Here is a 57,013-nt window from a genome sequence, read left to right on the forward strand (position 1 = left end):
GGAGCTGGATCCCCTCACCGTCGATGAACAAGAGCGCGAAGGCTATCGTCATTATGCTGCGCTGCATAAGCAGTGGCGCGAGGTGATCCACACCGGCACCCAGTGGCGTATCGATATGCCGGATGCCGCCACGCTGGCGCAGGGTATAGTGAGCGACGATAAGAAGCAGGGGTTGTTTATCGTTAGCCAGCTTAAGATGCCGGACTACACCCTGATGATGCCGCTGCGCATGCCGGGGCTGGAGGCCAGCGCGCAGTACCGCATCACGCTGCTCGATCACCCGAATATTCGCTTAACGGGCGAGGGCGGGCACACCATGCGCAAGCTGCCGGCGTGGATGGACGCGCCGCAAACGGCAAGCGGCGAGTGGCTGATGCAGGCGGGCATTGCGCTGCCGATTCTGGATCCGGAAACCGCCATCCTGATTGGCGTTGAACGCGTGTAAGGGTGATGGGCCGGGCACCCGGCCCTCCGTTGAGGATAAAAATAATGAATACAACAACCTGTACCCACAAAGACAACCCTAACTTCTGGATCTTCGGGCTGTTCTTTTTTCTCTACTTCTTCATTATGGCCACCTGCTTTCCGTTCCTGCCGATCTGGCTGTCGGACATCATCGGCCTGAATAAAACCCATACCGGGATCGTCTTCTCCTGCATCTCGCTGTCAGCCATCGCTTTTCAGCCGGTGCTGGGGGTGATTTCGGACAAGCTGGGGCTGAAAAAGCACCTGCTGTGGATTATCGCGGTGCTGCTGTTTTTGTTTGCGCCGTTCTTTCTGTACATCTTCGCGCCGTTGCTGAAGGCCAACATCTGGCTTGGGGCGCTGAGCGGCGGGCTGTATATCGGCTTTGTCTTCTCGGCGGGATCGGGGGCGATTGAGGCCTACATAGAACGCGTGAGCCGTAACAGCTTCTTTGAATACGGCAAAGCGCGCATGTTTGGCTGCCTCGGCTGGGGGCTGTGCGCCTCCACGGGCGGGATACTGTTCGGCATCGATCCGTCTTACGTCTTCTGGATGGGCTCGGCGGCTGCGCTGCTGCTGATGCTGCTGCTGGTGGTAGCCAAACCGCAGCCCAACCAAACGGCGCAGGTCATGAATGCGCTGGGCGCTAACCAGCCGCAAATCACGGCGAAAACGGTCTTCAACCTGTTCCGCCAGCGCAGAATGTGGATGTTCATCCTCTATGTCATTGGCGTCGCCTGCGTCTACGACGTGTTTGACCAGCAGTTTGCGACCTTCTTTAAAAGCTTCTTCACCTCGCCGGAAGCGGGAACCCGCGCCTTCGGATTTACGACGACGGCAGGAGAAATGTGCAATGCAATTATCATGTTCTGCTCGCCATGGATCATTAACCGCATCGGGGCCAAAAACACGCTGCTGATTGCCGGGCTGATCATGGCGACGCGCATCATCGGCTCATCGTTTGCCACCACCGTGACAGAAGTGATCGCCCTGAAGATGCTGCACGCGCTGGAGGTTCCGTTCCTGCTGGTGGGCGCGTTCAAATACATTACCGGCGTGTTCGACACTCGCCTTTCCGCGACGATCTACCTGATTGGCTTCCAGTTTGCCAAGCAGGCGGCAGCAATTTTCCTCTCCGCCTTCGCCGGGAATATGTATGACCGGATCGGCTTCCAGGATACCTACCTGATGCTGGGCTGTTTTGTTCTGACGATGACGGTAGTGTCGGCATTTACCCTGAGCAGCAAGCAGGACATTGCCGCACGCAGTAATACGGTAGAGGTCAGCTAGCGAGGAATGCTGCCGCGAAGGCGGCAGCGTTAGCGGGTTACGCTAAATAAAACACCTCTTTTAACGCCGCGCTCACCGGGCTGTTGTCCGGGTTCGACGGCATGACCTCGCGCATGTGCTTCCACCAGCGCTGGCACGCGTCGGTGTTCGCCACCGCGTTCCAGCGCTCCTCCGATTCGATTTCAACGGTCGCAAACAGCAGGCTGCGTTCCTCGTCGAGCCAGATGGCGTAATGGTGCGCGCCGTGGTCTTTCAGCACCGCTTCCAGCTCGGGCCAGATGGGGTTGTGGCGGCGTTCGTACTCGTCGTGCGCGTCCGGGTTAACCTGCATCACAAAGGCTTTGCGGATCATAATGCCTCCAGATAAAGCGCACGGACCTCTTCGCGGCTGGCAGCGCGCGGGTTGCACGGCGCGCACGGGTCGGCGAGGGCGTTGTCCAGCCAGCCGTCGATGTCGGATTTCGTCACGCCAAGCGCGCTAAAGCCGGACGGAATGCCGACGCGGACGCTCAGGTCGCGGATGGCCTGGATCGCCGCCGTGCTGGCGGCTTCGTCGCTCATGCCGCGGGTGTCTACGCCCATCGCCTGCGCCACGCGGGCAAAGCGCGCGACGGCGTTCGGGCGGTTAAAGTTTTCAACGATCGGCAGCAGGATGGCGTTGCAGACGCCGTGAGGCAGGTCGTGCGTCGCGCCCGGCTGGTGCGCCAGCGCGTGAACCAGCCCCAGACCGGCGCTGTTAAACGCCATGCCTGCCAGATACTGACCAAACGCCATCTGCTCGCGGGCTTCCAGATGGTGACCGTCGTCGACCGCTTTCGGCAGCCAGAGGGCGATCAGGCGGATCGCTTCCAGCGCGTTGGCGTCGGTCAGCGGGTGCGCGCCCACGGAGACGTACGCTTCGATAGCGTGAGTCAGGGCGTCCATGCCGGTGGCGGCGGTCACGGAGGCCGGGATATCAAGCATTACGCTGGCGTCATCCACCGCGATGTCCGGGATGATGTTGGAATCGATAATCACCTCTTTTACGTGGCGCTCGGCGTCGATGATCACCGCGTTGCTGGTCATCTCCGCCGCGGTGCCCGCGGTGGTATTGATGGCGACCAGCGGCACGCCCGCGTTTTTCACCTTGCCGACGCCGGAGTAGGCGGTAGACGGCCCCGGATTCGCGGTGAGGATTTTAATCGCCTTGGCGGTGTCGATCGGGCTGCCGCCACCGAAGGCGATCACGAAATCGCACTCCGCGTCCCGATAGGCCGCGTAGCCTTTCTGCACCAGCGCTTCCGTTGGGTTTGGAAACACCTCGTCGAACAGGTGATACGACATCTGGTGAGCGTCCAACGCGGTGAACAGGCTGTCGAGCAGCCCCAGCTTCACCAGCTGGCCGTCGGTGACGATCAGCGCTTTACCCCACTGCTTGTTCGCCACCAGTTTGACCATGTCGCCGATCGCGCCCGTGCCGTGCAGGCTGATTTTCGGCAGCGCCAACATAAAACTCATGATAATTCTCCTTAACTCTCGCTGAGCGTCTTAGGTCTGCGAGGCGGTTACGCGTACAAATCCAGCGCCGACTGCATCGGGCTGACGCCAAAGCGTTTGCCCAGCGCGATCAGCTCTTCCCGGGTGATGGTTTGCTTCATGCCGCCCATGGAATAGACCTTCACCAGCACCTCGGCCGACTTCTCGGCGGTGTCGATCAGGCCGAAGGTTTCGTCCAGCGTCGGGCCGCTGCCGAAGACGCCGTGGAACGGCCACAGGACGAGAGAGTGCTTTTGCATATCCCTCGCGGTCGCCTGGCCGATCTCATCCGTGCCCGGCACCATCCACGGCAAAATGCCCACGCCGTCCGGGAAGACCACCAGGCATTCGGTGCTCCCTTCCCACAGCTTGCGGGTGATGAACTCGGCGCTGTTTTCCAGCACGTAGGTCAGGGCGATCAGGTTGGTGGCGTGGCAATGCATGATCACGCGGTCTTTGCCGCCGGTTGCCGTCATGCGCTCGCAGTGCGAGAGGAAGTGCGCAGGCAGTTCGGAGGTGGGAACGGCGTCGTCCGTCAGGCCCCAGAGGATAAAGTAGCCCGCGCCGTCGCTGTCTACCTTCACGACGCCGAGGTTGGCCTGCGGGTCGAGCTGCACGTTGCGGAAAAATTTGCCGGAGCCGGTGACGATAAACGGCGTATTCGCGAGCTGCGGCATCGGCTGGCTCAGCGCGATATAGCGCGGCGTCTGGTGGAAATCGGCGGCGTACGGCTCGATGTCCGCCTCATCCAGGCGCAGCGTCAGGTTGCCGCCGTTGCGTTCGTCCCAGCCCTTCAGCCAGGCGTCGGAGGTGGCTTTGATCATGCCCTGGACGAACCAGGAGTGGGTGATGGTTTGCATAGTTTTCTTTTCCATTTATCGCGGTGAGAGTTTCCCCTCACCCTAACCCTCTCCCCAAAGGGGCGAGGGGATGATTTGCTCCCTCTCCCCTTTGGGGAGAGGGCAGGGGTGAGGGGGCAATTACCCGCGCTGACTCAACACGTCTTTCTCATACGCCCGCACGTTCTCCAGCCACTGGCTGCCCGCAGGCACATCGTTGCGCTGGCAGTACATTTCCCACACCGCCTGCCACGGCAGGGATTTTTGCTCCTCCAGCAGCGCCAGACGGGCGGTGTAGTCGCCGTTTTCCTCAAGCTGTTTCAGCGCGGCGGTAGGCTCCAGCAGCGCGCGCAGCAGGGCTTTCTTCATGTTGCGCGTGCCGATCACCCACGCCGCGATGCGGTTGATAGAGGCGTCGAAGAAGTCGAGGCCGATGTGCACGCGGTCGAACAGATCGTGGCGGATGATTTCGCTGGCAATCGCCTGGGTTTCGTCATCCAGCAGCACCACGTGGTCGCTGTCCCAGCGCACCGGGCGGCTGACGTGCAGCAGCAGGCGCGGCACGTAGAGCATGGCGGCGGAGATTTTGTCCGAGATGACCTCGGTCGGGTGGAAGTGGCCCGCGTCCAGGCACAGAGCGGTCTGGCGGCTGGTGGCGTAGCCCATGTAAAACTCGTTCGAGCCGACGGTGTAGCTCTCCGCGCCGATGCCGAACAGCTTGCTCTCAACGGCGTCGATGTGGTGCGCCGGGTTCAGCTTTTCGCTGATGGCCTCGTCCAGCGCGGCCAGCAGGCGCTGGCGCGGGGCCAGGCGGTCAACGGTGATGTCCTTCATGCCGTCCGGGATCCAGATGTTCATCACCGACGGCGTGCCGAGCTGCTCGCCGAAATACGCCGAGACGCGGCGGCTGGCTTTAACGTGGTCGATCCAGAACTGGCGGATCTCATCGTCCGCGTGGGCGAGGGTAAAACCGTCCGCGCTCAGCGGATGCGAGAAGCAGGACGGGTTAAAGTCCAGCCCCAGACGGTTGGCTTTCGCCCATTCCACCCAGTTTTTAAAGTGCTCGGGCCTGATCTCGTTGCGCTCCACCGGCTCGTCGGACTCCAGATAGATCGCGTGCAGGTTCAGCCGCTTCGGCCCCGGGATCAGGCTCAGCGCCAGTTCGAGATCCGCGCGCAGTTCCGCTGCGCTGCGCGCTTTCCCCGGATAGTTGCCGGTCGCCTGAATGCCACCCGTCAGCGAACCGCCCGGATTTTCAAAACCGGCGACGTCATCGCCCTGCCAGCAGTGCATGGAGACCGGCAGACGGTCAAGCTGGCGCAGCGCCGCGTCGACGTCCACGCCGACGGCGGCGAAACGCTGTTTTGCCAGGTCCCAGGCTTGTTCTAGTTGAGTGGTCATGCGCAAAGCTCCTTTATCAGTCGTTTTTGCTGAAACTGCGCCCGGTAGCGGGCAATCTCATGGCGGGGATTGGGGGTAAAGGTCATCAGGCTGTGGTTCGCCGCGACGACCGCACGGAAATCGTCAACGCTGGTCAGTTCATCCAGGGTCATCAGCTGAACGCCGATATTGCCGAGCGTGGAGGCCTCTACCGGGCCTGCCACCACGGTGATGCCGCAGGCGTCCGCGCAGAGCTGGTTCAGCAGCCGGTTCTGGCAGCCGCCGCCAACGATATGCAGCTGGCTGAACGGCCTGCCGCGCAGGCTCGCCAGCTCGCCCAGGACGTCGGCATACAGCAGCGCGAGGCTGTCAAAGATGCAGCGCGCCAGCTCCGCGGGCCGGGACGGGACCGGCTGTCCGGCCTCGACGCAGGCGGCCTGGATCTCGGCGCTCATGTGCGCCGGGTTGATAAAGCGATCGTCGTTGGGGTTGATCAGGTACGAGCAGGCGGCGAGCGTCTCCGTCTCGGCGATAAGCGCGGGCAGATCGGTCACGTTCTGCTCCTTCAGCACCCGCTGCAGCAGCCACAGCCCCATAATGTTTTTCAGCACCCGGTAGCGGCCTTCCGCGCCGCCCTCGTTGGTGATGTTCGCCGCCATCGCCGCGTCGCTGGTGTAGGGCGTTTTGCTCTCAAACCCCATCAGTGACCAGGTGCCGGAGGAGAGATAGGCCGCGTCCGCGTCGGCGAGCGGCGAGGCGATGACCGCGCTGGCGGTATCGTGGCTCGCCACGGCAACAACCGGGATCGGATTGCCCTGCGGGCATATCCAGCGGCCGATCACGTTGCCGGGATGGGTCGGCGTGCCGAACCACGACGCCGGGGCGCCCGTCCAGTCCAGCAGGGTTTCATCCCAGGCGTCGGAGTTGATGTTCACCAGCTGGGTGGTGGTGGCGTTGGTGTATTCCCAGTTGAGGTTGCCGGTCAGGCGATAGCTCAGGTAGTCCGGGATCAGCAGCGCGTGCGCCGCGCGGTCCACCGTTTCCGGCTGCTGCTCGACCAGCGCGCGCAGCTGGTACAGGGTGTTGAAAGGTAAAAACTGAATGCCGCTGCGCCCGTAGATCGCCTCTTTACCGAGCCGGGCAACGGCCTGCGCCATCACGCCGTCGGTGCGGCCGTCGCGATAGGACACCGGCAGCCCGACGCGCTCGCCGCGCTCGTCCAGCAGCACAAAGTCCACGCCCCAGGTATCAATGCCGATGCTGTCGATCAGGATCCCGGCGTCGCAGACCTTTTGCAGCCCGGTGCGGATCTCTGCTTCCAGGCCGTCGATATCCCAGGTTTCAAAACCGTCCTGCTTTTGGAGGCAGTTCGTAAAGCGGTGCATTTCACGCAGCGACAGCGCGCGCTGGCTACCGTCCCAGGTGGCCAGCATGACGCGCCCGCTGGATGCGCCTAAATCAACAGCCACACAATGGCGAAAAGTCATGATCGGGTCCTTCTTCAGGTCATTACCGGTGAGTGTAAAAAGGGCCGATAAATGACGCCTTCTCGCCAGTGACAGCGGAAAACAGCGGCTGGCAAGAAAGCAAAGGTGAACGTGAGGCAGTTCACAGTTTCCCGCTGTGGCGCGCTTTTGGGGCAGTGTGACGCTTCCCGCATTTCCCGATCTTTCCGCCGGTTTCTTAAAAAACGGGCGGGTTTTGCGCGCTTTGCTGCCGAAAATTTAAGGTGCGGGGGGAGGGCGTTAATTACTATTTTGAGAACATTTCTCATTAGTGGTGGCCGACATGACCGTACTACACAGCGTGGATTTTTTTCCTTCGGAAGGGTCGCCCGTTGCGATTGAGCCGCGGCTTCCCCAGGCGTCATTTCCTGAACATCATCATGATTTTCATGAAATTGTGATTGTTGAGCACGGCACGGGCATTCATGTCTTTAACGGGCAGCCGTACACCATCTGCGGAGGAACGGTCTGCTTCGTGCGCGATCACGACAGGCACCTTTATGAACATACCGACAACCTTTGCCTGACCAACGTGCTCTATCGATCCCCGGACGCGTTCCAGTTTCTTGCGGGGCTTAACCAGCTTTTGCCTCAGGAAAAGGACGGGCATTATCCGTCGCACTGGCGGATCAACCAGGCCACGCTGCAGCAGGTGCGCCTGCTGGTGAGCCAGCTCGAGCAGAGCGAAGAGGGGCCGGAGACGCACGCCCTTGCCGCGCGCGAGCTGCTGTTTATGCAGCTGCTGGTGCTGCTGCGCCGCAGTAGCCTGGTGGAGGGAATGGGAAACAACGATGCGCGGCTGAATCAGCTGATGGCCTGGCTGGAGGAACATTTTGCCGAGGACGTCTGCTGGGAGACGCTGGCGGATGATTTCTCCCTATCGCTGCGCACCCTGCATCGCCAGCTTAAGCAGAACACCGGGCTAACGCCCCAGCGCTACCTCAACCGGCTGCGCTTGATTAAGGCGCGCCACCTGCTGCGCCACACGGACGAAAGCGTAACGGACATCGCCTATCGCTGCGGGTTTGGCGACAGTAACCACTTTTCGACGCTTTTTCGCCGCGAGTTTAGCTGGTCGCCGCGCGATATTCGCCAGGGCAAAGACGTGACGCTTCAGTAACGCGAGGATAATCACCGTATTCCCGGCGTAAAAACGCTAATAATGTCGGGTTATTCACCGTTGAGGTTAGGGTGTGGTCGCTCAGTTAACGCTTCGCAAAGATGATTTTTTTGCCTCTGCCGGACAAGCCGTCGCGGTGGCCGATCGCTACCCGCAAAACGTCTTTGCGGAACATACCCACGAGTTTTGCGAGCTGGTGCTGGTGTGGCGGGGGAACGGCCTGCACGTGCTCAACGACAGACCCTACCGGATTACGCGTGGCGATCTGTTTTACATCCGCGCGGAGGATAAACACTCTTACGCCTCGGTGAACGATCTCGTTTTACAAAACGTCATTTACTGCCCTGACCGCCTGCGGCTTAACGTCGACTGGGCCGCCAGCATTCCCGGCTTCAACGATGCGAAAAGTACGCCGCACTGGCGGCTGAGCAGCAGCGGCATGACCCAGGTTCGCCAGCTGATTTCCCAGCTCGAGCAGGAGAGCCATAAGGCCGACCCGGTTGCCCATTCGATGTCGGAACTGCTTTTTGCCCAGCTGGTGATGACCCTCCGGCGCCACCGTTTTGCCGCCGATAATCCGTCTGCAACGGCGCAGGAAACCCCGCTGGACAAACTTATCACGACGCTTGCGGGCAGCCTGAACCGCAGCTTTGCGCTGGAAAAATTTTGCGAGCAGGCCCAGTGCAGCGAGCGCGTTCTGCGCCAGCAGTTTCGCGCCCAGACGGGGATGACGGTCAACCACTACCTGCGCCAGCTGCGGATTTGCCACGCGCAGTATTTGCTGCAGCATACGGAGCAGATGGTGAGCGAAGTGGCGATGCGCTGCGGGTTTGAGGACAGCAATTACTTCTCCGTGGTCTTTAACCGCGAGGTTGGGATGACGCCGGTTCAGTGGCGCCATCGCAGTCGTAAAGTCGCGTAGTCAGTTTGCCATGCCGAGGCCGACAATATTGGCGGCAATAATGATCACCACGCAGCCCAGGCTCAGCACGCCGACCGGGCGACGGCCCGCGTTGTTCCACTCTTTCAGAATCAGCCCTACCAGCCCGCCGCACAGCACGTAGAAGCTCATGTGCAGCATCCAGCTCATGTAGTCGTACTGCGGCGGGATGCTGGCGTGCCCCCAGGCATAGAAGAAGAACTGCAGATACCACATCAGGCCGCCGAGCGCGGAAAGCAGGACGTTGCTGATAAGAAGTGATTTTGCCAGCGAGAAGTCGGCTTTTACCGACAGGTCCTTCACTTTTGCCAGACGAATGAAGCAGAAGCCGAGGTTAACCAGCGCCCCGCCGCCCATGATCACCACGTAGCTCGGCAGCGCCACGTACAGCGGGTCAACGCCCAGCGCGGCGGCGGCGTCATGCATCGGTTTAGCGGCGTTCATGGCGAACGACATTCCGGCCGAGAAGATGCCGCACATCACCGCCAGCACCAGCCCTTTCTTCAGGTTAAACTCTTCCGCCCTGATGCCCATCTTGCGCTCTTTCAGCTGGCCCGCGCGGGTCACGATGCCCACGCCGATAACCGCTACCAGCACGCCCAGCAGCGTCATTCGCCCGCCCCGGGTGTTAATCAGCACGTCGAAATTACCGTTGATGATCGGCGTCATCAGGGTGCCGACGATCAGGGTGATGCCAATCGCAATGCCGATGCCCATCGACATGCCGAGATAGCGCATGGTCAGGCCGTAGTTGATGTTGCCAATCCCCCACATCGCGCCGAACAGGAACACCGGCAGCAGGGTCGAGGCGCTGAAGGAGGAGAAGTAGCCCCAGAAATCCGGAAGCAGCATGGCGCTGATGGTCCAGGGCAGAATCAGCCACGACACCGTGCCGCCCACGGACCACATGGTTTCCCATGACCAGTGCCTGACCTTTTTGAACGGGGCATAGAAACAGGCCGCGCTGGCCGCGCCGATTAAATGCCAGAAAATCCCCATCGTAATCGCATGATTCATGTTCACATCCTCATCGTTTTTATCGGCTGGTGGTGTCCCACTCTCACGATGAGTGTAAAAATTAGGCGATTTTATGACCTTCAAGCGGTTGCCGCCTCCGGGTCACGGGTGGCAATCAGCCCGTTAACCGCGTGAGCAGACTCACAATTTCGCTATTGATCAAAAATTCAATAACCTTATAGAAAGTACGGCATTGATAATCATTTTCAATATCATTTAATTAACTATAATGAACCAACTGCTTACGCGGCATTAACAGCTGTGCCGCCCGACAATAATGGAGAGGATTATGAGTTATACACTGCCATCCCTGCCGTATGCCTACGACGCACTGGAACCGCATTTCGACAAGCAGACGATGGAAATCCATCACACTAAACACCACCAGACCTACGTGAACAACGCGAACGCCGCGCTGGAAAGCCTGCCAGAGTTCGCTAACCTGCCGGTTGAAGAGCTGATCGCCAAGCTGGACCAGCTGCCAGCGGACAAGAAAACCGTACTGCGCAACAACGCGGGCGGCCACGCTAACCACAGCCTGTTCTGGAAAGGCCTGAAAACCGGTACCACCCTGCAGGGCGACCTGAAAGCGGCTATCGAGCGCGATTTCGGCTCCGTAGACAACTTCAAAGCGGAATTCGAAAAAGCCGCTGCGACCCGTTTCGGCTCCGGCTGGGCGTGGCTGGTACTGAAAGGCGACAAGCTGGCGGTGGTTTCTACCGCGAACCAGGACTCCCCGCTGATGGGTGAAGCAATCTCTGGCGCATCCGGCTTCCCAATCGTGGGCCTGGACGTGTGGGAACACGCTTACTACCTGAAATTCCAGAACCGCCGCCCGGACTACATCAAAGCCTTCTGGGACGTGGTGAACTGGGACGAAGCCGCAGCGCGTTTCGCCGCGAAAAAATAAGGTTGCATTGACCTGACTGAGAAGCGAGTCTTATGGCTCGCTTTTTTTGTATCTGAAGGAGTAGATATGCACTATCCGGTGAATGTGTTTACGGGCAGGGTCAGGGACTACGACGGCAGCCGCCCGAGCGCCATTGCTAAAATTCAGGTCGACGGCGAGCTGACGTTAACCGACCTCGGGCTGGCGGGCGACGAGCAGGCCGAGAAGAAAATCCACGGCGGGCCCGATCGCGCGCTGTGCCACTATCCGCGCGAGCACTATCAGCACTGGATAGCCGAGTTCCCGGAGCAGGCGGAGCTGTTTGTTGCGCCCGCGTTTGGTGAGAATCTCTCCACCGACGGGCTGACCGAAAAGAACGTTTTTATCGGTGATATCTTCCGCTGGGGCGAGGCCCTGATTCAGGTGACGCAGCCGCGCTCGCCGTGCTTTAAGCTCAACTTCCATTTTGGCATTCCGGATATGTCAGAGCAGCTGCAAAACGCGGGCAAAACCGGCTGGCTCTATCGCGTGGTGCAGGCGGGGCCGGTTTCGGCGGACGCGCCTCTTGAGCTGGCGTCACGCCTGAGCGACGTGTCGGTGTACGATGCCTGCGCGATTGCGTGGCATATGCCGTTCGACGATGAACAGTATCACCGCCTGCTGTCGGCGGCGGGGCTTTCGACAAGCTGGACCAGAACGATGCAGAAGCGGCGGATTAGCGGCAAGATCGAGGATAATTCGCGGAGATTGTGGGGGAGATAAGGCTACGCCTTACCCCTCACCCTAACCCTCTCCCCAAAGGGGAGAGGGGACTTGAACACCCTCGCCACTTTGGGGAGAGGGCCGGGGTGAGGGGAAAACTACGAACGCTTATACAGCGGCAGCCACAGCGTTAACCGCAGACCACCCAGCGGGCTGTCGTCGGCTTTCACCCAGCCGCGGTGCTGCTGCATCGCGGTTTCGACAATCGCCAGCCCCAGCCCCGTGCCGCCGGATTCGCGGTCGCGCGCCTCATCGGTACGGTAGAACGGACGGAAAATCTGCTCGCGATCTTCCGGACTCACGCCCGGACCGTCGTCGTCCACGATGATGGTGATCCCGTCTTTATCCACCGAGAACGCCACCTCAATCTTCGTGTGCGAGTAGCGCAGGGCGTTACGCACGATGTTCTCCAGCGCGCTTTCCAGCGCGTTAGGGTTACCGTACAGCGGCCATGGCCCCGGCGGGAAGTTGACGGTAAACGATTTGCCCATCTGCTCGGCTTCGAACGCGGCGTTGTCCAGCACCTCATGCCACAGATGGTTCGCCTTCACCGTTTCGCTCACCAGCGCGTTTTTCTGCTGGTTGCGCGACATCACCAGCAGATCGTTGATCATGCTGTCCAGACGATGGGCTTCGGTTTCAATACGCTCCAGCTCTTTGCTCTCACCGCTGCGGCGGCGCAGCAGGGCGGTGCCGAGCTGGAGTCGCGTCAGCGGGGTGCGCAGCTCGTGGGAGATATCGGAGAGCAATCGCTGCTGCGCCGTCATCATGCGGTCCAGGGCGCTCACCATCTGGTTAAAGCTGGTGCCCGCGGCGAGAAACTCCTGCGGCCCGGCTTCCAGTTCAGGATGCTGCCTCAGGTTCCCCTGCGCCACTTCGTCTGCGGCATTTTTCAGCTTGCGCGCCGGCTTCGCCAGGCTCCACGCCAGCCACAGCAGCAGCGGCGAACTGACCAGCATCGTGACGATCAGCAGCAGAAGCGGGCGGTCAAACAGGAGATTGATAAAGTCGGACTGTGAGCTGCTGGCAGGGCGAATCAGATAGAGCTGGTAGTTATCTTCCCCGTCCCGGACCGAGAAGGGGCCGACCATTTCTACCCGACCGTATTTCTTCTTCTGCGGGTGATCGGCGTTATCCGCCTGGCCGATAAAGTTGCGGATAATCTGCATTTCGTTGCGATCGGCGCCGATGACGCGGCCTTCGCTGGTCACCAGCAGCAGGCGTTGTCCGGGCGGTGCCCACTTGTCGATAGCGCGAAACAGCCTGCGCCACCACATCAAATCGTTTGGCGGATCGTTTGCCAGCTCGGCTTCCACGTGCTGCTCGATCATCACGCCCTGACGTTGCTCGCTGTCGAGCAGCTCCGTCATCTGGCGTGAGTCGAGTTTTGGCAGCATTAAAACGAGCATCAAAACCAGTGCCAGCGTCAGCCAGAAGATGGCGAAGATGCGGGCGGTTAAGCTTCCTATCATGAAGCGGAAACCATCAGATAGCCGCGGCCGCGCAGCGTTTTAAACCACGGGTGGCCGTCTTTGCGCTCCGGCAGCTTACGGCGCAAGTTAGAGATATGCATGTCGATGGCGCGGTCAAACGGCGTGAGGCGCTTGCCCAGCACTTCCTGGCTTAAATGTTCACGCGATACCACCTGGCCAAGATGCTGCGCCAGCAAATACAGCAGGGTGAACTCGGTGCCCGTTAGTTCCAGCGCTTCGCCGTCAAAGCTCGCTTCCTGACGGCCCGGGTTCAGGCTCAGGGAGTCTACTTCCAGCGTCGGTGAGCTGTTGTCCGTGTTCTGCTGCTGTTCGCTCCAGTGGGAACGACGCAGGATAGCGCGAATACGGGCCACCAGTTCACGGTCGTTGAACGGTTTGGGTAAGTAGTCATCTGCGCCCAGCTCAAGGCCAAGCACGCGGTCAAGCTCGCTGCCGCGCGCGGTCAGCATGATAACGGGGGTCTGGTGCGTCTGGCGAAGCTCTTTCAACGTATCAATGCCGTTTTTCTTCGGCATCATGACGTCGAGCAAGAGCAGATCGATGCTGTCGTCAAGGAGACTCAGCGCCTGTTCGCCATCATGGGCGACCAGAACGTTGAAACCTTCCATGTCGAGCAACTCCTTTAAAAGGGATGTGAGCTCTCGGTCATCATCAACTAACAGGATTTTATTCATTGTTTAAATACCTCCGAGGCAGAAATTACGACATCAAGGCTATCTAATCCATGACTTTACGTTGTTTTACACCCCCTGACGCATGTTTGCAGCCTGAATCGTAGACTGTCTCTCGTTGAATCGCGACACGAAAGATTTTGGGAGCAAGTGATGCGCAAAGTTACCGCTGCCGTCATGGCCTCAACGCTGGCGTTCAGTGCGTTTAGCCAGGCTGCTGTAACGATGGTCGGCGATATCGGTTCCTCAGCGGAGGGTACCACGCAGCACAGCAGCCAAAGCCATATGTTTGACGGCATAAGTTTAACCGAACAACAGCGTCAACAGATGCGAGATCTGATGCAGAGGGCACGACACGATAAGCCCCCTGTTAATGTTAGCGAAATGGAGACAATGCATCGCCTTGTCACCGCAGAAAATTTTGATGAAAGCGCCGTGCGCGCCCAGGCAGAAAGAATGGCGCAGGAACAGGTGGCTCGCCAGGTCGAAATGGCCAGAGTGCGCAACCAGATGTTCCAGCTGCTAACGCCCGAGCAGCAGGCGGTTTTAAATGAAAAACATCAGCAGCGAATGGACCAGCTGCGTGAGGTTGCTCGGATGCAGCGAAGCTCAGATATGACGCTTTTCAGTAGCAATAGCAACACCCGTAGTAACCAGTAAACCCTGTTTTCCTTGCCATAGACACCATCCCTGTCTTCCCCCACATGATGTGGGGGTTTTTTTTGCCCTTCGTTCAGACTCGTTAACCGTTTATTCATCCTGTGATCCCCTACGCATCCGTTATACTAGCGCCATAGCATGACAGGAGCGTTTATGAATCAATCCTATGGACGGCTGGTAAGCCGGGCGGCAATCGCGGCGACCGTTATGGCGTCTTGCTTGCTGATTATTAAGATTTTCGCGTGGTGGTATACCGGCTCGGTCAGTATTCTGGCGGCGCTGGTCGACTCTGTGGTGGATATTGCCGCCTCGCTGACTAACTTACTTGTAGTGCGCTATTCCCTGCAGCCTGCGGACGAAGAGCATACGTTCGGTCACGGTAAGGCGGAATCCCTGGCCGCGCTGGCGCAGAGCATGTTTGTTTCAGGCTCCGCGCTGTTCCTGTTTTTGACCGGTATCCAGCATCTGGTTTCACCGACGCCGATGAAAGATCCGGGCGTGGGCGTTGGGGTGACGGTTATTGCACTTATTAGCACTCTCGTTCTTGTAACGTTCCAGCGCTGGGTGGTAAGAAAAACACAAAGCCAGGCGGTACGGGCGGATATGCTTCATTATCAGTCTGATGTTATGATGAACGGCGCTATTCTTATTGCGCTCGGTCTGGCCTGGTATGGCTGGCATCGGGCCGATGCGCTGTTTGCGTTAGGGATTGGGATCTATATTTTGTATAGCGCCTTACGGATGGGGTACGAGGCGGTGCAATCGCTTCTTGACCGTGCGCTTCCCGATGCAGAACGTAATGACATTTATACCCTCGTGACCTCCTGGCCCGGCGTCAGCGGTGCTCACGATCTTCGAACGCGGCAGTCAGGGCCGACCCGCTTTATTCAGATTCATATAGAAATGGAAGACAACCTGCCGCTGGTTCAGGCTCACGTGATTGCTGAGCAGGTCGAGCAGGCGATTTTGCAGCGTTTTCCTGGTTCAGACGTCATTATTCACCAGGACCCGTGCTCGGTTGTTCCCGGACGCGTTGAGCTTACGTAATTCGTTGTAAAAAAGTGAGCCAGGCCAGCATTTTGTGTATAAATTACCGCCTTTTGGTCTGACCTGAATCAATTCAGCTGGAAGGGATTGATATACTATTTGCAGTATTCGTTGGTCGAACGGTTTCTTCCGGCAACAGATTTCAATTTTGCATTCCTAAGTTCAGAGGTAGTCATGATTAAGAAAATCGGTGTGTTGACAAGCGGCGGTGATGCGCCGGGCATGAATGCGGCAATTCGTGGGGTTGTCCGTGCAGCGCTAACGGAAGGCCTGGAAGTATTTGGTATCTATGACGGTTATCTGGGCCTGTACGAAGATCGTATGGTTCAACTCGACCGCTACAGCGTTTCTGACATGATTAACCGCGGCGGCACCTTCCTCGGCTCTGCACGCTTCCCGGAATTCCGTGACGAGCACGTTCGCGAAGTGGCTATCGAAAACATGAAAAAACGTGGCCTCGATGCGCTGGTCGTTATCGGCGGCGACGGTTCTTACATGGGTGCAAAACGCCTGACTGAAATGGGCTTCCCGTGCATCGGCCTGCCGGGCACCATCGACAACGACATCAAAGGCACCGACTACACCATCGGTTTCTTCACCGCCCTGGGCACCGTTGTTGAAGCGATTGACCGCCTGCGCGACACCTCTTCTTCTCACCAGCGTATCTCCATCGTTGAAGTGATGGGCCGCTACTGCGGCGACCTGACGCTGGCTGCGGCCATTGCCGGCGGCTGCGAGTTCATCGTGGTGCCGGAAGTTGAATTTAGCCGTGAAGACCTGGTGGCTGAAATCAAAGCGGGCATCGCAAAAGGTAAGAAACACGCTATCGTGGCGATCACCGAGCACATCTGCGACGTAGACGAGCTGGCGAAGTATATCGAAACCGAAACCAAGCGCGAAACCCGTGCGACCGTTCTGGGCCACATCCAGCGCGGCGGTTCCCCGGGTCCATACGACCGCATCCTGGCGTCCCGTATGGGCGCGTACGCTATCGATCTGCTGCTGCAGGGCCACGGCGGCCGCTGCGTCGGCATTCAGAACGAAAAACTGGTTCACCATGACATCATCGACGCCATTGAAAACATGAAGCGTCCGTTCAAAGGTGACTGGCTGGACTGCGCGAAAAAACTGTACTGATCGGCGTTTGTTTTGTGCCGGGTGGCGGCTTCGCCTTACCCGGCCTACAAAAGCACGGTTCGTAGGCCCGGTAAGCGAAGCGCCACCGGGCTTTTTTGTCCGCACAATTTGCCTTTTTATTCCACCACGTTATAGCCAATCTTTTTTTATTCTTTAATCATCGATTCCGTTTCTGGCACGCTGCATTCATCAAAACACTGCATAAGAGAGCTGGGCGATGAATAAATGGGGCGTGGGGTTAACATTATTGCTGGCATCGACCAGCGTGCTGGCAAAAGACATTCAGCTGCTGAACGTGTCGTACGACCCGACGCGCGAGCTGTACGACCAATACAACAAGGCCTTTGCGGCACACTACAAGCAGGAAACCGGCGATAACGTGGTGATTCGCCAGTCTCACGGCGGCTCGGGCAAGCAGGCAACGTCTGTTATCAACGGCATTGAAGCGGACGTGGTGACGCTGGCGCTGGCCTATGACGTGGATGCTATCGCCGAGCGCGGCCGTATTGATAAAAACTGGATCAAACGCCTGCCGGACAACTCCGCGCCTTACACGTCTACCATCGTTTTCCTGGTGCGTAAGGGCAACCCGAAGCAGATTAAGGACTGGAACGATCTGGTAAAACCTGGCGTGTCCGTGATTACCCCGAACCCGAAAAGCTCCGGCGGCGCGCGCTGGAACTATCTGGCGGCCTGGGGTTACGCCCTGCACCACAACAACGGCGACCAGGCTAAAGCGCAGGAATTTGTGAAGGCGCTGTTCAAAAACGTCGAAGTGCTGGACTCCGGCGCGCGCGGCGCAACCAATACCTTCGTCGAGCGCGGCATCGGTGACGTGCTGATCGCCTGGGAAAACGAAGCCCTGCTGGCAACCAACGAGCTGGGTAAAGACAAGTTCGAGATCGTGACGCCAAGCGAGTCTATCCTCGCGGAACCTACCGTTTCCATCGTCGATAAAGTGGTCGAGAAAAAAGACACCAAAGCGGTGGCGGAAGCCTACCTGAAGTATCTCTACTCGCCGGAAGGCCAGGAGATCGCGGCGAAGAACTTCTATCGCCCGCGCGATCCGGCCGTGGCGAAGAAGTACGACGGCGAGTTCCCGAAACTGAAGCTCTTCACCATTGACGAAGAGTTCGGCGGCTGGACCAAAGCGCAGAAAGAGCACTTCTCCAACGGCGGGACGTTCGACCAGATCAGCAAGCGCTAGATCATTAATACGCAATGACGTTGCGACCCGGCGTGAGAAATCCGCCGGGTTTTTATTTGGTCATCATTTTGCGTTACTCTTTCGCTTCTGACGAAAACAGGGAACGCGCTGTGAAAAAAATAGTCCTGCTGGTTTTGATTATCATTGTGGCTGCTGCGGGCGGCGGGTACTGGCTGAAGGCCGGTAATTCGGATGCGCTACGCCATATTGTTTTCGACCAATGTCTGCCTAATCAGCTTAAAAACGACAACCCGGCGCCGTGTGCGCAGGTGAAGCCGGACGCGGGATACGTCGTCTTTAAAGACCGCAACGGGCCGCTGCAGTATCTGCTGATGCCGACATACCGCATCAACGGCACCGAAAGCCCGCTGCTGACCGAGCCCCAAACGCCCAACTTCTTCTGGCTGGCGTGGCAGTCCCGCAATTTTATGAGCATGAAGCGCGGCTCAGACGTCCCGGACAGCGCAATTTCGCTGACGATCAACTCCCCGACCGGACGCACGCAGAATCACTTCCACATTCACATCTCCTGCCTGCGCCCGGACGTGCGTGAAAAGCTGGATGCTGGCCAGGGCAAAATCAGCACCCAGTGGCTGCCGTTCCCCGGCGGGCTGGAGGGGCATGAATATCTTGCGCGCCGCGTAACGGAGGCCGAGCTGGTGCAGCGCAGCCCGTTCATGATGCTGGCGGAAGAGCTGCCGGAAGCGCGCGGCCACATGGGGCGCTTCGCGCTGGCCATGGTTCAGCAGTCGGACGGTTCGTTCGTCCTGCTGGCGACGGAGCGGAACCTGCTGGCGCTCAACCGCGCCTCCGCCGAGGAATTGCAGGATCATCAATGCACTATCCTGAAGTGACCCCACCATAAATAGCGTTTACTCGCCCTGCCTGTCGCCGTAGACTTGCTGAAAAAATCTACAGGAGACAGGCATGTCGCTCTGGTTTTCTCACCCTCTGTTTCTGCCCTCGCTGATCGTCGGCGTCACCATCGTGCTGTGGGCGACGTCGCTGCTTCCGGAATTTATCACCGCGCTGCTATTCTTTACGGCGGCGATGACCGCCAAAATTGCGCCGCCGGAGGTGATTTTCGGCGGCTTTGCCTCGTCGGCGTTCTGGCTGGTGTTCAGCGGCTTTGTGCTGGGCGTAGCGATCCGCAAAACCGGTCTGGCGGACAGGGCGGCGCGGGCGCTGTCGGCAAAGCTCACCGACTCCTGGGTGCTGATGGTGGCGAGCGTGGTGCTGCTGAGCTACGCGCTGGCGTTTGTTATGCCGTCGAACATGGGGCGCATTGCGCTGCTGATGCCCATCGTCGCGGCGATGGCGAAACGCGCCGGCATTGCCGACGGGTCGCGCGCCTGGTTTGGCCTGGCGCTGGCCGTCGGGTTCGGCACCTTCCAGCTCTCCGCCACCATTCTGCCTGCCAACGTCCCCAACCTGGTGATGAGCGGCGCGGCGGAAGGGTCGTACGGCATTCATCTCAACTACGTGCCTTATCTCCTGCTGCACACGCCCGTGCTCGGCATTCTTAAAGGATTAATTCTGATCGGCCTGATCTGCTGGCTGTTCCCCGGCAGTCCAAAACCGCCGAAAGACGTCGCGCCGTCTGAACCCATGGGGCGCGATGAAAAGCGTCTGGCCTGGCTGCTGGCGGTGGTGCTGGTGATGTGGGTGACGGAGAGCTGGCACGGCGTTGGGCCCGCCTGGACGGGGCTGGCGGCGTCGGTCATCGTGATGCTGCCGCGAATTGGCTTTATCACCGGGGAAGAGTTCTCGGCGGGCGTGAATATGCGCACCTGTATTTACGTCGCGGGCATTCTCGGGCTGGCGATCACGGTCACGCAAACCGGCATCGGCGCGGCGGTGGGCGAGGCGCTGCTCAGGATCATGCCGCTGGACGCCGACAGGCCGTTTACCAGCTTCCTGGCGCTGACGGGGATCACCACCGCGCTCAACTTCATCATGACGGCCAACGGCGTGCCGGCGCTGTACACCACGCTGGCGCAGAGCTTCTCGGACGCGACCGGCTTTCCGCTGCTGTCGGTGATTATGATTCAGGTGCTGGGGTATTCCACGCCGCTGCTGCCGTATCAGGCGTCGCCGATCGTAGTGGCGATGGGGCTAGGGAAGGTGCCTGCAAAGGCGGGAATGGCGCTCTGTCTGGCGCTGGCGGTGGCAACCTATCTGGTGCTGCTGCCGCTGGACTATCTGTGGTTTAGCGCGCTGGGAAAAGTGTAGTTCGGTGCGAGGTGTTTCCCCTCACCCCAACCCTCTCCCGAAGGGAGAGGGAGGAGAAGAGCGTAGGGCGGGTAAGCGAAGCGCCACCCGCCGCAGGGCAATTACGCCTGTTTAGCCGCTTCTGCTGCTTTAACGATCACCGCGAAAGCGTCTGCTTTCAGGGATGCGCCGCCAACCAGCGCGCCGTCGATGTCCGGCTGGGTGAACAGCTCAGCGGCGTTCGCTGCGTTAACGGAACCGCCGTACTGAATGATAACCTGCTCAGCCACTTTCGCGTCTGCTTTAGCAATGTGGTCACGGATGAATTTGTGAACCGCCTGCGCCTGTGCTGGGGTGGCTGATTTGCCGGTACCGATCGCCCAAACCGGCTCGTAGGCGATTACTGCGCCTTCGAACGCTGCCGCGCCCTGAGTTTTCAGCACCGCGTCGATCTGACGTGCGCACACTTCTTCGGTTTTACCCGCTTCGTTTTCCGCTTCGGTTTCACCGATGCACAGAACCGGGATCAGACCCTGCTCTTTCAGCACCGCGAATTTCTTCGCGATGAACTCGTCGGATTCTTTGTGGTAGGTGCGACGCTCGGAGTGGCCGATGATGATGTATTTCGCGCCGATATCTTTCAGCATTTCAGCGGAGGTTTCACCGGTGAATGCGCCAGACAGGTTAACGTCAACGTTCTGCGCACCCAGTACGATGTGGCTGCCGTCAGCGGCACGTTTAGCCAGATCCAGGTACATATCCGGCGGAGCGATAGCAACCGCGCAGCCGGTCACGCCAGCCAGCTCTTTACGCAGGTTAGCAACCAGTTCGTTTACCATGTGGCGGCTGCCGTTCAGTTTCCAGTTACCCATCACTAAAGGATGTCGCATTTCAATTCTCCACGCTAAATTAGCGAATTAAGGAATATGGCCGCCCTGTTGGGCAGCATGGTCTGTGAATCAGTATAGAGATTTTCCCCTGAAAGGCTTTGCTTTTTGTCATTAATTCGCCCCGCCGAGGCTCTCTGATAGCGCCAGCTTAATCGGTTCAACGGCGAAGGTCAGTCCCTTTTCGCCGTTATCTGCGACAACATAGCGAATGGCGCCTTCCGTCTCGGCGTAATAGCGTTTGCCTTTCCCGGTGGTCAGCAGCTTTTGCAGTTTTTTCTGGCTCTGCGCTTTGGTCAGCGTCGGGGTGAAGGCGCGCAGCATCGCGCTCATGTAGTCGAGCGCTTTGGCCTTCGCCGCTTTCTGTTCCGGCCCCTGAATGGGCAGCCAGGTTATCTGCATGCTTTTGATTTTCAGGGTCCCGCGCTCAAGGGCGGTAGACGCGTATAAATTCTCGTTAATCTTGCTGGCCGCGCGCGTCAGCGTTGGCGTATCCCGTGCGGTATCAATGGCGCGAAACTCGCCCAGCGGCAGCGCAGGATTGGCAGTGTTGAAGGCTTCGCGGAACGCGCTAATGGATTGATCGAACGAAGGCGCGCCCGCCAGCAGGTAGGGGGCGGTGGCCGGCGCGGTGGTTTCGGCGGCTTGCAGAGAAACGCTGGCGCTCAGCATGGCTAAACACAGAAAAAGAGAGTGTGCCGAACTTTTCATCAATAATGCCCCTGACCGTAACTGCTCATGATTAAAACGATATATGCTCGGCTTGTCAAAAGGTCACAACTCCAGGGTAAAATACGCGCACTACGATAATAAGGAACCTTACATGACCATACAGCAGTGGCTGTTTTCATTCAAAGGGCGTATTGGGCGCCGTGACTTCTGGATTTGGATGGTGACGTGGATTGTCGCCATGCTGGCGCTGTTTTTCGTTGCCTACAATGCCTGGCTGAGCACGCAGACCGCGGCGTTTGCGCTGGTTTGCCTGCTGTGGCCTACGGCGGCGGTGATGGTTAAACGCCTGCACGATCGCGGCCGCTCCGGCGCGTGGGCATTTTTGATTGTTCTGGCGTGGATGCTGGTGGGCGGCAACTGGTCGATGCTGCCGTCCATCCTGCCGTGGGTGGTAGGGCTGCTGGCCCCAACCATCATCTTCGTGATGATGGTTATCGATCTGGGCGCGTTTGTCGGCACCCAGAGCGAGAACAAGTACGGTAAAGATACCCTTGAGGTGAAATTCCGCTGATTACCAGTAGTGTTCAGCGGTCATATGGCCCGGACGGCGGCGAAGGTGCTTCGTCATCTGCCGGGTATCCTTCAGAAGCTGCTGCGTGTCTCGCACCATCTGCGGGTTGCCGCACAGCATCACGTGGCTGGTTTCGGTATTCATCGGCAGGCCGACCGCCGCTTCCAGCGCGCCGCTCTCAATCAGCGCCGGTACGCGCCCCGTCAGTGAACCCGCCGCGGCTTCGCGGCTGACCACGGTCTGAATCTTCAGCTTCCCGCCATAATGCTGCTCCAGCGCCTGCATCTGCGGCAGATAGCTTAAGTCTGCGGCGTAGCGCGCGGCGTGGACCAGCACGATGTTCTTAAAGCGCTCAAGATCTTTGCCGTATTGCAGAATGGACAGGTAGGGCCCGATGGCGGTGCCGGTAGCCAGCATCCAGAGGGTGTCGCAGTCCGGAATTTCATCCAGCACGAAGAAGCCTGCCGCTTCGCTCACAATCTGCACGTCGTCGCCCGGCTTCAGCGCGGCGAGGCGCGGGCTGAGCTTACCTTCCGGCACGGTGACAAGATAGAACTCGAGGTCAGGGTTATCCGGCGCGTTAACGTAAGAGTACGCGCGCTGCACGCGTTCGCCGTCGACGTCCAGCCCCAGCTTCGCGAATTGCCCGGCCGTGAATGGATGAACGGGAGCATGCAGGGTGAGGCTAAACAGCGCGTCGGTCCAGAACTGTACCTTAGTGACTTTACCTGTTACCCAGTCCGCCATGATCTTCTCCTGTGCTGATTCTCTGTTCTATCTTCCGTACTTATGGGAAACATTTCCAGCCCATTCGGGCCGGAAAGCTCTATCGATCAAACGGTTTTACAGAATGTGCTTCTGCACGTCCGGGTCTTTGCGGTCGAGGTAGTGGATAGACTGGATGCGGCGAATGGTGCGTGATTTACCGCGGATCAGCAGCGTTTCGGTGGTGGCCATGTTGCCCTTGCGGGTAATGCCGTCCAGCAGGTCGCCTTTGGTGATGCCGGTTGCGGAGAAGACAACGTTGTCGCTGCGGGCCATCTCGTTGAGCGCGAGGACCTTGTTAGCCTCAATGCCCATTTCCGCACAGCGCGCCAGCTCCTGCTCGCCGATGCGGCGGTTCTCTTCGCTGTCGCCTTTGACGTCGTGACGCGCCAGCAGCCGGGCCTGCATGTCGCCATCCAGCGCGCGGATCACCGCCGCGGAGACGACGCCTTCCGGCGCGCCGCCGATGCCGTAAAGCACGTCCACTTCGCTGTCCGGCATGCAGGTCAGAATCGAGGCGGCGACGTCGCCGTCAGGGATCGCAAACACGCGCACGCCGAGTTTTTGCATCTGCGCGATAGTGGCGTCGTGGCGCGGCTTTGCCAGAATGGTGACGGTCAGCTCGCTAAGCGGTTTACCCAGCGCGGCGGCAACGTTGCGCAGGTTCTCTTCCAGCGGCAGGCTGAGGTCGATAGCGCCTTTCGCGCCGGGGCCTACGATCAGCTTTTCCATATACATGTCCGGCGCGTTAAGGAAGCAGCCTTTATCGCCCACCGCCATTACCGCCAGCGCGTTGGCCTGGCCCATCGCCGTCATGCGCGTGCCTTCAATCGGGTCGACCGCGATATCCACGGCATCGCCTTTGCCCGTGCCGACCTTTTCGCCGATGTAGAGCATTGGCGCTTCGTCGATCTCGCCTTCGCCAATCACGATGGTACCGTCGATGTTGACCTGGTTAAGCACAATGCGCATGGCGTGGACGGCCGCGCCGTCTGCGGTATTTTTGTCGCCACGGCCTAACCATTTATAGCCGGCCAGCGCGGCGGCTTCGGTCACGCGGGAAAATTCGATAGCAAGTTCACGTTTCATGAGGTACTCGTGCAGTCAAAGGAATTGCACGAAGTTTATCACAGAGTGGGGAGTGGACTTAAAACACCCTCTCCCCTTTGGGGAGAGGGTTAGGGTGAGGGGGAGTTTGATTACTCGTCGTGCTCTTCCCACGCCAGGGCGCGTTTCACCGCTTTCTTCCAGCCGCTGTAGCGGTAGTTGCGCTCGGTGGTTTCGATACCCGGGCGGAACTCGCGTTCGATGACCGCTTTTTCCTGCAGCTCGTCCAGGTTCTGCCAGAAGCCTACCGCCAGACCGGCCAGGTACGCCGCCCCCAGCGCCGTGACTTCGCGCACTTCAGGGCGCTCAACGCGGGTGCCGAGAATGTCGGACTGGAACTGCATCAGGAAGTTGTTAGCGACCGCGCCGCCGTCCACGCGCAGGGCGTGCAGACGAATGCCGGAGTCAGCCTGCATCGCTTCCAGCACGTCGCGCGTCTGGTAGGCGATGGATTCGAGGGTCGCGCGGATGATGTGGTTCGAGTTCACGCCGCGCGTCAGGCCGAAAATCGCGCCGCGGGCGTACGGGTCCCAGTACGGTGCGCCCAGGCCGGTGAACGCAGGCACCACGTACACGCCGTTGGTGTCCTTCACCTTGGTGGCGAAGTACTCGGAGTCAAACGCGTCGCTGATCAGCTTCATCTCATCGCGCAGCCACTGAATGGACGCGCCCGCCATAAACACCGCGCCTTCCAGGGCGTAGTTCACTTCGCCGCGCGGGCCGCAGGCGATGGTGGTCAGCAGGCCGTTCTCTGATTTCACCGCCTTCTCGCCGGTGTTCATCAGCATAAAGCAGCCGGTGCCGTAGGTATTTTTCGCCATCCCTTCCTTCACGCACAGCTGGCCGAACAGCGCCGCCTGCTGGTCACCGGCGATACCGGCGATAGGAATACGCGTGCCGCCTTTACCGCCGATGTTGGTCTGGCCGTACACTTCAGAAGATTTACGCACTTCAGGCAGCATGGCGCGCGGGATGTCCAGCGCGTCCAGCATCTTGTCGTCCCACTCCAGGGTGTTGATGTTGAACAGCATGGTGCGCGAGGCGTTGGTGTAGTCGGTGACGTGAACGCGTCCCTGGGTCATCTTCCAGATAAGCCACGTATCAACCGTACCGAACAGCAGCTCGCCGCGTTTTGCGCGTTCGCGCGAGCCCTCCACGTGGTCGAGGATCCACTTCACCTTGGTGCCGGAGAAATACGGGTCAATCACGAGGCCGGTGGCGCTACGAATGTAGTCCTCCATGCCTTCGCGCTTCAGCTTTTCGCAGATCTCTGACGTGCGGCGGCACTGCCAGACGATGGCGTTGTAGATTGGCTTGCCGGTTTCACGCTCCCAGACCACGGTGGTTTCACGCTGGTTGGTGATGCCGATGGCGGCAATCTCGTCGGAGCTGATATCGGCTTTCGCCAGCACTTCCACCAGGGTGGAGCTTTGCGACGCCCAGATCTCCATCGGGTCGTGTTCTACCCAGCCTGGACGCGGGTAAATTTGCTCAAATTCGCGCTGTGACACGCTGACGATGTTCGCGTCATGATCCATTACGACGGCGCGGGAGCTGGTAGTGCCCTGGTCGAGCGCAACAATGTATTTTTTTTCGGTCATGGTATGTGTCCCGTAGTCAGATTACAGCGAAGCTTTTTGTTGTGCGGTAGACGTTGTTTCTTTTTCTTCTTCCACACAGGTGTCGCACGGTAAGTGGCGACCAATTAATTTGCGATAGCCGAATGCGCCCAGCGCCGCCCCTACGATTGGCCCAAATAGCGGGACCAGGAAGTAAGGGATATCTTTGCCGCCGGTGAAGGCGACGTCGCCCCATCCCGCAAAGAAGGCGAAGGTTTTTGGGCCCAAATCGCGCGCCGGGTTCATCGCGAAGCCGGTCAGCGGCCCCATGGAGGCACCGATAACCGCAATCAGCAGGCCAATCAGCAGCGGTGCCAGCGGGCCGCGCGGAATGCCGTTGCCATCGTCACCCAGCGCCATAATGACGCCCATCAGAATAGCGGTAATGACCATTTCAACTGCGAACGCCTGCACAAAATTGATGTGCGGGTTCGGATAGGTTGAGAAAATACCTGCCAGATCGAGGCTTTCAACGCTGCCGCGCACCATATGATGCGTCTGTTCGAAGTCGATGAAAAGATTGTAATAAAGCCCGTAAACTAACGCCGCTGCGCAAAACGCGCCGGCAAACTGAGAAATAATGAAGGGTGCAACTTTGCGTCCGTCAAAGCATGCAAACAGCCACAGCGCGATGGTAACCGCCGGATTAAGATGTGCGCCGGAGACCCCTGCGGTCAGGTAGATGGCCATCGCCACGCCCAGACCCCAGATGATACTGATTTCCCACTGACCGAAAGTTGCGCCCGCGACTTTCAGTGCTGCGACACAGCCCACTCCGAAGAAAATCAACAACCCGGTACCGAGGAACTCGGCAATGCACTGGCCTTTTAAGGTTGATGTCTGACTCATAATCGGAATCCTGAAGAAAGATGAAGGTTTATTGTTAGCGTGGTAGCCCGTGACAGCCACGATGTCCTGTAGACATAGTGTTAATTTATCGTTAACGAGCAAAAACGATAAATATCGAAATCAAAATGTGTGGTCTGCGTCAATAAAATGAGCGTTTTCGCGCCATAAAGCGCGTTTTTACGTCAGTGTAGAAACGTGAGCTGAATCATTTCATTAACCGAAGAGTTAACAATTTAGGGGTATATGTCGCGAACGCACCAGGACGAGGCTGAAAAGTGTTGCAAACCGCGATCTGCGCGGCGTGCCGCTGGACAGAGAGCGCCGCGCTCCATACAATCGTCGTATATGTCGTGCGCGTTTATGTTAAAGCGTCGCCTTGCAATTCAGGAGAGGTAGCATCATGTCTTTAGAAGTGTTTGAGAAACTGGAATCGAAAGTACAGCAGGCGATCGACACCATCACCCTGCTGCAGATGGAAATTGAAGAGCTGAAAGAGAAGAACAACTCGCTGTCTCAGGAAGTTCAGAACGCTCAGCACGGTCGTGAAGAGCTGGAGCGCGAAAACAACCAGCTGCGCGAACAGCAGAACGGCTGGCAGGATCGCCTGCAGGCGCTGCTGGGACGTATGGAAGAAGTGTAATTCCGAATTCGTACAAAAGGCACGCTAAATGCGTGCCTTTTTTATATGTTACTTTTTTGCATCCGTTTCATTCATTCTTGTAGTGGAATTTATAATCGAAAATAATTCATCAATGTTTTTCCCGTCAGATCGGGGATCTGACAGCGTGCCGATAAAAACAGTGTTGAAATCATCCTTCAGGAAGGAATATGTTGCTTTGGTCATCTTACCGTTGAGCGATAAATTATACTCATACGTCGTACACTCAAAATTAACAGCGCCGCATCCACGGATTTTATAGTCAAGATTTGCATGTGGCGCTAATACTTTTAACATATACTCTATGAATTCTACATAGGTATATTCTTCGAAAAAGTCATTAGGAAATGGAGTAACCATCAGCACCGCACTGGAATGCCGTTGTCCGTAAAGGCTAATGGTTGCCTTATCGTCTTTCTCTGTAACTGTCCATATTTTGTTGGGGAGTTGTAATGTGATATTTGCAAACGATAAATTATAACTCCGTGGGCTGTGTATATACTTATAGAGTATACCGTTCGCAAATATAATGATTCCGAGCATACCGCAAAAAATTTTGCTGAAAGGTATTTTTGTTATTTTGTGGATTAAATAGGATATACCCGTTGGAATCATAAATAGAGTAAATACTATAATCCATGAAAATAATGACAGGATTTTAATAGGCGTCATGAAAATGAAGCCAACGTTAAAAAAAGCAAATAGAAGTGTTAATCCATAGACTATCAGAGTAGAAGTTGAATCGCGCATAAACATCCATGTAGAAATAAAAAAGAGAGGAGAATTATTCTCCTCTCTTTATATTAAAGGATGCGGTTACTCAATATCCAGCGGATCCTCGGAAAGGATAATCCCGGTGTTGTCGGCATACAGATGGTCGCCGGAGAAGAAGGTGACGCCGCCGAAATTCACGCGCACGTCGCTTTCGCCGATGCCGTCGCCCGCTGCGCCGACCGGAATGGCAGCGATTGCCTGAATACCGATATCCAGGTCTTCCAGATCGTCCACCTGGCGCACTGAGCCATACACCACAATGCCTTCCCATTCGTTCTGAACGGCAAGACGGGCCAGATCGGCATCGATAAGCGCGCGGCGAACGGAACCGCCGCCGTCGACCAGCAGAATGCGGCCGCGGCCGTTCTGTTCGAGGAGATCGTAAAGCAACCCGTTATCCTCGAAACATTTCACCGTGATGATTTGTCCGCCAAACGACGACCGCCCACCAAAGTTGGAGAACAGCGGTTCAACGACGTTGACATCTTCCTGGTAGATGTCACAAAGCTCGGAGGTATCGTATTTCATAGGTTTAACGCTCAGTTGCTGCGAATGTGTTCAGTATATCGTGCGAAATGCATTGTTGGCAAAATCATCAATTGTTAATTGATATTTGTCAGCTAACTTAGCGTCTGGCTTAACACAATTCCAATGACGAACAGCAGGTTAGTCAGCAGCGCGCCTTTCACCGTTCTTTCCAGCATCGGAGGCATTGCCGCCGGGCTGAGTTCACGCATCACAAATCGCGCCTGTTTCACCAGCAGCGGCGCGGCAAGGACAAACAGCCAGCCCCACAGGCTTTGCAGCGAAATCAGGTTAAACAGCGCCAGGCAGGCCAGCGCGCCCATCAGCAGGCAGGCGTGGTAGCGACGGGCGTTGATCGGCCCCAGGCGCACCGCCAGCGTGTTTTTGCCGTTCTCACGGTCGCTGTCGATGTCGCGCAGGTTGTTGATGTTAAGCACCGCCGTCGCCAGCAGGCCGCACGCCGTGGCGGGCAGGAAGAGGGCGGGAATGACCGTATGCGCCTGCAGATACCAGCTTCCCATCACGCTGAGCCAGCCGAAGAAGACCAGCACGGAAATATCCCCCAGGCCGATGTAGCCGTAAGGCCGCGTGCCGACGGTATAGGTAATCGCCGCGATGATGGCGAGCAGCCCCAGCACCAGGAATCCAATGAAATCGCTGGTGGTTTTAGACGCCACCGTCACCAGCGCCAGCCCGGACAGGCAGATCAGCACCACGGTGATGATCAGGGCGCGCTTCATCTGCGCCTGAGTAATGACGCCTTTCTGCATCCCGCGCAGCGGCCCGATGCGGTCAGGCTTGTCGCTGCCTTTTACCGCATCGCCATAATCGTTCGCGAGGTTCGACAGGATTTGCAGCAGACCGGCGGTAACGAGCGCCAGCCCGGCGACCAGCGGATCGAAATGCCCCTGCCACCAGGCAAGCGCGGTGCCAACAACAATGGCAGCAAAGGCCAGAGGAAGCGTTTTAGGGCGCAGGCTTTCAAGCCACGCCTGAGTACGGCTGATATCAGTCATCTTATATTTAGCCAATAAAAATGGGGGCATTAGCCCCCATCAACAGTGATGAAAATGCAGTAACCGCGATTATAGGATAAAACGGCTCAGATCTTCATCTGCCACTAACGCATCCAGATGTTTGCTCACATAATCTGCGTGAATGGTAATGCTTTCGCCGTTGAGGTCGCTGGCATCGTAGGAGATATCTTCCATCAGGCGTTCCAGCACGGTATGCAGACGACGCGCCCCGATGTTCTCGGTGGTTTCGTTGACCTGCCACGCCGCCTGAGCAATGCGCTTGATGCCGTCTTCAGTGAACTCGATGTTCACGCCTTCGGTCGCCATCAGCGCTTTGTACTGTACGGTCACAGAGGCGTTTGGCTCGGTCAGGATGCGTTCGAAATCTTCCGTGGTCAGCGCCTGCAGCTCGACGCGGATCGGCAGACGACCCTGCAGCTCAGGGATCAGGTCGGACGGTTTAGCCACCTGGAATGCGCCAGAGGCGATAAAAAGGATGTGGTCCGTTTTCACCATGCCGTGCTTGGTCGAGACGGTGCAGCCTTCAACCAGCGGCAGCAGGTCGCGCTGTACGCCTTCGCGGGATACGTCCGGGCCGGAAGATTCACCGCGCTTACAGATTTTGTCGATCTCGTCGATAAACACGATGCCGTGCTGCTCAACCGCGTCGATGGCGTCCTGCTTCAGCTCTTCCGGGTTCACCAGCTTCGCCGCTTCTTCTTCAATCAGCAGCTTCATGGCCTCTTTGATTTTCAGCTTGCGCGCTTTCTGCTTCTGGCCGCCCAGGTTCTGGAACATGGACTGCAGCTGGCTGGTCATCTCTTCCATGCCTGGAGGTGCCATGATCTCTACGCCCATCGGCGCGGCGGCGAGATCGATCTCAATCTCTTTGTCGTCCAGCTCGCCTTCGCGCAGCTTTTTGCGGAACGCCTGGCGCGCCGCAGACGGCTCGGCCTGCTGTTCAGCCTGGCCCCAGTTATTTTTTGCCGGTGGGATCAGCGCGTCGAGAATGCGCTCTTCCGCCATCTCTTCCGCACGATAGCGGTTTTTCTCAATGGCCTGAACGCGCACCATTTTGATTGCCGAATCGGTCAGATCGCGGATGATGGAATCTACTTCTTTGCCCACATAGCCCACTTCGGTGAACTTGGTGGCTTCAACCTTGATGAACGGCGCGTTCGCCAGCTTCGCCAGACGGCGGGCGATTTCGGTTTTACCGACGCCGGTCGGGCCGATCATCAGAATGTTCTTTGGCGTGACTTCGTGGCGCAGCTCTTCATCCAGCTGCATGCGGCGCCAGCGGTTACGCAACGCGATGGCCACGGAACGCTTGGCGTTATCCTGGCCAATGATATGTTTGTTCAGTTCGCTGACAATTTCGCGTGGGGTCATTTCAGACATGGGAGATCCTTACGCTTTAGACGGTAATTCTTCGATGGTGTGGTTGTGGTTGGTATAGATGCAGATATCACCTGCAATATCCAACGCTTTCACCGCGATATCGCGCGCGTTCATGTCGGTATTTTCCAACAGCGCGCGGGCAGCAGCCTGGGCATACGGGCCACCGGAGCCGATAGCAATCAGATCGTTTTCTGGCTGCACGACGTCACCATTACCGGTGATGATCAGCGAGGCGTTTTCATCCGCAACCGCCAGCAGCGCTTCAAGCTTGCGCAGCATGCGGTCGGTACGCCAGTCTTTCGCCAGCTCAACGGCGGCTTTCACCAGATGACCCTGGTGCATTTCGAGCTTGCGTTCAAACAGTTCAAACAGCGTGAAGGCGTCCGCTGTACCGCCCGCGAAACCGGCGATCACTTTGTCGTTATACAGACGACGGACTTTCTTCACGTTACCTTTCATGACGGTATTACCCAGCGTGGCCTGGCCGTCCCCGGCAATTACCACCTGGCCGTTACGGCGTACACTTACTATTGTTGTCACGAGCAGACCCCCTGGTTACAGAATCGGGAAACAGACGCCCTGAGCCTGTGCTCAGGGCTGAATAGAATGATAGATGGGGGGGAATTTGGGGGTTTCAACCCCCGGAGGCGAGTCGAATGCAGTTTGTGTGCCCGGCGACCTTCAGACGGGAAATGGTTCCGTCCGCATTTTCTTTGCCTTTGACCGGGCCAATCACCACGCGATTCCAGCCGTTATTGGTGGTGATGCGTGAATCAAACCCTTCAAATGCCAGCTGAGCACGCACCGTTTCGGCCTGCTCCGCGCCCTTAAACGAGCCGCACTGAACCATCCAGCGGCGTTCGTCCTTTTTCTCAGCCGTCTGCTTCGGCGCTTCGGTCTCTTTCGTTACCGGTGCGGCCTGCTGCGTCTTAGGCTGCTGGGCGGCCGTGTGCGCAGGCGTTTGCAGCAGATCCTGATACGGCTGGGACGTCTGTTTCTGCGGCTGCGTTTTCGGCTGCTGCTGAACGGGCTGCGAGGCCGTGGTCCGCGCCTGCTGCTGCGGCTGATAAGGCTGCTCGGCGGCGCGCGGTTGGGTACGCGGCTGCTGCACGGGCTGAGTCTGCGTCCACTGCTGCTGTTGGACCTGCTGCTGAACCTGACGCTGGCGCTGCAGCGTTTGCTGACGCTGGGCCGGGGTTTGTTCGTTCCACGGCACTTCGTTCAGCTGCGTCGGCTGCTGGCGCATGTCGGCCTGCATCTGTGCCAGCAGCTGGCGCTGTTCATCGGTCAGCTGATTGGCGTTCTTCACCTCGCCACCTGCGGAAGGCTCGGTAGGCGCACGCACGCCCGGCTGGCGGCTTTCCAGCTCTTTAATATAGCGCCAGCGCTCTTCAGGTTTTGGCGGCAGCCCGTTTCCGACCACCTTATTGCCCTGCAGCGCTTCGGACTCTTCTTTCTTGTGGTGCGTAATAAAGTACAGACCACCGATAAAGGCCACCAGGACGGCCGCAGCGATGGCGACCATTGCCGGCGAGACAGAAGGCAGACTGCTCTGCTTTTTCTTCCTCGGGCTACTCTTTTTGCGTCGCGAAGGTGCCGGCTGGCCGCGACGTACATAATCTCGTTGTGCCACTATCGTTTCGCTGTATTTATTCGTTGTCAGCCCGCCATGTTACTTAAGCGGCGGGCCTTTGACCAGATACGGGAGTCTGAAAGGTATTTACTTTAAGGCAACGCCCGGGTGGAGCCGCGCACAATCAGCTCGCAGTCCAGCAGGCGCGAGCCGCTGCTAACCGTTTGACCCTGAAGCTGATCCAGCAGAAGCAGCATGGCTTCACGGCCAATTTTGTAGCGCGGCTGCGCGACGGTTGAGAGCGGCGGATCGCAAAATTCTGAAAGCGAAATATTGTCGAAACCAATGATGGACAGGTCTTCCGGCACGCGCAGGCCGCGGCGCTTGGCATATGACAAGGCGCCGAGCGCCATAATATCGCTGTGGCAGAACACCGCGGTGGGCGGCTGCGGCAGCGCCAGCAGTTTTTCCAGCGCCATGCCCCCGGCTTCGTAGGTGAAATCTCCGCGGGCGATGCAGTGCGGGTCAACGGTGGCCCCCGCACGGCGCAGCGCCTGCACGTAGCCCTGTAAGCGGTAGTGGCAGAGCGGCATCTCTTCCGGCCCGGCGATGCAGCCGATGCGCTTGTGCCCCAGCTCCTGAAGATAATTGACGGCGTTAAACGCGGCGGTCAGGTTATCGATGTGAACGGTGGGCAATTCCAGCTCAGGCGCAAACTCGTTGGCCATCACCATCGGCGGGAGGTTGCGCTGCTCTTCGATGCTTGCATCAAACGGCAGGCGCGAGCCGAGCAGCAGCATGCCGTCGATTTGCTTGGTGATGATCAGGTCGATGAAGGTTTTTTCCTGCTGGTTCTGGTGGGCGCAGTCGCCAATCAGCACCAGGTAGCCTTGTTCGGCGGCGGTAACTTCGATGCCGCGAATGATTTCGCTAAAGAAGGGATCGCAGATGTCCGGGACAATCACCAGAATGGTTCGCGACTCGTTGCGCTTGACGTTACGCCCCATCGCCTGCGGGAAATAGCCCACTTCCAGCGCCGCCTTCTCGACCCGGTTGCGGGTCGCCTGGGAGACTTTGTCCGGGTTCATCAATGCGCGGGACACGGTTGCCGTAGACACGTTTGCTTTCTGAGCAACGTCTTTCATGGTCGCCGAGGCAACCTCTTTCCTGGACTTCAACGTCTTCTCCTCGCCTGAACACCGAACTTCTGCCGTCTTCATTTTTACAGATAGTGAATGGAAGCGGTTACAGAATTTTCATAAAAAGTGTGAGGCGCGTTAAATTTTTCGATCCGGCTTCAGCCTTCAATCGGGTCGACGTCGAGAACCCACTTCACTTTGCGCGCCTCCGGCAGCGTATTGATCAGCGCCAGCGTGCCGCTGACGATCTGCTGTAGGCGCATGCGGGAAGGGTGCTGCAGGAGGATTTGCCAGCGAAAACGTCCGCCGCGCTTGGGGGCAAGCGCCGGAACCGGACCTAAAATCCACAGCTGATTATCGACCAGCGGGCTGGCCTGGAGGAGATTGCGCAGCTGCTGCAGGAAAAGCGGCGCCTGCTGATTGTTATGATCCTCGGCGCGGATGATGACGTGGCTGGTCCACGGCGGGAGCTGCATCGTCTGGCGCTCAGCGAGGGCCTGCTCGGCAAAAGCGTCGTAGCCCTTGTGCAGCAGGGTTTGCAGCAGAGGATGTTCAGGGTGATGCGTTTGCAGAACCACTTCGCCCTGCTTCCCGGCGCGCCCGGCGCGGCCTGCCACCTGCGTATACAGCTGGGCGAAGCGCTCGGCGGAGCGAAAATCCGCGGAGAACAGCGCGCCGTCCACGTCCAGCAGGGCGACCAGCGTGACGTCCGGGAAGTGGTGCCCTTTCGCCAGCATCTGCGTGCCGATTAAAATGCGCGCGCCGCCGCGATGGACCTCGGCCAGCTGCTGCTCCAGCGCGCCCTTGCGGCTGGTGGTGTCACGGTCAATCCGCGAAATCGGCACGTCGGGGAAGAAAGGGGCCAGCGCCTGCTCCAGCTGTTCCGTTCCCAGGCCGACCGGCACGATGTGCGTTGAACCGCACGACGGGCACTGGCGCGGCACCGGGCGCTGACTGTCGCAGTGGTGGCAGCGCAAATGACGCTGGGCCTGATGGAAGGTGTAGTAGTGGTCGCAGCGCGGGCACTCGGCAATCCAGCCGCAGTCGTGGCACAGCAGCGCTGGCGCGAACCCGCGGCGGTTAAGGAATAAAATGACCTGATTGTCCGCCTGCAGATGCTGGCGCATGCGGGCAATGAGCGCAGGCGCGAGCCCCGCCTGCACCTGCTGGCCTTTAAGATCCAACACGTGCTGAATGGCTGGGCGCGCATTACCCGCGCGGCGCGTCAGGCGCAGCATATGGTATTTGCGCTGGCGCACGTTGTGCAGCGTTTCGAGCGCGGGCGTGGCGGACCCCAGAATAATCGGGATCTGCTCGCTGTGGGCGCGATAGACCGCCAGATCGCGCGCGTGGTAGCGCCAGCCTTCCTGCTGCTTGTAGGAGCTGTCGTGCTCTTCGTCGATCACGATGACGCCGAGGTTTTTAAACGGCGTAAATAATGAAGAGCGCGTGCCGATGACGATCGCCGCCTCGCCGTTTTTCGCTTTCAGCCAGGCGCTGAGGCGCTCGCTGTCGTTCAGGCCGGAGTGCAGCACCTCGACGGGCGCGTTGAAGCGCTCGCGAAAGCGGCCGATGGTTTGCGGCGTCAGGCCGATTTCCGGCACCATGACCAGCGCCTGCTTGCCCTGAGCGAGCACGTTTTCCAGCACACTCAGGTAAACTTCGGTTTTGCCGGAGCCGGTAACGCCCGCCAGCAGCCAGGCAGAAAAATGATCGGAGGCGCTGTGAATCGCGCCAACGGCGGTGGCCTGCTCGGTATTGAGGCGCAGGCGATCGCCCGACACGGAGAAGCCGTCGCGCCAGTCGTAAACCGCAGGCGCCTCGCTGGCCAGCTCGCTCAGCCCTTTCTTTCTTAACGCCTGCAGCGCGGTTTCGCTAACCTCAAGTTCATTCACCTGATGACGCCAGATTTTTCCCTGGCGCAGCGCGGCCAGCGCCTGCTGCTGTTTTTGCGAACGCTTCAGGCTGTTGATATCCACCGCCTGGCCCTGCTCGGTGGCGAACCAGTACCACATCGGCGCGTGGCTGGCGCTTTTGCCCTGACGCAGCAGAATGGGTAGAGCGTGAAACAGCACGTCGCCAATCGGGTGATGATAGTAATCCGCCGCCCACAGCAGCAGCCGCCAGGTGCTGGTTGAGAACACGGGCGCGCTGTCCAGCACTTCCACGACCGATTTCAGCTCGTTAAGCGGCAGCTCGCTTTTTTCGCTGACGGAGACAACGATCCCGACCCGCTGCTGTTTGCCAAACGGCACGGTCACGCGGCAGCCCGCACTGGCGCTCATGCTGTCGGGCAGCAGATAGTCAAAGGTGCGGGGAAGCGGAACGGGCAGGGCAACGTGAGCAACGGGCATCGAATCTTCCTGACTTGAAAAGTGGCGCGTTAGTATACACATTAGAGAAAGCGGCGTGCGGATCAGTTTGCATACGCTGGTCAAATTCTGTATGATTCGCCGCCTTTGGTGTATTTTACGCCAAAGAACTTACATTCAACATCGCGTGGTGTCTGGCGTTAGGGCTGGAAGAGCGACGCGGCCTTTACTGAGGTTCTCCCATGAAAAAAGATATTCACCCGAAATACGAAATGATTACTGCAAACTGCTCTTGCGGTAACTCTATCCAGATCCGCTCTACCGTAGGCCACGATCTGAACCTGGACGTGTGCGGCAAATGCCACCCGTTCTACACTGGTAAGCAGCGTGATGTTGCAACCGGTGGCCGTGTTGACCGCTTCAACAAGCGTTTCAGCATCCCGGGCGCGAAATAAGCATCCAGAAGAAACCGCCTTCGGGCGGTTTTTTTGTGCCTGAAATATCCCTTCTGAATAAATCCTTTCATTGTATATTTTATCTCAATCCTTATTTCATTTAATATAAAATAAAAGCACATCGGCTTTTATTCTTTAATCTATTTATCCGATGTATTCTTTAACGGATAGTGAACTCTATCCCGCGTATCTTGATTTTTCTGCCACAGTTTATCCTGCGGTGTCCAAAAATAAAAGGTTTCCCTCTCTGCGTGAAATTACACTGCGCCCGTTATGCATTCTTATTTGCCATGTCAATTCCGCTGGCTTTCAGGACGTATTTTCTTTGAGGGATATATTATGCAGATTAAGCAACTCTTATTCGTGCTTCCATTACTTTCCTGCGCGGCGCAGGCGGGCTATGTTGATTACCGTCACGAGTATTATGACGACGGCCGCAACTACGACCGCGTGTACATGTCGCACCGCTTCGGCACCGGCTTCGGCGTGGCGGTAGAGGCCGTATCGCGCTCGAATGACAAACAGTCCAACGACGCGCTTAATAATATGGAGAGTAACAGCAACGAATATACCGCCAGCTATCAGTTCAACTGGCAGGGATTTATTTGGCAGCCGGGCGTTGCGGTTGAAATGGGTGACGATATGGCAATCTATAAGCCGTATCTTCGCGTGCAGTATAATATTGACGACAGCTGGTGGACGGCGTTTCGCTATCGCACGGAATATACGCGGCGCAATGCGGATGGCAAAGACGACCGCATAGTTTACCGTCCGGAAATGTGGCTGGGCTATAATATTCAGAACTGGATGTTTGAGCTAAACGGCATTTATAAGTTTGCCGACAGCGAAGATCTGTATAACAACAAAAAAGAAGATTACGAATATAACGTCCGCGTGGCGTATAACATCGACTCGTGGATACCCTTTGTCGAGGTGGGCAACGTCTCTTCCGGCTATAACACCGCCACCAGCGACGATCGCCAGACGCGCTATCGCGTGGGCTTAGGCTACAACTTCTAAGAAACTATCCCGCTGAGCCAGCTCAGCGGGATGACACCGTCGCGTTAGTATTCCCACGTGTCCGGGTCGATACCCAGTTCACGCATGATCACCTTCGCCTCTTCCGGGATTTCATCACTGCGCTCTTTACGCAGATCTTCATCGTTCGGTAACGGTTGGCCGGTAAACGCATGCAGGAACGCTTCGCACAGCAGCTCGCTGTTGGTCGCGTGGCGCAGGTTGTTCACCTGACGACGCGTACGTTCATCGGTGAGGATCTTCAACACCTTCAGAGGAATGGAAACCGTAATTTTCTTTACTTGCTCACTCTTCTTACCGTGCTCAGCGTATGGGCTGATATATTCGCCGCTCCATTCAGCCATGAGATACCTTTAATCCTCTCAGTCATTAATCTAAAGGTGCAAAACCCCAACGAGCGGTTCCGGACCGTAATCTTGCCTAGTTTACCGTAGAGACGATACCGTGGCACGGATATTGCCGCTGCAGCGTGGCCTAAAGCATATAATTTTAACGGCTATTTGCGCATTGCTCAATCTATACGCAAAGAAGTTTAGATGTCCAGATGTATTGACGTCTATAAAATCAGTGTTTACTCTGGTGCCTGACTTTTCACCTAATTAGCCAGGAAGCCTTCACCATGACGCGTAAACAGGCCACCATCGCAGTGCGTAGCGGATTGAATGATGACGAGCAGTACGGCTGTGTTGTCCCGCCTATTCATCTTTCCAGCACCTACAATTTCACCGGATTTAATGAGCCCCGCGCGCATGACTACTCGCGTCGCGGCAATCCTACGCGCGACGTGACCCAGCGTACCCTGGCGGAACTTGAGGGCGGTGCGGGCGCGGTGTTAACCAACACCGGGATGTCGGCGATTCACCTGGTGACCACGGTTTTCCTGAAGCCCGGCGATCTGCTGGTTGCGCCACACGACTGCTACGGCGGCAGCTATCGCCTGTTTGATAGCCTGGCGAAGCGCGGCTGTTACCGCGTGCTGTTTGTCGATCAGAATGACGAACAGGCGCTAAAACAGGCGCTTGCAGAGAAGCCAAAGCTGGTTCTGGTGGAAAGTCCAAGCAATCCCTTGTTGCGCGTTGTCGATATTGCGAAAATTTGTCAGCTCGCAAGGGATGCGGGAGCGATAAGTGTCGTGGATAATACGTTCCTCAGTCCGGCCCTTCAGAACCCACTGGCACTGGGTGCAGATCTGGTATTGCATTCATGTACTAAATATCTGAACGGCCATTCTGACGTCGTGGCGGGCGTGGTGATTGCCAAAGATCCGGAGGTTGTCACCGAACTGGCATGGTGGGCGAATAATATCGGCGTCACCGCGGGGGCTTTCGACAGCTACCTGCTGCTGCGCGGTATCCGCACGCTGTCTCCGCGCATGGAGGCCGCGCAGCGCAATGCCCAGGCGATCGTGGACTTCCTGCAAACGCAGCCGCTGGTGAAAAAACTGTACCACCCGTCGCTGCCGGAAAATCAGGGCCACGAGATTGCCGCGCGCCAGCAAAAAGGGTTTGGCGCGATGTTAAGTTTTGAACTGGACGGCGACGAGCAAACGCTGCGTCGCTTCCTGAGCGGGCTGTCACTGTTTACGCTGGCGGAATCATTAGGTGGGGTTGAAAGCTTGATCTCCCACGCCGCGACCATGACGCACGCAGGTATGGCACCGGAAGCGCGTGCCGCCGCCGGAATTTCTGAGACGCTGCTGCGGATCTCAACCGGTATTGAAGATTATGAAGATTTAATTGCCGATCTGGAAAATGGCTTCCGGATCGCAGCCAAGGGGTAATCATGAGTGTGATAGCGCAGGCAGGGGCGAAGGGTCGTCAGCTGCACAAGTTTGGTGGTAGTAGTCTTGCTGATGTGAAGTGTTACCTGCGCGTTGCAGGGATCATGACCGAGTACTCACAGCCGGGTGACATGATGGTTGTCTCCGCGGCGGGCAGCACCACCAACCAGCTGATTAGCTGGCTTAAGCTAAGCCAGACCGATCGCCTTTCTGCGCATCAGGTGCAACAGTCGTTACGTCGTTATCAGAGCGAACTGATTGCCGGCCTGCTGCCTGCGGACGTGGCGGACGGGCTGATCAGCGCCTTCACGCACGATCTTGAGCGCCTGGCTGCCCTGCTGGACAGCGGCATTACCGATGCGGTGTATGCCGAAGTGGTCGGTCACGGTGAAGTGTGGTCCGCGCGCCTGATGGCCGCCGTGCTGCAGCACCTCGGCGTGGAGGCAGCCTGGCTCGACGCGCGCGATTTCCTGCGCGCCGAACGCGCCGCGCAGCCACAGGTGGATGAAGGCCTGTCCTACCCGCTGCTGCAACAGCTGCTGGTGCAGCATCCGGGCAAACGCATTGTGGTTACCGGTTTTATCAGCCGCAGCAACGCGGGTGAAACCGTGCTGCTGGGCCGTAACGGCTCCGACTACTCGGCAACGCAAATCGGTGCCCTGGCGGGCGTGTCCCGCGTCACCATCTGGAGCGACGTGGCCGGTGTTTACAGCGCGGATCCGCGCAAGGTAAAAGATGCCTGCCTGCTGCCGCTGCTGCGCCTGGATGAAGCGAGCGAGCTAGCGCGTCTGGCGGCGCCGGTGCTGCACGCCCGCACGCTGCAGCCGGTTTCCGGCAGCGACATCGACCTGCAGCTGCGCTGCAGCTACACGCCGGATCAGGGTTCCACGCGCATCGAGCGCGTGCTGGCCTCCGGTACCGGCGCGCGCATTGTCACCAGCCATGACGATATCTGCCTGATTGAGTTCCAGGTGCCCGCGGGCCAGGACTTCAAGCTGGCCCACAAAGATATCGACACGATCCTGAAACGCGCCCAGGTCCGCCCGCTGGCCGTTGGCGTGCATAACGACCGCCAGCTGCTGCAGTTCTGCTATACGGCAGAAGTGGCGGACAGCGCGCTGAAAATTCTGGACGAAGCGGGCCTGCCGGGCGAGCTTCGCCTGCGTCAGGGGCTGGCGCTGGTGGCGATGGTGGGCGCAGGCGTCACCCGTAACCCGTTGCACTGCCACCGCTTCTGGCAGCAGCTGAAGGGCCAGCCGGTAGAATTTACCTGGCAGTCGGAAGAGGGCATCAGCCTGGTGGCCGTGCTGCGTAAAGGGCCGACCGAGAGCCTGATCCAGGGGCTGCATACTTCTCTGTTCCGCGCGGAAAAGCGCATCGGCCTGGTGCTGTTTGGCAAAGGCAACATCGGCTCCCGCTGGCTGGAGCTGTTCGCGCGCGAGCAGGTCACGCTTTCGGCGCGTACCGGGTTTGAATTTATTCTCGCGGGCGTGGTGGACAGCCGCCGCAGCCTGCTGAACTACGAAGGGCTGGACGCCAGCCGCGCGCTGGCCTTCTTTAACGATGAAGCGGTCGAGCAGGACGAAGAGTCTCTCTTCCTGTGGATGCGCGCGCACCCGTACGATGACCTGGTGGTGCTGGACGTGACGGCGAGCGAGCAGCTTGCCGATCAGTATCTTGATTTCGCCAGCCACGGTTTCCACGTCATCAGCGCCAACAAGCTGGCGGGGGCGAGCAGCACGGATAAATACCGTCAGATCCACGATGCGTTTGAAAAGACCGGCCGCCACTGGCTGTATAACGCCACGGTTGGCGCGGGCCTGCCGGTTAACCATACCGTGCGCGATTTGATTGAAAGCGGCGACAGCATTCTGGCGCTGAGCGGCATCTTCTCCGGTACGCTCTCGTGGCTGTTCCTGCAGTTCGATGGCACCGTGCCGTTCACTGACCTGGTGGATCAGGCGTGGCAGCAGGGCTTGACCGAGCCGGACCCGCGCGTCGATCTCGCCGGTAAAGACGTGATGCGCAAGCTGGTGATCCTGGCGCGCGAAGCGGGCTACGATATCGAGCCCGACGCGGTCCGCGTCGAATCGCTGGTGCCTTCAGGCTGTGAGGAAGGGTCTGTCGATCACTTCTTCGAGAACGGCGACGAGCTGAACGAGCAGATGGTGCAGCGTCTGGAAGCGGCCAACGAGATGGGACTGGTGCTGCGCTACGTGGCGCGCTTCGAGGCCAACGGCAAGGCGCGGGTCGGCGTTGAGGCCGTGCGTCCTGAGCATCCTCTGGCCGCGCTGCTGCCGTGCGATAACGTCTTCGCCATCGAAAGCCGCTGGTATCGCGATAACCCGCTGGTGATCCGCGGCCCGGGCGCGGGGCGCGACGTCACCGCCGGGGCGATCCAGTCTGATATCAATCGTCTGGCTAAGCTGCTGTAATTCCCCTCACCCTAACCCTCTCCCCATAGGGGAGAGGGGACTGCTGGGTGCGGTCTTTTCTCCCTCGCCCTTTGGGGAGTGGTGGCCGCTGGGTGCGGTCTTTTCCCCCTCGCCCTTTAGGGAGTGGTGGCCGCTGGGTGCGGTCTTTTCCCCCTCGCCCTTTAGGGAGTGGTGGCCGCTGGGTGCGGTCTTTTCCCCCTCGCCCTTTGGGGAGTGGTGGCCGCTGGGTGCGATCTTTTCCCCCTCGCCCTTTGGGGAGAGGGGACTGCTGGGTGCGGTCTTTTCTCCCTCGCCCCTTTGGGGAGAGGGCCGGGGTGAGGGGCCTCTCACCCCCATCATGAATCCCCCTCATTTTCCCTGAGCAAACCTCACCGTTATTGTTGATTATTTCTGTTGACGTCCCTGCGCTTTTCCGTCATTTTTACATCTGGACGTCTAAACGTATAGAAGTTCACAACACAACAAACAACGACACGCGATAGATAGAGGTAAGGTATGAGCTTTTTTCACGCCAACCAGCGGGAAGCCCTGAATCAGAGCCTGGCCGAAGTAAACGGCCAGATTAACGTCTCTTTTGAATTTTTCCCGCCGCGCACCAGTGAAATGGAGCAAACCCTCTGGAGCTCTATCGATCGCCTGAGCAGCCTGAAGCCGAAGTTTGTCTCCGTGACCTACGGCGCGAACTCCGGCGAGCGCGACCGCACGCACAGCATCATTAAAGGCATTAAGGACCGCACCGGCCTCGAAGCGGCCCCGCATCTGACCTGCATCGATGCGACGCCTGAAGAACTGCGCGCCATCGCCCAGGACTACTGGAATAACGGCATTCGCCACATCGTTGCCCTTCGTGGGGATCTGCCTCCGGGCAGCGGCAAGCCGGATATGTATGCCACCGATCTGGTCGCGCTGCTGAAAGACGTGGCGGATTTTGATATCTCCGTCGCGGCCTACCCTGAAGTGCACCCGGAAGCGAAAAGCGCGCAGGCTGATCTGCTCAACCTGAGGCGCAAGGTCGACGCCGGGGCGAACCGCGCGATCACCCAATTCTTCTTCGATGTCGAAAGCTACCTGCGCTATCGCGACCGCTGCGTCTCGGCGGGGATCGACGTCGAAATTATTCCGGGCATTTTGCCGGTATCTAACTTCAAACAGGCGAAGAAATTCGCCGATATGACCAACGTACGCATCCCGCACTGGATGTCTAAAATGTACGAGGGGCTGGATGACGATCCGGAGACGCGCAAGCTGGTGGGCGCCAACATCGCGATGGACATGGTGAAAATATTAAGCCGCGAAGGCGTGAAAGATTTCCACTTCTACACGCTGAACCGGGCCGAGATGAGTTACGCTATTTGCCACACGCTCGGCGTCAGGCCCGGCGCTTAAGAAATAAAACCCTCTTCGGAGGGTTTTTTGATTTATAAGGGTTTTATTTTCTGGCCGATTGGGCGATGCTGGTTTCGACGCTCTAAAGTCACATATTTTATGTGTGAAATTAAACGGAATTAACTATCGAATCTGTGGGTTATCCCAACTATACCTTATCAATAAGGGCGTATATCGTAACGGTAACACTGTAAAGGGAGCATAGCGATGAGCACGTCAGACGAAACCAATAAAGCGGCATCAGTCGGCAAATGCCCGTTCCATCAGGGCGGCGTCGATCATAGCGCGGGGGCAGGAACAAGCAGCCGTGACTGGTGGCCAAAACAGCTTCGCATCGATCTTCTTAACCAACATTCCAATCGTTCTAACCCGCTGGGTGAAGACTTCGACTACCGCAAAGAATTTAGCAAACTTGATTACTCCGCGCTGAAAGGCGATCTCAAAGCACTTTTAACCGACTCTCAACCGTGGTGGCCTGCCGACTGGGGCAGCTATGCGGGCCTGTTTATCCGCATGGCCTGGCACGGTGCGGGCACGTATCGCTCCGTAGACGGTCGCGGCGGCGCCGGACGCGGTCAACAGCGCTTTGCGCCGCTGAACTCCTGGCCTGATAACGTCAGCCTGGATAAGGCGCGCCGCCTGCTGTGGCCTATCAAGCAAAAGTATGGTCAGAAAATCTCCTGGGCCGATCTGTTTATCCTCGCGGGCAACGTGGCGCTGGAGAACTCCGGCTTCCGCACCTTTGGTTTTGGTGCCGGTCGTGAAGACGTCTGGGAACCGGATATGGACGTTAACTGGGGCGATGAAACTACATGGCTTAAGCACCGTGACCCGGAAGAGCTGGCGAAACGCCCGCTGGCCGCCACCGAAATGGGGCTGATCTACGTTAACCCAGAGGGGCCAAACGCCAGCGGTGAACCGCTGTCTGCGGCGGCGGCAATTCGCGCCACCTTCGGCAATATGGGAATGAACGACGAAGAGACCGTTGCGCTGATCGCGGGCGGCCATACGCTCGGTAAAACCCACGGCGCGGGTGAAGCCACGCACGTTGGCACCGACCCGGAAGCCTCTCCGATTGAAGCCCAGGGCCTTGGCTGGGCGAGCACGCACGGCACGGGCGTAGGCGCAGATGCGATCACCTCCGGTCTGGAAGTGATCTGGTCCCAGACGCCAACCCAGTGGAGCAACTACTTCTTCGAGAACCTGTTCAAATACGAATGGGTACAGACCCGCAGCCCGGCAGGCGCTATTCAGTTTGAAGCCGTCGACGCGCCGGACATCATGCCCGATCCGTTCGACCCGTCGAAAAAACGCAAGCCGACGATGCTGGTAACCGACCTGACGCTGCGCTTTGACCCGGAATTTGAGAAAATTTCGCGCCGCTTCCTGAACGATCCGCAGGCCTTTAACGAAGCCTTCGCCCGCGCGTGGTTCAAGCTGACCCACCGCGATATGGGGCCGAAATCACGCTACATTGGCCCAGAAGTGCCGAAAGAAGATCTGATCTGGCAAGATCCGCTGCCGCAGCCGGTGTTCAATCCGTCGCAGGAAGACATTGAGAGTCTGAAGGCGGAAATCGCGGCGTCCGGCCTCTCCGTAAGCGAGCTGGTTTCCGTCGCATGGGCCTCTGCGTCCACCTTCCGCGGTGGCGATAAGCGCGGCGGTGCCAACGGCGCGCGTCTGGCGCTGGCGCCTCAGCGCGACTGGGATGTGAACGCCGCGGCCGTGCGTGCGTTACCTGCCCTGGAAGCTATTCAGCGCACCACTAACAAAGCGTCACTGGCCGATATCATCGTGCTGGCAGGCGTCGTGGGCGTTGAGCAGGCGGCGAAAGCCGCGGGCGTATACGTTAGCGTACCGTTCACGCCGGGCCGCGTAGATGCGCGTCAGGATCAGACCGATATCGAGATGTTCAACCTGATGGAGCCGATTGCTGACGGCTTCCGCAACTACCGCGCGCAGGTGGATGCTTCGACGACCGAATCGCTGCTGATTGATAAGGCCCAGCAGCTGACGCTGACCGCGCCGGAGCTAACCGTTCTGGTCGGGGGAATGCGCGCGCTGGGTGCTAACTTCGACGGCAGCAAAAACGGCGTGTTCACCAATCGTGAAGGCGTGCTGAGCAACGATTTCTTCGTCAACCTGCTGGACATGAATACCCAGTGGAAAGCGACCGACGACTCTAGCGAGCTGTTTGCCGGTAGCGATCGCGCCAGCGGTGACGTGAAATACACCGCAACCCGCGCCGATCTGGTGTTCGGTTCTAACGCCGTTCTGCGCGCGCTGGCCGAGGTTTACGCCAGCAGCGATGCGCACGAGAAGTTCGTTCGCGACTTCGTTGCCGCATGGGCGAAGGTGATGGATTTGGACCGCTTTGACGTTAAGTAACCATTGTGCCGGGTGGCGGTTACGCCTTACCCGGCCTACGGGCAAAAAAATCCCCGCTGATGCGGGGATTTTTATTCACGCTATTTATTCCCACTCCAGCAGGAACCGCTGCCCGTACTGGTCGGCAACCAGCAGCGCCGCATAAACCTGATCTGGCGATACGCCGCCCGGCATATTGTGAATGGTTTCTCCTTCCGCGCAAGAGGCTTCTGCCACCAGGCGCATCTTCGCCGGAATATCCTCTTTGATATCCAGCTGAGCCAGCGTAATGGGCAGGCCAACGCTGTGGCACAGCGCCGCAACGGTTTCAATCTCCTCCACCGGCGCATTCTCCAGCACCAGCTGCGTGAGCGTACCAAACGCCACTTTTTCACCGTGATAGTAATGGTGCGCATCCGGAATGGCCGTAAGACCGTTATGGATGGCGTGCGCTGCCGCCAGTCCGCCGCTTTCAAAGCCGACGCCGCTCAGATAGGTATTCGCTTCGATAATGCGCTCAAGGGCAGGGGTGACCACGTGCTGCTCGGCGGCCAGCATCGCCTTCTCGCCCTCTTCGACCAGGGTGTTGTAGCACAATTCCGCCAGCGCCAGTGCCGCCTGCGTGCACTTGCCGCCCGCCATCGTCGTGGCACCGCTGCGCGAACAGGCACGCGCTTCAAACCAGGTGGCCAGCGCATCGCCAATGCCCGCAGCCAACAGGCGAGCAGGCGCGCCCGCGACCACCTTGGTATCAACGATGACCATGTTCGGGTTGTGCGGCAGCATCAGATAGCGCTCGAATTCGCCGTCATCGGTGTAAATCACGGAAAGCGCGCTGCACGGCGCGTCGGTGGAGGCGATCGTCGGCGCAATGGCAACCGGCACGTCCATAAAATGAGCCAAGGCTTTGGCGGTATCGAGGGTTTTACCGCCACCGATGCCAAGAACGGCCATGCAGCCGGCGCTGTCCGCCAGCTTTCTCAGGCGATCGATTTCATTTTGTGAACATTCGCCACCAAATGGCGCAATTTCGACCTGAATTTCGGCCTGTTTAAAGCTTTGGCGCAGCGTCTCTTCTGCAAAGCCAAGCACAAACTTATCGCCAACGACCAGCCAGCGGTTAGCCAGAGGCTTCAGATAATCGCCGAGACGGGTAAGCACATCAGCGCCCTGGATATATTTCCCCGGCGATTGAATGATACGGTCCATAACAGTTCTCCCTTAGAGGTTGAGGTTACCAAACGCGTTTTTCCAGTCCTGCTCGAACTTCTCTATGGCTGACTCTACCGCTGGCGTACCGAGCATTTGTTGCGCTACATCTAAAGGAAGCGTGATCGCTTCGCATCCGGCCAGCAGGCAGTCGAGGGCCTGACGCGGCGTTTTAAAGCTGGCCGCCAGAACCCTGCTTTCTGGCGCATGCATTTCCAGCAGGGACTGCAGCTCCTGAACCGTGCGAATACCATCTCCGCCCTGCGCGTCAACGCGGTTGACGTACGGTGCGACATATCTGGCCCCTGCCAGCGCGGCCAATAATCCCTGTGCGGCGCTGTATACGGCGGTGCCGAGAGTGGCGATCCCCTCTTTTTTCAACTGCTTAATCGCCGCAAGGCCTTCCGCCGTGACCGGAATTTTCACCACGATATCCGGGAGCGCGTTGCTAAGGCGTTTGGCTTCAGCCACCATGCCCTCGGCGTCCCGGCTCATGGTCTGGGCAAACAGGATGCCCTCTGGACCTATCGCTTTTTGCAGGCGCGGCAGCACGTCCCAGATGGATTCACGGCTGGCGGCGATAATGCTTGGGTTGGTGGTCACACCCGCAATCGGGAATATCCGCGCCAGGCGTTCAACTTCCGCAACGTTGGCGGTATCCAGATACAATTCCATGACTCTTCCTCGTTTACAGTTCTAATTCACGTTGCAGCAGGGTGGCGATAGCCTCGTCAGAGCTGGCGTTGACCAGCGTGCTGCGGAAATCTTCGTGCATAATGCGGCGCGCCAGGCGCGAGAAAATACGCATGTGCTGGTCACCCGCAGCATGCTTGTTAAGCGTGAGCATGATGATGAACTGCGCCTCTTCATCTCCCCACATGACCGGCGCTTTTAGGCGCGCAACGCTGATGGTGGATTGTTCAATATGTTCCGATTTGCTGTGGGGGATAGCGAAGCTGAAGCCAAGGCCCGTTGAAAACACGGCCTCACGCGCCCAGAGGTCGGCCTCCAGCTTGCGTGGATAGCGGCAGCGCCCCGCCAGCAGCAGGTTGTCGGTCATGCCTTTCATGACCTCTTCTTTACTGTTCCAGTCGTTATCCAGTGTAATGCAGCGCGGCGTAATCAGCGGCGTGTCCTGCTGGTTCATGCGGAACTGCGCGAGAAGGTGTTCCACCTCGAGCGACGTGCGGCACGCCATCGCCTGATTCAGGAGCTGGCGACAGGCGCGGCTATCAAGCTGCGCCTGTCGCGCTTTAGTCGCCGGAATGGCGGGCGCTCCCATGCTGAGCTCGTCAAGCCCCAGTCCCACCAGCAGCGGCAGCACCGAGCCTTTAGCGCCTAATTCACCGCACAGTCCAATCCATTTCCCCTGGCGATGCACGGCCTGTACCGCGTAGTCCAGCGCGCGCAGGAAGGCCGGGTTCAGGCTGTTGTAGTGGCGCGTGACCTTGGCATTGTCGCGGTCGACGGCCAGCAGATACTGCGTCAGGTCATTGCTGCCGATGCTAAAGAAATCAATCTCTTCGCAGCACTGGTCGATGATGAACATGATTGAGGGAACTTCGAGCATGATGCCCAGCGGGATTTTTTCATCAAAAGGAACGTGCTCCGCGCGAAGCTGCTGTTTCGCTTCGGCGAGCTTTTCTTTCACCCACAGGATCTCTTCCATCGAGGAGATCATCGGGATCATGATCTTCAGGCTGCCGTGGGCGGAGGCGCGCAGGATCGCGCGCAGCTGGGTGGTGAAAAGCGTTGAAAACTCTTCATAAATACGCACGGCGCGGTAGCCGAGGAACGGGTTGTTCTCCGGCGGAATGTTAAGGTACTCCACCGGCTTATCGCCGCCGATATCCATGGTGCGCACGATGATGCTGCGCGCGTTCGCGCTTTCAAGCGCCTGACAGAACAGGTTGTACAGCTCGTTTTCGCATGGTGCGCTGGCGCGGTCCATATAAAGCATTTCGGTCCGGAACAGCCCAACGCCTTCGGCACCGTTACCAAAAGCGGCCTGAGCTTCTGCGGCATGGGCAATGTTGGCGGCAATTTCGATACGCAGCCCGTCGGCGGTTCGGGCCTCACGGTCCAGCCAGACGCGTTGCTGCTCGCGTATTGCCTCCTGGATCCGCGCTTCCTGCTGATAGTAGCGCGCGACCGCATCGCTGGCGTTCACCACAACCGCACCGGCGTTGCCATCCACAAAGACAGGCTGGTTGCGCCACGCCATTACGCTTTCGCCGTCAACGCCGACCAGGGTCGGAATGTTAAAGGAACGAGCAAGAATAACGGTGTGCGAGGTGGTTCCGCCGCTTTTCAACAGCAAACCCTTGAGCAAGGTTTTATCGAGCTCCAAAAACTGGCCGGGCGTGAGGTCATCTGCAATGCCTATGGTCGGCTGCGTCAGCTTGCCCGGAGCCGGGAAGCGCTGGTCGCCGTAAATCTGCTGCAGAAGCTGATAGCAGACGTCCCGCACGTCCAGCACGCGTTCCTGCAGATAGCTGCTGCTGGAGCGGGAAAATTCCTCGCAAAAATGATTCGCCGTGGCGATTGTCGCCTGCGCGCAGCTCAGCCCCCGGTTAACGCCTGCAAGAAGATGCTGGCGCAGCGAGCTGTCCGTTGCCAGCGAACGGTGTGCCTCGAGGATCGCGCTGGCGGTGCTGTCGCTGTCGAGCGCGCGCAGCGCAATGCTTTTCACCAGCAGGAGAAGGCCCTTATCCAGCGCCGATTGCTCCTCTTCCACGCTTTTCGCGTTGGGCAAATCCGTCAGCGCGTTGAGATCCAAAGAGGTGAGCAGGGTCAGGATGCCCTGGGCGCTGCCGCTGCACACGGGCAGGGCGCGAAACAGAGTGGGGCGCAGGCGCGTGAGGGATTCTGGCAGCGGATCAAGCTCGGTGGCGACGGCGGCCTCAAGCGGCGCGTCGCAGTGCGGGAACTCCTCGCGCAGCCACTGCTCGAGCCGCTGATGGGCGTGCTGTTCGTCGTCGCCGCTGATGACCAGCCGGCAGGCATCGCCTGACAGCGTATCGGTGCCAATCAGGGCCAGCGCGCTTTTCGCATCGCCCTTCCGATCCGTGCGCAGGTTGTGCCATTCAATTTGTGACATAAACGTATTGCACAGCGTCTCTACGTGACTTGCCGGACGCGCGTGAACACCGTTGGGCAATTCACAGATAAATTCCACTACCAGAGCCATACACACTCCTGAAACCAAGGATCATTATTGCGGACAGCATACGAGTGCGGCGCTAACGCACGCCATGTGACAAATCTGCCAAAAGCTGGACAAATGTAATATCTCTCGAAAAGTGGGATTTGACTCACAGGTTATGGCGCTTCGCCTCTTTGAACACCGGTTCGAAATGTCGAGGCGGATCGCATTTTTATTTCTACATTACAAAAATCCAGTAAATGGCCCTTTTGTCTCCTGTCCGGTCCCTTCGTGATTGCCTATTGTTTGCCACAACATCTTTATGGGTTTGGCCAGGAGCGACATATGAAAGAGTTGGTGCATATTCTCAAGAACACCCGGCAGCATTTAATGACGGGGGTGTCGCATATGATCCCGTTCGTTGTGGCGGGGGGCATTTTGCTGGCGGTTTCGGTCATGCTGTACGGCAAAGGCGCGGTACCGGATGCCGCAACCGACCCAAACCTCAAAAAACTGTTTGATATCGGCGTGGCGGGACTGACGCTGATGGTGCCCTTCCTCGCCGCCTATATCGGTTATTCCATTGCGGAGCGCGCGGCTCTCGCACCCTGCGCGATTGCCGCGTGGGTCGGGAACAGCTTCGGCGCTGGTTTCTTCGGCGCGATCATTGCCGGGATCCTCGGCGGGATTGTTGTCTGGTACCTCAAGAAACTGCCGGTTCCTAAGGTCCTGCGCTCCGTTATGCCCATTTTCATCATTCCTATCATCGGCACCTTTATCACCGCAGGCATCATGATGTGGGGACTGGGGGAGCCCGTCGGGGCATTAACCACCGGCTTAACCCAGTGGCTGCAGGGAATGCAGCAGGGCAGCATTGTGGTCCTTGCCGTCATTATTGGCCTCATGTTGGCCTTCGATATGGGCGGCCCGATTAACAAAGTGGCCTATGCCTTCATGCTGATTTGCGTGGCCCAGGGCGTTTACACCGTGGTGGCGATTGCCGCGGTAGGGATTTGTGTGCCGCCGCTGGGCCTGGGGCTCGCGACGCTGATTAACCGCAAAAACTTCACCGGCGAAGAGCGTGAGGCTGGAAAAGCGGCGCTGGTTATGGGCTGTGTCGGCGTCACGGAAGGGGCGATTCCCTTCGCCGCCGCCGATCCCCTGCGCGTGATTCCGTCCATCATGCTCGGCTCCGCCTGTGGCGCGGTCACGGCAGCGGTGATGGGCGCGCAGTGTTACGCCGGGTGGGGCGGGCTGATTGTCCTACCCGTCGTGGAAGGCAAGCTGGGCTATATCGCGGCGGTCGCCGTGGGAGCAGTAGTGACTGCGATTAGCGTCAACGTGCTGAAGAGCCTTGCGCGCAAGAGTTCAAAGCAGGTCGAGGAAAAAGAGGATGACCTCGATCTGGATTTCGAAATTAACTGAGTGAGGAAGAGAACATGGCCCGAATTATTGCAGTAACAGCATGTCCGTCTGGCGTTGCCCATACCTATATGGCCGCTGAAGCCCTGGAGAGCGCGGCGAAAGCCAGAGGCTGGGAAGTTAAGGTCGAAACGCAGGGGTCAATTGGCCTTGAAAACGAACTGACCGCGGAAGACGTCGCCGCTGCGGATATGGTGATCCTGACCAAGGATATTGGCATCAAGTTTGAGGAGCGTTTTGCCGGTAAGACCATCGTGCGGGTCAACATCAGCGACGCCGTTAAGCGTGCCGACGCCATTATGAGCAAAATTGACGCCCACCTGGCACAAACCGCCTGACGCACTCCCGCCCCGATGGGGCGGGCTCGTTTTTCCGTTACAGGAGTTCCCTCATGACGAATCGTACCCAGCGTTTAAAAGATGCGCTCTTTGCCAATCCGCGTGAAATCTCGCTCGAGCGCGCATTGCTCTACACCGACAGCCATCGGCAGACGGAAGGTGAGCCGGTCATCATCCGGCGTGCGAAAGCCACGGCGTACATTCTCGACCATGTGAAAATTGCGATTCGTGATGAGGAATTGATTGCCGGAAACCGCACCGTTAAGCCGCGCGCGGGCATTATGTCCCCGGAAATGGACCCTTACTGGCTGCTTAAGGAGCTGGATCAGTTTGCCACTCGTCCGCAGGATCGCTTCGACATCAGCGAGGCGGATAAACAGACCTATCGTGAGGTGCTGTATCCCTACTGGGAAAAGCGGTCGATGAAGGATTTCATCAACAGTCAGATGACGGATGACGTAAAGGCCGCGGTGGGAACGCAGATCTTTAGCATCAACCAGACGGATAAAGGGCAGGGGCATATCATTATTGATTACCCACGCCTGCTGAATAACGGACTGGGTGCGCTGGTGGCTGAAATGCGTGATCACTGTGCCCGCGATGAACAGAACACCTTCTATGCGGCGGCGCTGATTCTGCTTGAAGCGTCCCAGCGGCATATTCTGCGCTATGCCGCCCTGGCCGAGGAGCTTGCTCAGCAGTGCGCCGCGCCTCGACGCGATGAATTGCTGAAGATTGCCGACATCTCCCGACATAACGCGCAGAAAAAACCGCAAACTTTCTGGCAGGCGTGTCAGCTCTTTTGGTACATGAACGTCATTTTGCAATACGAATCTAACGCCAGTTCGCTTTCAATCGGCCGCTTTGACCAGTATATGCTGCCGTTTTACCAGGCGTCGCTTACGCAGGGGGAAGATGCGGCATTCCTCAAGGAACTGCTGGAATGCCTGTGGGTGAAGTGCAACGACGTGGTGCTGTTACGTTCGACCAGCAGCGCCCGCTATTTCGCAGGGTTCCCGACCGGTTATACCGCATTGTTGGGCGGGCTGACGGAGAACGGCCGCAGCGCGGTGAACGTACTTTCCTTCCTGTGTCTTGATGCGTATCAGAACGTTCGGCTCCCGCAGCCGAACCTCGGCGTGCGGGTCAATGAGCTCATTGACCGATCGTTCCTGCTCAAAACCGCAGAGACAATCCGGATGGGAACCGGCATTCCGCAGATCTTTAACGATGAGGTGGTTGTGCCCGCGTTCTTAAACCGCGGCGTGTCGCTTGAGGATGCGCGCGATTACGCGGTCGTTGGCTGCGTAGAGCTGTCGATTCCGGGGAGAACCTACGGCCTGCACGATATCGCCATGTTTAATCTCCTGAAGGTGATGGAAATCGCCATGCAGGAAAACGAGGGCAATATCGGCCTGAGCTATGAAGGCCTGCTGGAGGATATCCGTGCCAAAATTAGCCACTACATTGCGCTGATGGTGGAAGGCAGCAACATCTGCGATATCGGCCATCGCGACTGGGCGCCCGTGCCGCTGCTCTCGTCTTTCATCAGCGATTGCCTCGAGACGGGCAAAGACATTACCGACGGCGGTGCTCGCTACAACTTCTCTGGCGTGCAGGGGATTGGCATCGCGAATCTGAGCGACTCGCTTCACGCCCTGAAAGGGCTGGTCTTTGAACAGCAGCGCTTAAGTTTTGACGAGCTGCTCGCCGTGTTAAAGGCCAACTTCGCGACGCCTGAAGGTGAAAAAGTGCGCGCGCGGCTGATCAATCGCTTTGAAAAATACGGCAATGATATCGACGAGGTCGACAATATCAGCGCCGATCTGCTGCGCCACTACTGTAAAGAGGTTGAAAGATACCGTAACCCTCGCGGGGGGCAGTTCACGCCGGGGTCGTATACCGTGTCGGCGCACGTACCGCTTGGTGCGGTGGTGGGGGCGACGCCGGACGGTCGCTTTGCGGGCGAGCAGCTGGCGGACGGCGGCCTCTCTCCGATGCTTGGGCAAGATATGCAGGGCCCGACGGCGGTACTGAAATCAGTGAGCAAGCTGGATAACTACCTGTTATCTAACGGTACGCTGTTAAACGTTAAATTCACCCCCGCGACGCTGGAGGGCGATGCGGGGCTGCAAAAGCTGGCCGACTTCCTGCGTGGGTTTACCCAGCTTAAGCTGCAGCACATTCAGTTCAACGTGGTTAATGCGGACACGCTGCGTGAAGCGCAGCAGCGCCCTCAGGATTTTGCCGGACTGGTGGTGCGTGTTGCCGGATACAGCGCCTTCTTTGTTGAGCTGTCGAAGGAGATCCAGGATGACATCATCCGTCGAACAGCGCATCAGCTGTGACGTTATCGAAACGCGTGCCCACGTGGCGCGTATTTTCAACATCCAGCGCTACTCGCTGAATGACGGCAGCGGCATCCGCACGGTGGTCTTTTTTAAGGGCTGCCCTCACCGATGCCCGTGGTGCGCTAACCCGGAGTCGATCTCGCCTCAAATCGAGACGGTGCGCAGGGAAAGTAAATGCCTGCACTGTGCTCCCTGCCTGCGTGATGCCGATGAGTGTCCTTCCGGTGCGTTTGAGCGTATCGGTCGGGAAGTGACGCTGGATGAGCTTGAGCGCGAGGTGATGAAAGACGACATTTTCTTCCGCGCATCGGGCGGCGGCGTCACGCTTTCGGGCGGAGAAGTGTTGATGCAGGCCCCGTTCGCCACGCAGTTTTTACAAAGGCTGCGTCGCTACGGGGTAAACACGGCGATCGAAACCGCGGGGGATGCGTCGCTTTCGCGTCTGTTGCCTCTGGCTCACCAGTGTGATGAAGTGCTTTTTGACCTGAAGATCATGGACGCCGAGCGGGCCCGCTCGGTCATAGCAATGAATTTGCCCAGAGTGCTGGATAATTTCATGCAGCTGGTCGCTGAGGGCATAAACGTGATCCCCCGCGTGCCGCTCGTTCCGGGCTATACGCTCAACGAAACGAACATGGCGCGCGTGCTGTCGTTTCTGCTCCCTTCCGGAATCAGGCAGCTGCATTTGCTGCCGTTCCACCAGTACGGCGAGCCAAAGTACCGTCTCCTTGGGCAGGCGTGGGGGATGGAGCATGTTGTTCCTCCAACAGAGGCGGAGATTGACACCATGCGCCACATGGCGGAACAAAAAGGATTCTGCGTCACGGTAGGAGGTTAAACATGACAGCAAACACGGGCCGCCATCTGGTGGCGGTCACCGCATGCGTCAGCGGGGTTGCGCATACCTACATGGCTGCCGAGAGGTTAGAGAAGCTCTGCCAGCAGGAAAAATGGAGCGTGCTGATTGAGACGCAGGGCGCGCTGGGCGTTGAATGCGAGCTTACGGATGAAGATATTCGCCGCGCCGATGTCGCCTTACTCATCACCGATATTGAACTGGCTGGCAGTGAACGTTTTGACCATGCCCGCTACGTGAAGTGCGGCATTCACGCCTTCCTGCGCGATCCGCACAAGGTAATGGCGGCGGTGCGTAAAATGCTATCCGCACCGCAGCATACGCGCATCATTGTGGAGTAGCCGCTTTTTCAGTGAGCTGGCTATGATACTGGCGTCGGTACTCAGACGGCGAGCGCTCGGTATTTTTACGGAATAAGCGACAGAAATAGTTACTGTCAACAAACCCGCAGGCATGCGCCACTTCTTTCACCTTCAAATCATATCCCTTCAGCAGCTGACGCGCGTGCTCCAGCCGGGTGTGGGTCAGGTATTCATTAAAGCCGACCGCGCCCGTTTTCTGAAACAGGTGTGAAAGGTAGTTGGGGGAAATGTAAAACGCCTGTGCTAACGACTCCCGGGTGAGCGGCGCGGCGTAATGTTCATCAATGTACACGCGGATCGCTTCAAACAGCGCCTGGCTGCGGGAAGCGGTCTGAATCTGGCTTCCGAGCAGATCGACGCAGTGGCTAAGCAGGCTGGAAACAACCAGTCGGGCGGTTTGTTGTTCGTGAGGCTGCATCTGCATTTCGTGAAGCGTTTGCAGCAGGAAAGAACCGATGCGGGGCCCGCGGCGTGCAACGTTCTGCTTAGCGAGATTACGTACTTCAACGCCATCCCAGTGTAAAAGACTAAATCCAAGCTGCTGTTTGCCAAACAGAATGCTCAGCGTGGTCGCAGGTTCCTGCCACTGCGGGTAGTTCCAGCCGCCAGCGGGGACGTAGAGAACATCACGCTGCAGCAAGGCGGGAACGGCGCGATCTGCAATCGACCCCTTAATCACAATTTCCAGACGGGGAAAATCGACCTGCAAAGCAAGTTCGGGGGCGGGAGCGTTGGTGTTTGCAAAGTGTACCTGGCGCAGCGGCGTGGTGCCGTTGATCAGGTCAGTCAGGATGTGGGCAATGTCGTGATGCATGGTGTGGATACCAGGGTAATGCCCGGCGGCGCGAGTGCTTGCCGGGCCTACGAAAAGCATATTGTAGGCCGGGTGAGCCTAAGCGCCACCCGGCAAAACCGATTAGCCGGTGTTACGCATACCCGCCGCAACGCCAGCAATCGTCACCATTAGCGCCTGCTCCACGCGAGGGTCCGGCTCCTGGCCTTCTTCCTCGGCGAGACGGGAGCGGTGCAGCAGCTCAGCCTGGAGCACGTTCAGCGGATCGGTATAGATGTTGCGCAGCTGAATGGACTCGGCAATCCACGGCAGGTCTTCCATCAGGTGGGAATCGTTGGCGATATCCAGCACCACCTTAATGTCGCCTTCCAGCAGCTCGCGCAGCTCTTTGCCCAGCGCCCACAGTTCCGGTTTGACCAGGCGTTGATCGTAGTATTCCGCCAGCCACAGGTCGGCTTTTGAGAAGACCATTTCCAGCATACCCAGACGCGTCGAGAAGAACGGCCAGTCGCGGCACATGCTTTCCAGCTCGTTCTGCTTGCCGTCTTCCACCACCTTCTGCAGCGCGGCACCCGCGCCCAGCCAGGCGGGCAGCATCAGGCGGTTTTGCGTCCAGGCGAAAATCCACGGAATGGCGCGCAGGGATTCGACGCCGCCGGTTGGACGACGCTTGGCCGGACGTGAACCCAGCGGCAGTTTACCCAGCTCCTGTTCCGGCGTGGCGGAGCGGAAGTAAGGGACGAAGTCTTTGTTTTCCCGCACGTAGCCGCGGTACAGATCGCAGGAGATATCCGACAGCTCGTCCATGATGCGGCACCAGGACTCTTTAGGCTCCGGCGGCGGCAGCAGGTTCGCTTCCAGAATGGCGCTGGTGTAGAGCGACAGACTGCTGATGGTCACTTCCGGCAGGCCGTACTTGAAGCGGATCATTTCGCCCTGTTCGGTCACGCGCAGGCCGCCTTTCAGGCTTCCCGGCGGCTGAGAGAGCAGCGCCGCGTGCGCTGGCGCGCCGCCGCGGCCAATCGAACCGCCGCGGCCGTGGAACAGCGTCAACTCAATG

General features: G+C 58.3%; 53 protein-coding genes (2 of these 53 only partly in view). 25 read left to right on the forward strand and 28 right to left on the reverse strand.

Going from position 1 to position 57,013, the window contains the following annotated elements; all coding sequences use genetic code 11:
- A protein-coding gene (locus tag AB8804_RS09445; protein WP_371185302.1) for an alpha-galactosidase crosses the window boundary here: on the forward strand, positions 1-445 show its 3' portion. Its footprint begins 1,679 nt before the window's first position; the window shows 445 of its 2,124 coding nt (coding positions 1,680-2,124); its start codon lies beyond the left edge, outside the window; it ends in the stop codon at positions 443-445.
- A gap of 44 nt (positions 446-489) precedes the next feature.
- Positions 490-1,755 (forward strand): MFS transporter, encoded by a 1,266-nt coding sequence (locus tag AB8804_RS09450; RefSeq protein WP_371185304.1) that lies wholly within the window; start codon positions 490-492, stop codon positions 1,753-1,755.
- A gap of 37 nt (positions 1,756-1,792) precedes the next feature.
- Here the strand turns inward: AB8804_RS09450 and rhaM are convergent, their stop codons facing one another.
- The 5 genes from rhaM to rhaB form a co-directional block, all read right to left on the reverse strand.
- Positions 1,793-2,107: an L-rhamnose mutarotase gene (gene rhaM / locus AB8804_RS09455; protein ID WP_371185306.1), complete on the reverse strand. Its 315-nt coding sequence runs from the start codon at positions 2,105-2,107 to the stop codon at positions 1,793-1,795.
- Positions 2,104-3,252, reverse strand: coding sequence for a lactaldehyde reductase (gene fucO, locus AB8804_RS09460; protein ID WP_371185308.1), 1,149 nt, complete (start codon positions 3,250-3,252; stop codon positions 2,104-2,106). Before fucO ends, rhaM begins: the two co-directional genes overlap by 4 nt.
- A gap of 47 nt (positions 3,253-3,299) precedes the next feature.
- Entirely contained in the window at positions 3,300-4,130 is an 831-nt protein-coding gene (gene rhaD, locus AB8804_RS09465; RefSeq protein ID WP_371185310.1) for a rhamnulose-1-phosphate aldolase, read from the reverse strand.
- A 120-nt stretch (positions 4,131-4,250) separates the two neighbouring features.
- A complete protein-coding gene (rhaA, locus tag AB8804_RS09470) occupies positions 4,251-5,510 on the reverse strand; it encodes an L-rhamnose isomerase (RefSeq protein WP_371185312.1) in 1,260 nt (419 codons plus the stop codon).
- The gene (rhaB, locus tag AB8804_RS09475; RefSeq protein ID WP_371185314.1) at positions 5,507-6,976 is read right to left on the reverse strand and encodes a rhamnulokinase; all 1,470 of its coding nucleotides are present in this window, start codon (positions 6,974-6,976) and stop codon (positions 5,507-5,509) included. Before rhaB ends, rhaA begins: the two co-directional genes overlap by 4 nt.
- A gap of 301 nt (positions 6,977-7,277) precedes the next feature.
- Between rhaB and rhaS the strand changes: the two genes are divergently transcribed.
- Positions 7,278-8,114, forward strand: coding sequence for an HTH-type transcriptional activator RhaS (gene rhaS, locus AB8804_RS09480; RefSeq protein WP_371185316.1), 837 nt, complete (start codon positions 7,278-7,280; stop codon positions 8,112-8,114).
- Between the two features lie 73 nt (positions 8,115-8,187).
- The gene (gene rhaR, locus AB8804_RS09485; RefSeq protein WP_371185318.1) at positions 8,188-9,036 is read left to right on the forward strand and encodes an HTH-type transcriptional activator RhaR; all 849 of its coding nucleotides are present in this window, start codon (positions 8,188-8,190) and stop codon (positions 9,034-9,036) included.
- Here the strand turns inward: rhaR and rhaT are convergent, their stop codons facing one another.
- Complete coding sequence (gene rhaT / locus AB8804_RS09490) at positions 9,037-10,071, reverse strand: L-rhamnose/proton symporter RhaT (protein ID WP_371185320.1); 1,035 nt, start codon at positions 10,069-10,071, stop codon at positions 9,037-9,039.
- A gap of 289 nt (positions 10,072-10,360) precedes the next feature.
- On the opposite strand from rhaT, the gene sodA reads away from it, so the two are divergent.
- Both sodA and yiiM read left to right on the forward strand, forming a co-directional pair.
- On the forward strand, positions 10,361-10,981 hold the full coding sequence (gene sodA / locus AB8804_RS09495; protein ID WP_371185322.1) for a superoxide dismutase [Mn]: 621 nt from the start codon (positions 10,361-10,363) through the stop codon (positions 10,979-10,981).
- A 66-nt stretch (positions 10,982-11,047) separates the two neighbouring features.
- The gene (yiiM, locus tag AB8804_RS09500; protein WP_371185324.1) at positions 11,048-11,722 is read left to right on the forward strand and encodes a 6-hydroxyaminopurine reductase; all 675 of its coding nucleotides are present in this window, start codon (positions 11,048-11,050) and stop codon (positions 11,720-11,722) included.
- A 98-nt stretch (positions 11,723-11,820) separates the two neighbouring features.
- Here yiiM and cpxA read toward each other — a convergent pair whose 3' ends face one another.
- Positions 11,821-13,194, reverse strand: a complete 1,374-nt coding sequence (gene cpxA / locus AB8804_RS09505) for an envelope stress sensor histidine kinase CpxA (RefSeq protein WP_371185326.1) — start codon at positions 13,192-13,194, stop codon at positions 11,821-11,823.
- On the reverse strand, positions 13,191-13,889 hold the full coding sequence (gene cpxR / locus AB8804_RS09510) for an envelope stress response regulator transcription factor CpxR (RefSeq protein WP_371185328.1): 699 nt from the start codon (positions 13,887-13,889) through the stop codon (positions 13,191-13,193). The genes cpxA and cpxR overlap by 4 nt, the downstream gene beginning before the upstream one ends.
- Positions 13,890-14,039: 150 nt before the next feature.
- On the opposite strand from cpxR, the gene cpxP reads away from it, so the two are divergent.
- The 6 genes from cpxP to AB8804_RS09540 all read left to right on the forward strand — a co-directional run bounded on the left by cpxP (position 14,040) and on the right by AB8804_RS09540 (position 20,169).
- Positions 14,040-14,546 carry a cell-envelope stress modulator CpxP gene (gene cpxP, locus AB8804_RS09515; protein ID WP_371185330.1) on the forward strand — a complete coding sequence of 169 codons (507 nt, stop codon included), beginning with the start codon at positions 14,040-14,042 and terminating at the stop codon, positions 14,544-14,546.
- Between the two features lie 153 nt (positions 14,547-14,699).
- Complete coding sequence (gene fieF, locus AB8804_RS09520; protein ID WP_371185332.1) at positions 14,700-15,593, forward strand: CDF family cation-efflux transporter FieF; 894 nt, start codon at positions 14,700-14,702, stop codon at positions 15,591-15,593.
- Between the two features lie 174 nt (positions 15,594-15,767).
- Positions 15,768-16,730 carry a 6-phosphofructokinase gene (gene pfkA, locus AB8804_RS09525; RefSeq protein WP_152082900.1) on the forward strand — a complete coding sequence of 321 codons (963 nt, stop codon included), beginning with the start codon at positions 15,768-15,770 and terminating at the stop codon, positions 16,728-16,730.
- A 217-nt stretch (positions 16,731-16,947) separates the two neighbouring features.
- Positions 16,948-17,937, forward strand: coding sequence for a sulfate ABC transporter substrate-binding protein (locus tag AB8804_RS09530; protein ID WP_371185334.1), 990 nt, complete (start codon positions 16,948-16,950; stop codon positions 17,935-17,937).
- A 110-nt stretch (positions 17,938-18,047) separates the two neighbouring features.
- The gene (locus AB8804_RS09535) at positions 18,048-18,791 is read left to right on the forward strand and encodes a CDP-diacylglycerol diphosphatase (protein WP_371185336.1); all 744 of its coding nucleotides are present in this window, start codon (positions 18,048-18,050) and stop codon (positions 18,789-18,791) included.
- Positions 18,792-18,864: 73 nt separating this feature from the next.
- The gene (locus tag AB8804_RS09540; RefSeq protein WP_371185338.1) at positions 18,865-20,169 is read left to right on the forward strand and encodes an SLC13 family permease; all 1,305 of its coding nucleotides are present in this window, start codon (positions 18,865-18,867) and stop codon (positions 20,167-20,169) included.
- A gap of 101 nt (positions 20,170-20,270) precedes the next feature.
- Here AB8804_RS09540 and tpiA read toward each other — a convergent pair whose 3' ends face one another.
- Both tpiA and AB8804_RS09550 read right to left on the reverse strand, forming a co-directional pair.
- The gene (gene tpiA, locus AB8804_RS09545) at positions 20,271-21,038 is read right to left on the reverse strand and encodes a triose-phosphate isomerase (protein WP_234672902.1); all 768 of its coding nucleotides are present in this window, start codon (positions 21,036-21,038) and stop codon (positions 20,271-20,273) included.
- A 111-nt stretch (positions 21,039-21,149) separates the two neighbouring features.
- On the reverse strand, positions 21,150-21,746 hold the full coding sequence (locus AB8804_RS09550; RefSeq protein ID WP_371185340.1) for a DUF1454 family protein: 597 nt from the start codon (positions 21,744-21,746) through the stop codon (positions 21,150-21,152).
- A gap of 112 nt (positions 21,747-21,858) precedes the next feature.
- Between AB8804_RS09550 and AB8804_RS09555 the strand changes: the two genes are divergently transcribed.
- Positions 21,859-22,278, forward strand: a complete 420-nt coding sequence (locus AB8804_RS09555; protein ID WP_371185342.1) for a DUF805 domain-containing protein — start codon at positions 21,859-21,861, stop codon at positions 22,276-22,278.
- On the opposite strand, the gene fpr is transcribed toward AB8804_RS09555, so the two are convergent.
- The 4 genes from fpr to AB8804_RS09575 all read right to left on the reverse strand — a co-directional run bounded on the left by fpr (position 22,279) and on the right by AB8804_RS09575 (position 26,618).
- Positions 22,279-23,025, reverse strand: coding sequence for a ferredoxin--NADP(+) reductase (gene fpr, locus AB8804_RS09560; RefSeq protein WP_371185344.1), 747 nt, complete (start codon positions 23,023-23,025; stop codon positions 22,279-22,281).
- Between the two features lie 96 nt (positions 23,026-23,121).
- Positions 23,122-24,132, reverse strand: a complete 1,011-nt coding sequence (glpX, locus tag AB8804_RS09565; protein ID WP_371185346.1) for a class II fructose-bisphosphatase — start codon at positions 24,130-24,132, stop codon at positions 23,122-23,124.
- Between the two features lie 110 nt (positions 24,133-24,242).
- On the reverse strand, positions 24,243-25,751 hold the full coding sequence (gene glpK, locus AB8804_RS09570) for a glycerol kinase GlpK (protein ID WP_371185348.1): 1,509 nt from the start codon (positions 25,749-25,751) through the stop codon (positions 24,243-24,245).
- A 21-nt stretch (positions 25,752-25,772) separates the two neighbouring features.
- On the reverse strand, positions 25,773-26,618 hold the full coding sequence (locus tag AB8804_RS09575; protein ID WP_371185350.1) for an MIP/aquaporin family protein: 846 nt from the start codon (positions 26,616-26,618) through the stop codon (positions 25,773-25,775).
- A gap of 400 nt (positions 26,619-27,018) precedes the next feature.
- Here AB8804_RS09575 and zapB point away from each other — a divergent pair, with 400 nt between their 5' ends.
- Positions 27,019-27,258: a septal ring assembly protein ZapB gene (gene zapB, locus AB8804_RS09580; protein ID WP_064328207.1), complete on the forward strand. Its 240-nt coding sequence runs from the start codon at positions 27,019-27,021 to the stop codon at positions 27,256-27,258.
- Positions 27,259-27,306: 48 nt separating this feature from the next.
- Here zapB and AB8804_RS09585 read toward each other — a convergent pair whose 3' ends face one another.
- The 8 genes from AB8804_RS09585 to priA all read right to left on the reverse strand — a co-directional run bounded on the left by AB8804_RS09585 (position 27,307) and on the right by priA (position 36,058).
- Entirely contained in the window at positions 27,307-28,026 is a 720-nt protein-coding gene (locus AB8804_RS09585) for a hypothetical protein (RefSeq protein ID WP_371185353.1), read from the reverse strand.
- Positions 28,027-28,092: 66 nt separating this feature from the next.
- Complete coding sequence (gene rraA, locus AB8804_RS09590) at positions 28,093-28,578, reverse strand: ribonuclease E activity regulator RraA (protein ID WP_371185355.1); 486 nt, start codon at positions 28,576-28,578, stop codon at positions 28,093-28,095.
- A gap of 92 nt (positions 28,579-28,670) precedes the next feature.
- A complete protein-coding gene (gene menA / locus AB8804_RS09595; RefSeq protein WP_371185357.1) occupies positions 28,671-29,591 on the reverse strand; it encodes a 1,4-dihydroxy-2-naphthoate polyprenyltransferase in 921 nt (306 codons plus the stop codon).
- Positions 29,592-29,660: 69 nt separating this feature from the next.
- Entirely contained in the window at positions 29,661-30,992 is a 1,332-nt protein-coding gene (gene hslU, locus AB8804_RS09600; protein ID WP_371185359.1) for an HslU--HslV peptidase ATPase subunit, read from the reverse strand.
- Positions 30,993-31,001: 9 nt separating this feature from the next.
- Positions 31,002-31,532 carry an ATP-dependent protease subunit HslV gene (gene hslV / locus AB8804_RS09605; RefSeq protein WP_003862036.1) on the reverse strand — a complete coding sequence of 177 codons (531 nt, stop codon included), beginning with the start codon at positions 31,530-31,532 and terminating at the stop codon, positions 31,002-31,004.
- A gap of 94 nt (positions 31,533-31,626) precedes the next feature.
- The gene (gene ftsN, locus AB8804_RS09610) at positions 31,627-32,625 is read right to left on the reverse strand and encodes a cell division protein FtsN (protein ID WP_371185365.1); all 999 of its coding nucleotides are present in this window, start codon (positions 32,623-32,625) and stop codon (positions 31,627-31,629) included.
- 92 nt (positions 32,626-32,717) lie between these two features.
- The gene (gene cytR, locus AB8804_RS09615) at positions 32,718-33,743 is read right to left on the reverse strand and encodes a DNA-binding transcriptional regulator CytR (protein WP_371185367.1); all 1,026 of its coding nucleotides are present in this window, start codon (positions 33,741-33,743) and stop codon (positions 32,718-32,720) included.
- A gap of 119 nt (positions 33,744-33,862) precedes the next feature.
- Positions 33,863-36,058, reverse strand: a complete 2,196-nt coding sequence (gene priA / locus AB8804_RS09620; RefSeq protein ID WP_371185369.1) for a primosomal protein N' — start codon at positions 36,056-36,058, stop codon at positions 33,863-33,865.
- Between the two features lie 200 nt (positions 36,059-36,258).
- Between priA and rpmE the strand changes: the two genes are divergently transcribed.
- Positions 36,259-36,471 carry a 50S ribosomal protein L31 gene (gene rpmE, locus AB8804_RS09625; RefSeq protein ID WP_003862040.1) on the forward strand — a complete coding sequence of 71 codons (213 nt, stop codon included), beginning with the start codon at positions 36,259-36,261 and terminating at the stop codon, positions 36,469-36,471.
- Positions 36,472-36,810: 339 nt separating this feature from the next.
- The gene (locus AB8804_RS09630) at positions 36,811-37,491 is read left to right on the forward strand and encodes an oligogalacturonate-specific porin KdgM family protein (protein WP_371185376.1); all 681 of its coding nucleotides are present in this window, start codon (positions 36,811-36,813) and stop codon (positions 37,489-37,491) included.
- Between the two features lie 44 nt (positions 37,492-37,535).
- Here the strand turns inward: AB8804_RS09630 and metJ are convergent, their stop codons facing one another.
- Positions 37,536-37,853, reverse strand: coding sequence for a met regulon transcriptional regulator MetJ (metJ, locus tag AB8804_RS09635; protein WP_007369220.1), 318 nt, complete (start codon positions 37,851-37,853; stop codon positions 37,536-37,538).
- A 275-nt stretch (positions 37,854-38,128) separates the two neighbouring features.
- Here metJ and metB point away from each other — a divergent pair, with 275 nt between their 5' ends.
- The 4 genes from metB (at position 38,129) to katG (ending at position 45,498) form a co-directional block, all read left to right on the forward strand.
- The gene (metB, locus tag AB8804_RS09640; protein ID WP_371185379.1) at positions 38,129-39,289 is read left to right on the forward strand and encodes a cystathionine gamma-synthase; all 1,161 of its coding nucleotides are present in this window, start codon (positions 38,129-38,131) and stop codon (positions 39,287-39,289) included.
- A 2-nt stretch (positions 39,290-39,291) separates the two neighbouring features.
- The gene (locus AB8804_RS09645) at positions 39,292-41,724 is read left to right on the forward strand and encodes a bifunctional aspartate kinase/homoserine dehydrogenase II (protein WP_371185381.1); all 2,433 of its coding nucleotides are present in this window, start codon (positions 39,292-39,294) and stop codon (positions 41,722-41,724) included.
- A 495-nt stretch (positions 41,725-42,219) separates the two neighbouring features.
- The gene (metF, locus tag AB8804_RS09650; RefSeq protein WP_371185383.1) at positions 42,220-43,110 is read left to right on the forward strand and encodes a methylenetetrahydrofolate reductase; all 891 of its coding nucleotides are present in this window, start codon (positions 42,220-42,222) and stop codon (positions 43,108-43,110) included.
- A gap of 207 nt (positions 43,111-43,317) precedes the next feature.
- Positions 43,318-45,498: a catalase/peroxidase HPI gene (katG, locus tag AB8804_RS09655; protein WP_371185385.1), complete on the forward strand. Its 2,181-nt coding sequence runs from the start codon at positions 43,318-43,320 to the stop codon at positions 45,496-45,498.
- Positions 45,499-45,582: 84 nt separating this feature from the next.
- Here the strand turns inward: katG and AB8804_RS09660 are convergent, their stop codons facing one another.
- From AB8804_RS09660 to ptsP, 3 genes are read right to left on the reverse strand one after another with little or no spacing between them, the layout of a single operon-like run.
- Positions 45,583-46,686, reverse strand: coding sequence for a glycerol dehydrogenase (locus AB8804_RS09660; RefSeq protein WP_371185387.1), 1,104 nt, complete (start codon positions 46,684-46,686; stop codon positions 45,583-45,585).
- 12 nt (positions 46,687-46,698) lie between these two features.
- Positions 46,699-47,361, reverse strand: a complete 663-nt coding sequence (gene fsa / locus AB8804_RS09665) for a fructose-6-phosphate aldolase (protein WP_371185389.1) — start codon at positions 47,359-47,361, stop codon at positions 46,699-46,701.
- Positions 47,362-47,374: 13 nt separating this feature from the next.
- Positions 47,375-49,876 carry a phosphoenolpyruvate--protein phosphotransferase gene (gene ptsP / locus AB8804_RS09670; protein WP_371185391.1) on the reverse strand — a complete coding sequence of 834 codons (2,502 nt, stop codon included), beginning with the start codon at positions 49,874-49,876 and terminating at the stop codon, positions 47,375-47,377.
- A gap of 300 nt (positions 49,877-50,176) precedes the next feature.
- Here ptsP and AB8804_RS09675 point away from each other — a divergent pair, with 300 nt between their 5' ends.
- Genes AB8804_RS09675 through AB8804_RS09695 form a run of 5 tightly spaced genes read left to right on the forward strand, consistent with a single transcriptional unit; the run spans position 50,177 to position 55,139 of the window.
- Positions 50,177-51,256, forward strand: coding sequence for a PTS fructose transporter subunit EIIC (locus AB8804_RS09675; protein ID WP_371185393.1), 1,080 nt, complete (start codon positions 50,177-50,179; stop codon positions 51,254-51,256).
- Positions 51,257-51,270: 14 nt separating this feature from the next.
- On the forward strand, positions 51,271-51,591 hold the full coding sequence (locus AB8804_RS09680) for a PTS fructose-like transporter subunit IIB (protein WP_371185395.1): 321 nt from the start codon (positions 51,271-51,273) through the stop codon (positions 51,589-51,591).
- A 53-nt stretch (positions 51,592-51,644) separates the two neighbouring features.
- On the forward strand, positions 51,645-53,939 hold the full coding sequence (locus AB8804_RS09685) for a formate C-acetyltransferase (protein WP_371185397.1): 2,295 nt from the start codon (positions 51,645-51,647) through the stop codon (positions 53,937-53,939).
- Entirely contained in the window at positions 53,905-54,780 is an 876-nt protein-coding gene (locus tag AB8804_RS09690) for a [formate-C-acetyltransferase]-activating enzyme (protein ID WP_371185399.1), read from the forward strand. Before AB8804_RS09685 ends, AB8804_RS09690 begins: the two co-directional genes overlap by 35 nt.
- 2 nt (positions 54,781-54,782) lie before the next feature.
- Complete coding sequence (locus tag AB8804_RS09695) at positions 54,783-55,139, forward strand: PTS fructose-like transporter subunit IIB (protein ID WP_371185401.1); 357 nt, start codon at positions 54,783-54,785, stop codon at positions 55,137-55,139.
- Here the strand turns inward: AB8804_RS09695 and AB8804_RS09700 are convergent.
- Together AB8804_RS09700 and ppc are read right to left on the reverse strand one after the other, a co-directional pair.
- Positions 55,126-55,974, reverse strand: coding sequence for a helix-turn-helix transcriptional regulator (locus tag AB8804_RS09700; protein ID WP_371185597.1), 849 nt, complete (start codon positions 55,972-55,974; stop codon positions 55,126-55,128). The two genes, AB8804_RS09695 and AB8804_RS09700, sit on opposite strands and share 14 nt — an antisense overlap.
- A 102-nt stretch (positions 55,975-56,076) precedes the next feature.
- Positions 56,077-57,013, reverse strand: partial view of a phosphoenolpyruvate carboxylase gene (ppc, locus tag AB8804_RS09705; RefSeq protein WP_371185403.1) — the end only. 1,715 nt of this gene lie beyond the right edge of the window; 937 of the gene's 2,652 nt are visible here — the last part of the coding sequence; its start codon lies off the right edge, out of view; it ends in the stop codon at positions 56,077-56,079.

Origin of the sequence: Enterobacter sp. KBR-315C3_2022 (assembly GCF_041399425.1) — a bacterium.
Classification (GTDB): domain Bacteria; phylum Pseudomonadota; class Gammaproteobacteria; order Enterobacterales; family Enterobacteriaceae; genus Enterobacter.

Excerpts from the sequence above, each read along its gene's own strand:
- metB (WP_371185379.1), top strand. The coding sequence starts at position 38,129 with ATGACGCGTAAACAGGCCACCATCGCAGTGCGTAGCGGATTGAATGAT.
- cpxP (WP_371185330.1), top strand. The coding sequence starts at position 14,040 with ATGCGCAAAGTTACCGCTGCCGTCATGGCCTCAACGCTGGCGTTCAGT.
- glpK (WP_371185348.1), bottom strand. The coding sequence starts at position 25,751 with ATGACCGAAAAAAAATACATTGTTGCGCTCGACCAGGGCACTACCAGC.
- AB8804_RS09700 (WP_371185597.1), bottom strand. The coding sequence starts at position 55,974 with ATGCATCACGACATTGCCCACATCCTGACTGACCTGATCAACGGCACC.
- yiiM (WP_371185324.1), top strand. The coding sequence starts at position 11,048 with ATGCACTATCCGGTGAATGTGTTTACGGGCAGGGTCAGGGACTACGAC.
- AB8804_RS09680 (WP_371185395.1), top strand. The coding sequence starts at position 51,271 with ATGGCCCGAATTATTGCAGTAACAGCATGTCCGTCTGGCGTTGCCCAT.
- metJ (WP_007369220.1), bottom strand. The coding sequence starts at position 37,853 with ATGGCTGAATGGAGCGGCGAATATATCAGCCCATACGCTGAGCACGGT.
- priA (WP_371185369.1), bottom strand. The coding sequence starts at position 36,058 with ATGCCCGTTGCTCACGTTGCCCTGCCCGTTCCGCTTCCCCGCACCTTT.
- fieF (WP_371185332.1), top strand. The coding sequence starts at position 14,700 with ATGAATCAATCCTATGGACGGCTGGTAAGCCGGGCGGCAATCGCGGCG.
- AB8804_RS09660 (WP_371185387.1), bottom strand. The coding sequence starts at position 46,686 with ATGGACCGTATCATTCAATCGCCGGGGAAATATATCCAGGGCGCTGAT.
- fsa (WP_371185389.1), bottom strand. The coding sequence starts at position 47,361 with ATGGAATTGTATCTGGATACCGCCAACGTTGCGGAAGTTGAACGCCTG.
- rhaA (WP_371185312.1), bottom strand. The coding sequence starts at position 5,510 with ATGACCACTCAACTAGAACAAGCCTGGGACCTGGCAAAACAGCGTTTC.
- AB8804_RS09685 (WP_371185397.1), top strand. The coding sequence starts at position 51,645 with ATGACGAATCGTACCCAGCGTTTAAAAGATGCGCTCTTTGCCAATCCG.
- AB8804_RS09550 (WP_371185340.1), bottom strand. The coding sequence starts at position 21,746 with ATGAAAAGTTCGGCACACTCTCTTTTTCTGTGTTTAGCCATGCTGAGC.
- ptsP (WP_371185391.1), bottom strand. The coding sequence starts at position 49,876 with ATGGCTCTGGTAGTGGAATTTATCTGTGAATTGCCCAACGGTGTTCAC.
- metF (WP_371185383.1), top strand. The coding sequence starts at position 42,220 with ATGAGCTTTTTTCACGCCAACCAGCGGGAAGCCCTGAATCAGAGCCTG.
- cpxA (WP_371185326.1), bottom strand. The coding sequence starts at position 13,194 with ATGATAGGAAGCTTAACCGCCCGCATCTTCGCCATCTTCTGGCTGACG.
- katG (WP_371185385.1), top strand. The coding sequence starts at position 43,318 with ATGAGCACGTCAGACGAAACCAATAAAGCGGCATCAGTCGGCAAATGC.
- rhaM (WP_371185306.1), bottom strand. The coding sequence starts at position 2,107 with ATGATCCGCAAAGCCTTTGTGATGCAGGTTAACCCGGACGCGCACGAC.
- pfkA (WP_152082900.1), top strand. The coding sequence starts at position 15,768 with ATGATTAAGAAAATCGGTGTGTTGACAAGCGGCGGTGATGCGCCGGGC.
- rhaD (WP_371185310.1), bottom strand. The coding sequence starts at position 4,130 with ATGCAAACCATCACCCACTCCTGGTTCGTCCAGGGCATGATCAAAGCC.
- cpxR (WP_371185328.1), bottom strand. The coding sequence starts at position 13,889 with ATGAATAAAATCCTGTTAGTTGATGATGACCGAGAGCTCACATCCCTT.
- fucO (WP_371185308.1), bottom strand. The coding sequence starts at position 3,252 with ATGAGTTTTATGTTGGCGCTGCCGAAAATCAGCCTGCACGGCACGGGC.
- glpX (WP_371185346.1), bottom strand. The coding sequence starts at position 24,132 with ATGAAACGTGAACTTGCTATCGAATTTTCCCGCGTGACCGAAGCCGCC.
- AB8804_RS09645 (WP_371185381.1), top strand. The coding sequence starts at position 39,292 with ATGAGTGTGATAGCGCAGGCAGGGGCGAAGGGTCGTCAGCTGCACAAG.
- AB8804_RS09695 (WP_371185401.1), top strand. The coding sequence starts at position 54,783 with ATGACAGCAAACACGGGCCGCCATCTGGTGGCGGTCACCGCATGCGTC.
- AB8804_RS09555 (WP_371185342.1), top strand. The coding sequence starts at position 21,859 with ATGACCATACAGCAGTGGCTGTTTTCATTCAAAGGGCGTATTGGGCGC.
- AB8804_RS09675 (WP_371185393.1), top strand. The coding sequence starts at position 50,177 with ATGAAAGAGTTGGTGCATATTCTCAAGAACACCCGGCAGCATTTAATG.
- AB8804_RS09450 (WP_371185304.1), top strand. The coding sequence starts at position 490 with ATGAATACAACAACCTGTACCCACAAAGACAACCCTAACTTCTGGATC.
- rraA (WP_371185355.1), bottom strand. The coding sequence starts at position 28,578 with ATGAAATACGATACCTCCGAGCTTTGTGACATCTACCAGGAAGATGTC.
- AB8804_RS09530 (WP_371185334.1), top strand. The coding sequence starts at position 16,948 with ATGAATAAATGGGGCGTGGGGTTAACATTATTGCTGGCATCGACCAGC.
- AB8804_RS09630 (WP_371185376.1), top strand. The coding sequence starts at position 36,811 with ATGCAGATTAAGCAACTCTTATTCGTGCTTCCATTACTTTCCTGCGCG.
- hslU (WP_371185359.1), bottom strand. The coding sequence starts at position 30,992 with ATGTCTGAAATGACCCCACGCGAAATTGTCAGCGAACTGAACAAACAT.
- rpmE (WP_003862040.1), top strand. The coding sequence starts at position 36,259 with ATGAAAAAAGATATTCACCCGAAATACGAAATGATTACTGCAAACTGC.
- rhaB (WP_371185314.1), bottom strand. The coding sequence starts at position 6,976 with ATGACTTTTCGCCATTGTGTGGCTGTTGATTTAGGCGCATCCAGCGGG.
- AB8804_RS09585 (WP_371185353.1), bottom strand. The coding sequence starts at position 28,026 with ATGCGCGATTCAACTTCTACTCTGATAGTCTATGGATTAACACTTCTA.
- sodA (WP_371185322.1), top strand. The coding sequence starts at position 10,361 with ATGAGTTATACACTGCCATCCCTGCCGTATGCCTACGACGCACTGGAA.
- rhaT (WP_371185320.1), bottom strand. The coding sequence starts at position 10,071 with ATGAATCATGCGATTACGATGGGGATTTTCTGGCATTTAATCGGCGCG.
- AB8804_RS09575 (WP_371185350.1), bottom strand. The coding sequence starts at position 26,618 with ATGAGTCAGACATCAACCTTAAAAGGCCAGTGCATTGCCGAGTTCCTC.
- AB8804_RS09690 (WP_371185399.1), top strand. The coding sequence starts at position 53,905 with ATGACATCATCCGTCGAACAGCGCATCAGCTGTGACGTTATCGAAACG.
- AB8804_RS09540 (WP_371185338.1), top strand. The coding sequence starts at position 18,865 with ATGTCGCTCTGGTTTTCTCACCCTCTGTTTCTGCCCTCGCTGATCGTC.
- zapB (WP_064328207.1), top strand. The coding sequence starts at position 27,019 with ATGTCTTTAGAAGTGTTTGAGAAACTGGAATCGAAAGTACAGCAGGCG.
- tpiA (WP_234672902.1), bottom strand. The coding sequence starts at position 21,038 with ATGCGACATCCTTTAGTGATGGGTAACTGGAAACTGAACGGCAGCCGC.
- menA (WP_371185357.1), bottom strand. The coding sequence starts at position 29,591 with ATGACTGATATCAGCCGTACTCAGGCGTGGCTTGAAAGCCTGCGCCCT.
- fpr (WP_371185344.1), bottom strand. The coding sequence starts at position 23,025 with ATGGCGGACTGGGTAACAGGTAAAGTCACTAAGGTACAGTTCTGGACC.
- rhaS (WP_371185316.1), top strand. The coding sequence starts at position 7,278 with ATGACCGTACTACACAGCGTGGATTTTTTTCCTTCGGAAGGGTCGCCC.